Raw genomic sequence first — 57,671 nt, forward strand, 5'->3', positions numbered from 1 at the left:
GATAGCGTTGTTTATACAGATCACTGGCATAGTTATAATGCTTTAGATGTCACAGGATTTAGTCACTATAGAATCAATCATTCAAGCAATTTTGCTGATGGTTCAAATAATATCAATGGAATTGAAAACTTTTGGAATCAGGAAAAAAGAGTGCTTCGAAAATACAATGGTATTGACCGAAATGCCTTTTTATTGTTTATTAAAGAATGTGAGTTTCGATTTAATTATGGCAGCGCTAAGCAACAGTTGAAAACACTATTAAATTGGGCTGATATTTGACCTTATCTACTACAGCCCAAAAAAATTTTATAAATTAACAGTTGCTCACAGAAACTTCACTATCGACCCAGTATAAATATTAAGAGTCTTATACTGATCTAAATTCATATAAGGAAATTATAAGACGAATAACTATTATTCAAAAATATAGCCAAGATCAGCATGGTCAAGGAGATACAAAATGGACTCTCGCCTACTTTTAGCAATTATGCTAAGTAGTTTTAGTGTGACATCATTCGCTTCAAGCCACCGCGAAGCACCATCAATCAGTAAAACACCCAAGGTTGACGCTACAGATTTTTATATGTTTAAAAGTTATGAGCCGAGCCGAAGTAATTTCGTAACCATACTAGCAAACTATCAGCCTTTACAAGATGCTTATGGAGGTCCTAATTATTTCGCTTTAGATCCTAAAGCCTTATATGAAATACACATTGACAACAACGGAGATGGGCAAGAGGACGTTACTTTCCAATTTAAATTCAATCAAGAATTAAAAGACTTACAAGTTCCTGTAGGTGGCAAGAATGTTTCTGTACCATTATCTAACATTGGTAAAATAACAAATGATAGTAGTTCAGCTCAAAATACCGCTGAAACATATACTGTTACCATGATTAAAGGTGACCGACGTAAAGGTGATCGAAGTACTTTAGGCTCTTTTAAAAAGCCATTCGATAATGTTGGCGCAAAATCAATTCCAAACTATCCAGCCTACGCAGATACATTTGTGCAAAACATTAACTTTGGGAATTGCGGTTCTGGTAAAGTTTTTGTAGGTCAACGTCAAGATCCTTTTGCTGTTAACCTAGGTGAAGTATTCGATTTAGTGAATATTAAGATTCCTGCTACTCAACTCGCACCTTCAGGCGTAAATGCTGAAGATCAAGGCTTGAATACTATTGCAAATAAAAACGTCACTACAATTGCTTTAGAAGTTCCACAATCTTGTTTAGTTGCTTCAAATGATACAGTGATTGGAGGATGGACAACAGCAAGCTTACCTCAAGCTACCTTATTAAACCCTAATCCTGAAAGCAATCTTACCAGTGCAAGTAAAGTTGGTGGTGCTTGGACTCAAGTTTCACGTTTAGGTATGCCTTTAGTTAATGAAGTCGTCATTGGTCTTAAAGATAAAGATAAATTTAATGCAAGTAAACCTGTGAATGATGGGCAATTTGCTGACTATGTGACTAACCCAACCCTACCTACATTAATAGAAGTTCTTTTTAAGGAAGCAACTGGTGGTGCCGTAGTTGCGCCAACAAACTTCCCAAGAACTGACTTAGTTAACGCATTTCTTTTAGGTATTCCGGGCTTAAACCAACCTAAAAATGTAAAAGCATCTGAAATGTTGCGTCTAAATACTGCTATTACTCCAGCAGCAAAAGATAAACAAAATCGTCTTGGTGTAATCGGTGGAGATACTGCAGGATTCCCGAACGGTCGTAGACCTGGTGATGATGTCGTCGATATTGAGCTTAGAGTTGCTATGGGCTTACTCTGCACAATAGATGGTGTCAATACCGCTGTTGGTTGTAAAGCGAGCGATGCTAAAGCAGGAGGAATAGGCTTTACTGATGGGGCTCTACAATCACCACAACAATTTGGTACTGCTTTCCCATACTTAAATACTCCAGTAGCAGGCTCTCCATTTAATACAGCTAGCAAATAATTAGGAGTAGTCACCATGAGAAAATTCATTTTGCTGTTCATGGTTGGTATTGGATTAAGTGGCTGTGGTGGTAATGACAATAATTCAAAACCAAATAATAACAATCAATCTCAAAATGACCCCGTTCTTAAAGAAACGTTGTCATTAACCAATCAACCTCAAAGTAACTACGAACAGTCTGAACCTAAAAGTATTACTGACATTTCAGAATCTACTATAGATAACAAATCAGAACCCGTTGCAGTGAAATTTTAAGATTAAGACTCTTAACAAACTTCTGTTAAGAGTCTTTATAGGAGTTTTAAATGTTAATTCGTCAGCTAACATTATCAATAATGGCTTCACTGTATTTAAATACTGCTTTCGCTCATCCCAAACATCACCATGAAGAATCTTCATCGAGTTCAGAACATCCAAATTATTCAGTAATGTTAAAAAACAATCATAATGATGAGCTGAGAAATCAAATCGTTAATGTGTTACTTGAAAAAGCTTATTCAAAAGGCGACGGTGAGTTTTTAGAACAAGCTGAAGACTTAATGAAATCAAGCTTCAATTCATCAGACACAGAAAATAAATTGTTAGAAACTCGACTCGCTCAAGCAAATCATAATTTCAGCAGAGCAGAAACAATACTTAATGAGGTATTAAAAAAAGACCCTAAAAATTATGATGCAATTTTACAACTCGCAAATATATATAGATTACAAGGTCAATTTAATCAGTCACTTAAATTATGTGATCAATTAGATCAACAGAGTGTGAAACTTTATCAAGCTGGTTGTGTCCTGCAAGTGGATGCAATGACAAAAAATATTTCGGAAATAAAACCTAGAACAAATGAACTTATTCAAATGGCCACAAGGTTAAATAAAAACGATCAGCAATGGTTAGGTAATATTATGCTAGAAATAGCGACAAGATTTGATGATCCAACTCTTGCGAGCCAATCTATTCCATTACTTAATGTAGATAATTTACCCAATGCTCTTGCCAAATCCAATTGGTATATTTCTCAACAAGAATATTCAAACGCAATCAAAATTCTGACCCCATATCGTTATCATGATGGTGCGTTGTATAGAATTATTTTAAGCAAACAGAAACTAAACGATCCCCTTGCAGAAAAAGACCTAAATGAACTCACCCAAAGAGTACAAAATCTACTCGACCATAAGGATCACATACATCTCAGAGAGCAAGCTCAATTCCTGTGGGTTTCAAAAAAATATGATGAAGGTTTACGCATAGCTGCCAAAAATTGGAATATGCAAAGAGAAAATGATGATTTTGAGGTCTATGCTGCCCTTGCACTTGATAGTAAAAATCGTGAAAGCACAGAAAAATTATTAAATTGGAGTAATGAGACTGGCTATCAAAATCCGACCTACATTCAAAGATTAAAACAAATGTTAAAGCAACTCTAAATCTAAAGTTGATAAACAACTAAAAACATGAAATGAATAATAATTTCATGTTTGCGAAAATCACGAAAATTTATAAAATTAATGGAATAAAAATGAACAAAAGAATTTTGTATTGCTTGTTGATAGGAAGTAGTCATTTCTATTTAGCTCAACTTACTCATGCTGGAGGTGAACTTACAACAACCCTTCCTACAATTAAAATAACAGCATCATCAAATTTAGATAGCACTTTTGGGGTCGCATTTACTTCCTCCCAAGGAACAATATCGAAAGAACAAATTGAAACTCGACCTTTATCACGTCCAGCAGAAGTTTTAGAAACGATCCCCGGTGTCGTTGTGACCCAACACAGTGGTAGTGGTAAGGCAAATCAATACTTTCTGAGAGGTTTTAACTTAGATCATGGAACTGACTTTGCAACATCATTTGATGAACAACCCATTAACATGGTGAGTCATGCCCACGGTCAAGGTTACACAGACTTAAATTTTCTAATCCCCGAACTGATTGAATCAATTCAATATCACAAAGGAGCAGTATCGATTGATGATGGTGATTTTGCATCAGCAGGTACAGCAAAAATTTCGAGTATCCATTCTCTCGATAATCCTTACGCACAAATAACGTTAGGTAATCACAACTTACTTAGATTTTTAGCTGTTGGAAACTTAGTTCTTAATGACGGGGAATTAATCGGTGCAGTTGAAAACATCAACAGTGACGGACCTTGGGTTAATCCTGAAAATCTTTCAAAACAAAATCTATTCTTAAAATATTTCACTGGTGATCATAATAAAAATCAATCCATCGGCTTTCAACATTATCAAGCACGATGGGATGCTACTGATCAAATTCCAGAGCGGCTGATTGAAAGCGGTGAACTTAATCGCTTCGATAGCTTAAACAAGAGTGATGGTGGTAAGTCTGCTCGGACTGCTATTTGGTATAATGCTAAAAATTATGAGAAAACGAAATACACCACAATCTCCACTTATGCCGTATATAACAAACTGAATCTATTTTCTGACTTTAGTTATTTTTTAAATGATCCAGTCCATGGAGACCAGTTTGAACAAGCTGAAGAACGAACGACACTTGGATTTAAATTTCAAAAAGGTTCATTAAGTGAATGGTCAAGCAAAGAGCTTTTAAACTCATTTGGATCATCTCTTAGGTATGATTATATTAACAACTTAGGCCTTTACCAGACACAAGATCGACAGCGTTTCAACACGATAAGAAATGATGATGTTAATCAATGGTCTATTGGAATATGGGGACAAAATCAAACCACGTGGCAACCATGGTTAAAAACTATTTTAGGCGTTCGTGGTGATTTTTATTCTTTTGATGTAAATTCTGATAAACAAGAAAATAGTGGTCATAAAACTGATCATATTTTCAGCCCTAAAATGAGCATAATTTTAGGTCCGTGGGAGAATATTGAATATTACATTAATTATGCATATGGCTTTCATAGCAATGATGCTAGAGGAACTACAACGCACCTAAACATTGATTCTCGTGATAGTAACTATTTAAAACCAACTCTCCCCGTTTCTCCACTGGTAAGAACAATAAATTCAGAACTGGGATTAAGAGCAAAACTTATACCTGAGCTCACCTCAACAATAGCTCTATGGCAACTTGATTCAGATTCAGAACTGGTATTCATCGGCGATGCTGGTACGACAGAAGCAAGTAGACCAAGTAAAAGACAAGGTATCGAAATTTCACAATTCTATCAACCAACTGATGCTTGGATTATCGATCTAGATCTGGCTTGGTCAAAAGCAAGATTTAAAAATGAAAATTCGGAAGGAAATCATATTCCTGGGGCAATAGAAAAGACCATAGCTGCTGGATTTACTTATAAACTGAATGACCAAATTAATTTTGGAGGACGTTTACGTTACTTTGGTTCTCGCCCTTTGATTGAGGATAACTCAGTTCGTTCCGATTCATCAACTTTAGTTAACTTACAAGGCAGCTATCAATTTAATAAAAACTTTCTAGCACAAGTTGAACTCTTTAATGTATTCGATCAAAAAACGAATGATATCGAATACTACTATGCATCATGCACTCGTCAAGATCTCAGTGAACCTTCATGCTCACCTAACTCTTCAGAACGTGAAGGAATTTATGATAGACATATCCATCCTACTGAGGGAAGAAACCTCAGAATGACCTTCCGCTATTTATTCTAACCTGAGCGATAAATGCTGAGGAGAAAAATATGTTGTCTCAAAATAAACTCAATGTTTCACAGAGCGCATTTCTCTTTAGCATTATCATGCATGTTTTTATTGTAATCGTAATTTTAAATTTTACAGTTGAAAAAAACGATCATATAACTTCAAATATAAAGATTACGTTAATTTCGGCATCAAGTATAAATCATAAAGATGCAATGTTTTTGTCTTCAAAAGATTCCCAAACAAAAGCAACAATCGATCAACCTCAACCTCAACCTCAACCAATCAGTGAAACAATATTTGATAGTACAGCACCAGCAAATACACCAACAGAAAATCAAGTACCAGAGTTCTTTAGTATCGATGAGCATGTAAATTCATCAAAAATTGAGCATACTTATGACCCGCTCTTGAATGCACAAAATAGAGCAAAAAAAGCTATAAAAGAAGCAAAAGACGTATCAAATCTTTATCAGTCAAATATCAAACCGATGGAAACTGACTTCTTAGAAAAGAACCAATTATCTTCTTTAAAATTAGAAACTGACTCATTCAGTTTTTACAAAGTTAAAATTATTGACACACCAAAGGATTTTGAACGTTATTCTTCTCAAATTCATGTCTCTAAGACCACCTCATCAGGTGAAGAAGAAATTAAAATTAATCAACTTAATGAACAAATTACAGAACTACTTCATGAAAATCGCTTAGCTTTAACCGACAAAAAACCTGAAAATATTGAATTTATAATCGATCCAGTTAATCGAATTATTCTTATTAATCTTTCTTCAGAATCATTGAAAATGGATCATAACCTCAAAACATTATTAGAAAACATGTCGTTTGATGCAATTCTAATGGATAGTAATCTTAATGAAAAAGCTTATTCTTTCGTTGTTAATATTTAATTTTCAAAATAAAAAAAGAGAGTTAAAAAACTCTCTTTTTGGGAATTATTTGTGATTCAATCCAGATAGCACAATCATTAATATACTTTTATGATAGTTAGACAAACCTGATTCTGACAACTGAGAAAACAATTGTTTCAACCAAGAATCTGAAAAGTACTCTGCTCTGCTACGCTTATACGAACTAAGTTTTATACGCGTTTGTTTTAAACTAGATTTAGCCAATAAAATAGGATTAGCAAAATTTTCTGAAAATTTGTCCAAACCAATAGCATAGTCTCAAGTAGCGATCAATTCTAATAGATTTCTTCTAGCTTGAACTTACACCCCATGATCAACAATACTTTTAACAAGTTCCACAATATCTTTTCTTACAATAATACCTACCCGTCTATCTCCTAATTTTTCAAAGATATCAACATATACTGTTCTTCTTGTTTCATGCTGCTGTCCTTTAAAATTACGAGAACCAGCTATCTTTTTTAAAGACCAGTACGCTAGTCAACAATTATTGTACTCTCATTAATTTCTATCAAATAACAAACTATGACATTTTTTAAATTTCATTTTTCTTTATTAAAACTGCTGTTCTAGGTTTAAATGATCCTAGACAGTATCGTGGACAACCAATCCCTCTAAATTCTTGAAATATTTCTGTTCAAAGGCTTCTGGACTTAACCAGCCGTTTGCGGAATGCCTTCTGACCCGATTGTAATAAATCTCAATATAGTCAAACAAGACAGTATTAGCTTCTTTTCGAGTGGCAAACACACTGCCATGGACCACATGACCTTTCAATGTATGAAAGAAGCTTTCGGTCACTGCATTATCCCAACATGAGCAGTGTACTGCGCAAGACTGCGTGACATACTTTGAACGCAGTTATTCGTCAATAATAGCGCCCTAAAATCACGACTACAGTACTGTGAGCCTTGGTCCGAATGCACCATGACACCCATTGGATACCCCTGACGAGCCATTGCATAATGAAACGCATCACACACCAATTGACGGTCTATTCGATGGCTGGTTTGCCAACCGACAATACGACGGCTGAATAGATCCAGCATCACACATAAATACAGCCAACCTTGCTTAGTACGGATATAGGGGTGAGTAGACCAAGGGAATCTCACCCTTAGCCCCTCGCAGAACCAGACGTGAACCTCTCAGCTCATCCGGCTCCCATTATCCAACCGGTGGTAAACATCCCATTTTCCAATGCACAAAAGCATTTGGAAAATCACGCGCAAGCCGCCCTAAGGCATATCTAGCTCGTCTTTTATGACGGGCTAAATTTTTATACTTACGCCTCATCCAGCGTATAAGATAAGCATTCATGTGTCTCCAGATCACTGACATCGCTGAACCATGGAAACGACCATAGTATTGTTGCCAACCTAGAAGAATTGGATTAAATATTGCTGATAGATCAGTTAATTCACGCTCAGAACCTATCCAGTATTAATTTCATTCTTTTTTGGCAATTGGAAAAATAATTTGTTAAATTCTCCCCCATGAGAAAACCATATCCCAGCGACATTAGTCGAGAAGCCTTTAAAGAAATTGAACCGTTACTATTGAGCGGAAGAAAACAAACACGTCCAAGAGTCGTTGATGTCTATGAAGTGTTTTGCGCCTTGCTCTATATTCTAAAAAGTGGATGTCAATGGAGTATGCTTCCTCGAGACTTTCCACCTAAAAGCACTGTGCATTATTACTTCTCGATTTGGAATAGAAAACCATCAGAAACTGAACCTAGCATACTTGAGCAGGCTTTAAAAAAATGTGGTTGGCGAGGCCCGTATCAACAATGGACGGAAAGAACAAACGAGCTTTATCATCATTGATTCACAAAGTGTAAAAAACACAGATACCGCACGTAATAAAGGCTATGACGCTGGTAAAAGAGTTTCAGGGATTAAAAGACATATCATTGTTGATACTCAAGGTCTGCCTCATGGAATATTTATTACGACAGCAGATAAAACAGATCGTCAAGGTGCATTAGATGCCATAACTTTACATAGAGACACCTTACAAAATGTAGAGGTTGTACTTGTTGATGGTGGTTATACAGGCGAACCCTTTTCTTTGGCTGTTAATGATTTAATCAGAGCGCGAGTTGAAGTTGCTAAACGAAGTGAATTACATAAATTTGCAGTCATACCACAACGCTGGGTTGTGGAAAGATCATTTGCTTGGTTAGAAAAATGTAGAAGGCTTTGGAAAAACTGTGAAAAGCACCTAAATACGAGCCTTCAGTTCATTAATTTAGCCTTTTTAAGGCTACTTTTGCATAGAAAATATTCTGGATAGGTTCTCACACATCAAATGTAGATGCCATCTCCGGATAGTCTGCCGCATTGCCTTAAGTGCATCACGACTGACCGCCGGAGAAAAATTCACATAAACCCTTTGATATTTGTCTACAGCCTTACGGGGCCTAAACGTGTATCCGAGAAAAGTAAATTGTACATCTTGATATGCTTGGCGACGATTAACATCTTGGCAATAAACAATCTTCGTCTTCTCTGGATGCAATTCGAGTCCACATTCACGAAATCGTGCACCAATCTTTTGTAAAACAAGTTTGGCTTGAGATAAACTTCGGCAATGAATTACTCCATCATCCGCATAACGGCAGAATCTTACACTCGCAAGATTCTTCGTAATCCACATGTCAAAAGCATAATGCATAAATAAATTAGCCAATAGAGGGCTGATAACTCCACCTTGCGGTGTGCCGCGATTCCTTTCTAAAACTTGACCATCTACATTTTGCATAGGTGCTTTTAACCAGCGTTCTACATAGAGAAGAATCCATGGAATTTCACAGTGTTTCTTGAGTGCACGCATTAGTAAATCATGGTCGATGTTATCAAAGAGACCTTTGATATCAAATTCCACAACCCAGTCATAATCCCAACTTCGTCTCCTCACCATCGCAATTGCATCATGGGCAGAACGCCCCGGACGATAGCCATAAGAGTTTGGATGAAATAATGGATCAATTTTCGGCTCTAATAAGAGCTTAACTGCTGTTTGCGCGACTCGATCTGCAACTGTTGGAATGCCTAGTATACGCACGCCACCTGACTTCTTTGGAATCGGAACACTCTTGACTGGCGGTGGAAAATAACTGCCAGAACAAAGTCGATTCCATAGTTTGTATAGGTTGTTCTTTAAATGCTTTTCGAATTGCTCAATAGATTCATGGTCAACGCCTGAGGTGCCACCGTTCTCTTTGACTTTTTTGAATGCCTCCCAAATTAACGCTTTAGGAATGTTAAATGGTTTGGTCATAAAGTTTTGCTCCTCCTGTTTGCACAGTTGACAAATCCGTAGACCTGGATAATGCAACCCCTTCGCTCCATTACCATTACAGTAATTTCAACACTACTACGAGTTGCTCCACCCCTTGGTGACGCATTGCTATTATCAGCCTTGCCTTTTGAGCTTGTGCCTTTCGCTTGACATCGCCACCGAAGGTTCCCGCAGTTCAACGTAAGAGCCTGTATTAGGATCGCGCTGCCTCTACGCCGGACACCGAATGGCCCGTAAGCAGGTAACGGCCAAACTAATCGCGGGGCAACATCCATCCCCGGTTTTGATGTCATTTGAACACTTTCGACACTTGAACGGCAGTTCACTGTTGTTCGCCTTCCTAATTCTTACCTGACGTCTTTACAACGCCTTTTCCATAACGCTCACGACCAGGACTTTTGATCCAAGCCGCTTATGGTGGTTTGCTACCTGCTCTTGCAAGCCGATAGCGAGGGGCCATACCCTCATCTCTTACGCCGCTTGCTGCGGCACACTAATATCCGTTGTCCAAACTTTATTAGGCTGAGTAACTGTAAATTGACGATCCAACAAGTTAGGCGCTGTAGGCAAACGATGGTTTGAATCAGTCGTATGCTTGTATTTACGTGCAATCCTGCTACGTAAACCAAGCTTTTTAAGCATTCTTCCAACGGTTCGTTCGCTCATGCTGTAACCTAAATCATGCATGTCATGTACTAATGAAGGTGCACCCAATCGTGCATGATGCTGCCAATATACGGCTTTTAAATCATTATATTTCTGCGCTAGATTGGCCTGGCGTTTTCGCCAGGCATAATAGCCTGAAGTGCTGACACCCAGGCATTTACAGGCAGAAGATACAGTGACTTCATTCACATCCAGATCTTGAATTACCGTGTACTTTTCTTGGCATGATCTGTCAGAAAGTACACATGCGCTTTTTTTAAGATGTCATTGGCTTCCTTGAGCTGTTTGACTTCTTTTTCTAATTCCAAGATCCGCTGTTGTTCTGGTGAAAGTTGACGTTTGCTTGAACCCACTGGGTTGGCTTCACGAATCCATTTGTCTAAAGTTGAATAACCCACACCTAATTTCTGGGCGATTGCAGCTATAGGCTCGTGGGAGTTTGAAAGTGCATGATCAATTGCTTGCTGTTTAAATTCCGGACTAAAACGTTTAGCCATTTCTTAGATCTCCAAAGATTGAAGTTACGTTATCTTTAGATGGGTGAGGAGCACTGCTCCGCAAGGTCCATTATTTTGGCTAGGATCAGAAACAAAGCCACGGTTTTTGTTAGAATCCGTTTCAGAAATTCAAAAATCGAATCATCTTATTCTTAGTATTTTAACCACACACCAATAAAAGGTACACTAAAAGGTATACTTACTCATTGGATTGTTCAGGTTTAGACAAGATTCAACAGGATTCGTCAGGAAAAGTTTTGTATGCAATTAATTGTAAATATTATTAATTTTAAAGGTGTTAAGTGACATGAATACAGAAAATATAGGACCTGACCTATCCACACTAACACCTATGATGCAGCAATATCTCAAAGTCAAAACAGACTATCAACATGCATTGCTGTTCTATCGTATGGGTGACTTTTATGAACTATTCTTTGAAGATGCTCATCAAGCGGCCAAACTTTTAGGGATTACCCTCACCCATCGCGGTAAAGCGAGTGGGCAACCGATTCCAATGGCTGGTGTACCTTATCATTCAGCCGAAGGCTACCTTGCCCGCTTAGTTAAATCTGGTCGCACAGTTGCAATTTGTGAGCAAGTTGGGGAAGTCACAGGAAAAGGCCCCGTTGAGCGTAAAGTAGTTCGTATTCTTACACCAGGAACTTTGACTGATGATGCATTACTTAGCAGTTATCAGTCTTCAAATCTGGTTGCTTTATGTATTCAACAAAATCAAATTGGGTTTGCATTACTCGATTTAAGTGCTGGTATTTTTAAGGTTCAGCAACAAGACTATAAACCTGAACAATTGGCGATTGAACTGGCTCGTTTAATGCCAAGTGAGATTTTGATTGATGAAGATCTGATTGATAAAAATATTATTGAACAGATTAAAAGGAATCTAGACTGCCCGATTACCAAACGTCCAAATGTTGATTTTAATTTAAATAATGCACAAAAAACCTTGTGTGACCAGTTCTCAGTTTCAACTTTATCAGGCTTTGGTCTAGATCCACTCCCTTTGGCAAAAGCAGCAGCAGCAGCTTTAATTCATTATGCCAAAGAAACACAAAAGACGGCTTTACCGCATATTCGTTCAATTCAGATTGAGCAAAGTACCGATTTTATTGCACTCGACCCCATTACTCGCCGTAATTTAGAAATTATTGAACCGTTATTTGATCATGGTACATCCTTATTCCAACTAATTAATGATTGTCAAACGGCAATGGGTGGACGTTTACTGAGTCGAACACTCATGCAGCCAATTCGTGATACTGCCATATTAGATGCTCGTTTGGATGCTTCAGAGCAGTTATTAAAAGGCTATCATGAATCTCCTGTACGTTTAGTGCTCAAAGAAATTGGTGATATCGAACGTGTATTGAGTCGTGTTGCTTTGGGCAGTGCCCGTCCGCGTGATTTAGTTCAACTTCGTCAAGCATGTGCACAAATTCCATTTTTACGTCATGCTCTAGCCCCTGTGCTAAAAACACAACAATCTAAATTATTAAATCAACTGGATAATCAATTAGGTGATTTCAAGAGCCTTCATCAACACCTAATGGATGCAATTGTTGAAAGTCCACCTGTGCTGTTACGTGATGGTAATGTCATCGCAGAAGGTTATGATGATGAACTCGATGAATTACGTAAAATTCGCGATCATGCAGGGCAATTTTTAATTGATTTAGAAATTAAAGAACGCCAACGTACTGGCATCAATACACTTAAAATTGGTTATAACCGTGTCAGTGGTTACTATATTGAGTTGACTCGTAGCCAAGCAGAGCAAGCACCAGCCGATTATATACGTCGTCAAACGCTCAAAAATGCTGAACGCTATATCACGCCTGAACTAAAAAGCTTTGAAGATAAAGTGCTTTCGAGTGAATCACGCGCGCTTGCCCGTGAAAAGCTTTTGTTTGAATCATTGCTAGATGAGCTTCGTCAAAACATTGCGCATTTACAGATGATGAGCGCTGCGATTGCCCATATTGATGTACTGGCAAATTTTGCACATCAAGCCAGATTAAATAATTGGACAAGACCTGAATTTACGGCTGAAACCAGCATCAAAATTCAAGCTGGTCGTCATCCCGTTGTTGAAGCTTTAAATAAAGCACCATTTACACCGAATGATACGACTCTAGACCCACAACACCGTATGGCCATTATTACGGGTCCCAATATGGGGGGTAAATCGACATTTATGCGTCAGACTGCATTGATCAGTTTACTTGCTTACTGTGGTAGTTTCGTTCCTGCAAAATCGGCAAAACTGGGTTCAATTGATCGTATTTTTACCCGTATCGGTTCTGCGGATGATTTGTCGACAGGTAAATCTACTTTTATGGTGGAAATGACTGAAACTTCACAGATTTTACATCATGCTACAAGCCAATCTTTGGTTTTGATGGATGAAGTTGGTCGTGGTACGAGTACTTATGATGGCCTCTCTTTAGCTTGGGCATGTGTACTTGATTTGACGAAGCGTGTGAAATGTCTATGTTTATTTGCAACACACTACTTTGAGTTAACCGAACTCGGTGGTGAAGTTGGTATTGATAATTATCATGTGACAGCACAAGAACTGAATGGCAATTTAATTTTATTGCACAAGGTACAACATGGCCCTGCGAGTCAAAGCCACGGTTTACAAGTTGCAAAACTGGCGGGAATTCCAGCTAGCGTAATTAAAGAGGCGCAAAAGCGCTTAAAGATTCTTGAAAAGCAACAACATCATCATTTGCAAAATACAGTTCAAAATGATTTATTCAGTTCGCTTGAGCATGAAATTGAAACTCAAGTTGTTGAGAAAATTGTTGAAGTGGAAGCTCAATCCCCTGCTCTTGAATTATTAGATAAAATTGATGTGGATGATCTAACACCACGTCAGGCACTGGAGCAACTTTATCAACTCAAAGCCTTATTCAAATCTAGCCAAGCACTCGAAAATTAAGATTAAATCATCAGCTTTGGCCCTAGATCAGAGCTGATTTTTCTAGTTATAAGATCGCAATTATATTTGTGCGCTCATTTTGCATCATATAATGTAAGGAAGGAGAAATTCCACAATTCATTAGGTTATTGAGACTTATTATCAATAAAAGTCATATAAATAAGTCCATTTCATTGATACGAATAATAAATATCAATAAAAGGAATTGTTTCTATCGGTATTTTTTGCCTAAAATACGCTATGCAAAATGAAAACCATATTTTTTAGGTAGCTGCCGCCATGACCTTTGTTGTCACAGAAAACTGTATTAAATGTAAATATCAAGACTGTGTTGAAGTTTGCCCTGTAGATTGCTTCTATGAAGGTCCAAACTTCCTTGTCATCAATCCAGATGAATGTATTGACTGTGCATTGTGTGAACCTGAATGTCCAGCAAATGCGATTTTCTCTGAAGATGAGCTACCTGAAGGTCAAGAAGCGTTTATTGAGCTGAATGCTGAACTCTCTGAAAAATGGGCAGGTAATAACATCACTCAAATTGGTGAACAACCTGCCGATCGTGAAGAATGGAATGGCAAGCCAAATAAATTGCAATATTTAGAAAAATAATCATAGAAAAGACCAGTATTAACTGGTCTTTTTTTATACTCGAATCACACATTTCTTTGCAATTGCACCATTATTTGTGCGTTATTTTGCATTAAAATAATCCATCTATCACTTATAGATTGTGAACTGCTTTTTTATGATGCGAAATAAATTACAGGGTCTCTTATCATTTTGTATCATCCCTGTGATGATGGTCGGTTGTGTCAGTTCAGCCACTAAAGTGAATCAAAATCAAGGTAAAAGAATTTACATTCCTCAAGAACAAGTTACTTTTACTCGCCCAATTCCAAATAAAGTTGAACCGAACTCTTATCGCCAATGGCTCAATCAAGGTGAAAATTACGCGCGCGTCCGCGAATACGAGCAGTTCTTAAATCGTAATAATGTTGCACATATTATTCCAAGTTTTGAATTATTACGTACCGCTAGAGATTGGCAAAAATGTGGTCGCTCAGAATATATGGTGCCAAATCGTGAGCTATGGAATAATTCACTTTCAACCTTACGGGTCTTTAAATATTTAATCGCTGCTAAGATTTTAACTGATTTCGAAGTAACTTCTGTTTACCGCGATCTACCTTTAAATCAATGTGCAGGTGGTGCGGGTTCTTCTAAGCACTTGTTCAATTCAGCAATCGACTTCCGTATCGGACCTGAAGTTCCGCAACCGCAAGACTATGCATATATTGAACAGACTAAATTTAAACTATGCCAATTTTGGATGCAGCATGGGCAGAGTTTAAATCTTGGAATCGGCTTGTACAGTTCTGGTCAAATTCATATAGATACGCAAGGTTATCGAACTTGGGGGCCAGACCTCACCCGCAATAGTTCAATGTGTAACTTCTAATAAACAATAATTTAAATCAAGAAGAGATCTAAACGGTCTCTTTTTTATTTCAATGGTACTGATTAATTCAGTAATCAAATTGCACTCTAAGCATAAATGTTTAAAATGCAGCTAACAGATTCATAGGTAAACTTGATTATGCAACAGATGTGGACCGACATTGATGACTATATCAATTCACATTTAATTCCCACAGACCCAAGACTTCAACATGCATTAGACAACACCGATACTCAAGGGTTTTCTAATCATTTGGCTGTTGCGCCTAATCAAGGCATGTTTTTGCAAATGTTGATTCAGATGAACCAATGCAAACGGGTACTGGAACTAGGAACTTTTGGTGCCTACAGTACTATTTGGCTTGCAAAAGCATTACCTGAAGATGGCTATCTACTCACGGTAGAAGGTCGAGATACTCACGTCATTATTGCTCAGGAAAATATTGATTTTGCCAATATGCCAACCAATATCGAGCTCAAGAAAGGTCGTGGTGCAGATATTATGAAGCAACTCATTGATGAAGGCAGTGAACCCTTTGATTTGATTTTTATTGATGCCGATAAGCAAAGTTATCGTGAATACTTTGAATTAAGCTTGCAACTTTCTCATTCAGGAACGATTATTGTGCTTGATAACGTCATTCGTGCAGGTGCGATCTTAGATGAAAATAATAAGAAGCCTAGTATTGAAGGCATTCGTGAAACATTCACAGCATTAAAAGATCATCCTCAACTTTTGTCTTGCACCGCATTACAAACAGTTGGCTCAAAGGGACATGATGGCTTTGCAATTGCAATTGTGAAATAAAGATCAAAAAACAATCTAAAATAATTAGTTGTTTAATATCAATGTATTATATTTATACACAGTGCTTTTCCATATAGTTATCCACAGTAATTGCGGATAACTATATGGAATAAAATGAATCACTTAGCAACGAGTAAGGGTACATTGGCATTTCGGAAGATCGTTGTGGTGATACTCCCCAAGAAAAATTGATGAATTTTACTATGGCTAAAAGCACCTAAAACAATCAGTTGAATGTCATGTTCTCTTTGATATTCAAGAATATTTTGTGCAACATCCCCGTATCGATAAATTGGTATAACATCTAAACCCGCATCTTTTAAATATTTTTCTGGCTCTGCCAGCATTTCTGGATGATCACCCACATACAGCAAATGACATTGTAACTTTCTCAATAAATCACTTTGTGCTATACGTTGCAGCATTTTTTGACAGGTCGGTGAATACTCATAAGCGAAAATAAAGCGTTTCGGTGGTTCAAAATGCTCACCTACTGTAATCACTGTACAGTTTGCACCACGAATAAAGTTTTCAACATTGCTGCCTATGGGCTTATTCTTTTCTGCTGCTCGCTCACCCACACGGCCAATAATCACAACATCATTTTCTTTCAAGATGTTAAAACTTTGTTCAAGAAAATCGCCCTTTTCTTGAATCTTGGTACTGGTTAAATCGTATTGTTTCTCTATGAATTCTGAAATATGTTTAAGTAAATTGTTACTATAATCAAGCGCGAGTTCACTTTGCTTTTGCTCTAGTTCGGCTAGCTCTTTGAGTAACATCGCATTACTTTCAAAACCAATTACGCCACTAATTTCACCTAAATGATAGCTTGCAGGATAATAATCCAAGATTTGCAACAGTACTAATTCTCTTTGAGTTTGTTTTGCAACCCAAACCGCCGCCTCTGCAACAGCATCAATACAGGGTGAAGAATCGATACATGCAATTACACGGTTCATTTTCGCCTCTCTTTAGGTATATACCTTAGGTCTTCTACTTATTTTTAACTTATCACAGATCAAAGTATGGTGGGTTAAATTTATGTATAAAATCTCACGAGCTTTTAATTGATTTTATTCAGTACGATAACGAATGAATCGAGCGGGATTACCTGCAACAATTGCAAAATCTTCAATATCTTTTGTGACCATACTATTCATTCCAACCACAGCATGATGCCCTATTTTCACACCATCTTTTATACCAACATGAGCACCTAACCAAACATCTCGCCCAATCTCAATTCCTTTGGACGTAACAGGCTGCTGGTATAGTGGTCGGTCTAGACCCATGCCATGATCAAATGCATATAAATGACTATAAGCTGCGATTCTGACTTGATCATGTAATTTAATCCCTGTCCGTCCACCATCTAAAATACAATGATGATTAATTGCGACTTCGTTACCAATTTCTAAAGGTCCATGTAAAGTACAATCAGCTGCAATGAAGGTATTATCTCCTATGCTGATCTTGCGACCACGCTCAGCAAAAATATGTGCTAAAGGTGAAATGAAACAATTTTTACCAATCTCGATCGTTTCCATTTCCATCAAATAAGCTTGATATTCAGCTTGCCATGCTTCGGCCCATTCTCGATGCTTCGCTTTAAGCGACCAGTACAACCAAGGCATATAATTCAAACGATGCTTATGTTGTTCTCGATACTTTAATAAAGGATCAGTTGTCATCTTCTTGTTCCTCTATCACCTTGAGCGATTCACGTCCACGTGTCACATCTTGGAGCTTATGCCTTAAAGGCTCAATTTGATGTACTTGTACTCGTGCTTCAATAAGAACACCTGTTTCAGTGTAACTTTCTTGATATTCAATTTGTTGTTGCATCAACTCATATTGAATAATTGCCCATTCATTAAATAGACAGGCAAATTGAATCTTTTTTTTCTCAATCAATTCGATTTTTTCAGCGAGCAATAAACACTGACCTGCACATCCACCATACGCTCTGACCAAACCACCTGTACCGAGCTTAACCCCACCATACCAACGATTGACTAATACGATGATATTGGTTAGATCATTGCCTTCAATTGTCGCTAGAATGGGGCGACCTGCGGTGCCAGAAGGTTCACCATCATCATTAAACCGAACATGGTGTCCAATTTTCCATGCCCAGCATTGATGTGTAGTTGAAATATCTTTGTTTTGTTCTAAAAAAGTTTTAACTTGCTGCTCATTTTCAACAATTGCAGCAATCGCTTGGAAGCGACTTTTTTTAATGTCTTCTTCAAAAGTTACTGTATTTGCGATAGTGAAAGGCATAAAACATAAATGCAAACCAAAAAGAGATTATAACTTTTCACACTGAAAAAAAAGAACCATAAATGGTTCTCTTTTGATTTAATTTGATTCAAACAACGAAGTCATCGCCTAGATATACTTTACGTACTTGCTCATTATCTAAAATTTCTTGCGGAGTTCCTTCTGCTATCACAGAACCTTCACTGACAATATATGCTTTTTCACAAATCGCTAAGGTTTCTCGTACATTATGATCAGTAATTAAAACACCAATTCCTCGATTCTTTAATGTCTGGATAATATCTTTAATATCACCCACAGAAATTGGATCGACACCTGCAAATGGTTCATCTAATAGCATAAATTTAGGGTCAGCGGCCAGCGCACGAGCAATTTCAGCACGACGACGTTCACCACCAGATACACTCATTCCTAACGAGTCTTTAATATGATTAATTTTAAAATCATTCAATAATTCAGTTAAACGTTGCTGTCTTTGCTGTTTATTTAGATCTTTACGCGTTTCCAAAATTGCCATGATATTTTCAGAAATTGTGAGCTTTCTAAAAATTGATGCTTCTTGTGGTAAGTATCCAATACCTTTACGTGCCCGCTCATGCATCGCTAGATCAGATAAATCTAAATTATCTAAATGGATTTCACCCTTATCCATACGAACAAGTCCAACAACCATATAGAAGCTTGTAGTTTTACCTGCACCATTTGGTCCAAGTAAACCGACAATTTGACCGCTTTGCATCGTAAATGAAACATCTTTTACCACCCAACGTTTACTATAGTTTTTAGCTAGGTGTTTAATACATAAAGTTTGTGATTGCTGCACTGATTGATCCATTAATCACGCGCCCCTGGAGAACTCTTAGAACTTGATGGCGGAATAATAATTTGAACTCGATTTGATGAAGAACCTTGTGCCTCTACATCACCTTTGTTCATACTATATTTCAAACTATTACCACGAATACTAGAACCATCTTGATACAGATATGCCTTACCAGTCAAAGTAATAATTCCTGTATCGGCATTATAAACAATGGTCTGCGCTTCACCACGCGCTAAACCTTTTTTAGCATCTATTTGCTGCTGAAATTTTGCCAACTGACCTTTAGCTGTAATCGTTTGTATTTCTTTTTTGCTATTCAATGTCGCAATAATAGAATCAGCCTGAAGCTTCATCGTGCCTTGCTCGATCACTACATTACCCGTATAGGTTGTTACACCCGTTTTATCATTATAGGTTGCACGATCAGCAACCAATGATAACTGTTGGCTACGGTCTGATGGCAAAGCAAAACTTGAAGCCGAAGAAAATACTACAGCGGCAATACAAGTGACTTGTTTTAGGAAAGTGAAACGAAATTTAGAATTAAGAGCTTGGCGCATACTTTCCTCGAATTTTATAGAATTCATATTGACCATTATTCAAATTTGCCTTTAAACCTTGACTAACAAACTCAGAACTTGGCGTTTGTACAGTGACTGAGTGTTGTGTCTCTAATTCTCTGGTTTTTGGATATCCTGTGAGTTCATTAGTATGAAACTCCATTTTCCCCTGATCAGAGAATTTAGTTGCAACGACATTGCCTTCTAATATGATCTTTGTATTATCGTCATAGCCTTGTGCTTGTTTTGCATAAAACGTTGCATCAGCCTTACCCTGCTTGTACATCACGGCATTTAATTGATCAAGTTGGGATGTTTTCTGCTGCATATTTTGCTGCAACTGTTTCACCTCAGCCCGAATGTATAAATTACCCTGCTCATCAGTCTGTGTTAAGTGAACACCCTGCGCTGAATAAGTCATATTTTTCGCTGAATCAACATCCAACTTTTTTGCTTTGCCGCTGTAATAATAATAGCCACCACTTAAAGCAGCAATCAAAACAGCGACAACATATAAAACCTTGGTATCCATAAACAGAGTTACCTGACCTTTGGGTAATTCACGCTACTATTAATGTGGTACAGCTAAATATTTTGCAAGTAGCTCTTGGTAAACGCCTTTTGAAAATAAGAGCATATCGCATACTTCTCGAACTGCGCCACGTCCACCCATCGCTTGAGTGACTAAATTTGCACGACGACGAACTTCTTCATGGCCATTGGGAACAGTAATACTCATGCCAGCAATCGCAAATGCAGATAAATCAGGCCAGTCATCGCCCATATATAAACAATCTTCAGGTAAAATATTTAACTGAGCACATGCTTCACGTAATGCCACACCTTTATCTTCTCGCCCTTGAAAAATAAGATCAACGCCTAAATCTGTCATTCTTTTTTCAACAATATTGCTCTTACGTCCAGTGATAATAATCACTTTCATTCCTGCTTGTTGAACCAATTTCATACCTAAACCATCACGAATATCAAATGATTTAAGTTCATCACCTGAATTTGTTAAGGTTACAAAGCCATCGCTTAAGATTCCATCCACATCAAGCACTAATGCTTGTAAATGACGTGCTTGTTCTTGTAAAGCATAAGATGCCATGGCTTAATTTACTCCTGCCTGAATAAGGTCATGCATACTAATCACACCAATCACTTTATTGGTATGATCAACAACTACAAATTGATTAATCTTTCTCTCATGCATTTTTTCCAATGCTTCCACCGCACGGGCTTCTTGAGAAATAGTGAGTGGATTTTTGGTCATAACTTCAGCAACTGGGAGATTTACATCAAAACCTTGTTGATGATCAATCATTCGACGTAAATCACCATCAGTAAAAATACCTAATAAAATATCGTTCTCATCAACAACCGTGGTAAGACCCAAACGTTTATCTGAGATTTCATATAACACCTTATTCATCGGTGTATTGGGTTTAACTTTGGGTAGTTCAACACCTGTATGCATCAAATGTTTTACATGAAGAAGTAAGCGTTTACCTAATGCTCCCGCAGGATGGGAACGAGCAAAATCATCGGCAGTAAAACCACGTGCTTCCAACAATGCGACGGCTAATGCATCACCTAAAACAAGTGTTGCAGTCGTACTAGACGTTGGTGCTAAACCGAGAGGACAAGCCTCATCCGCCTCACCTAATGTCAATGCAACATCCGCATTCTGTGGCATTGGTCCTTTATCATCACGACTGATGGTAATTAATGGTACGCCTAGATACTTGATTAAGGGCATGAGCATCATGATTTCATCACTTTTGCCTGAATTTGAAATCGCGATTAATACATCACCACGCACCAACATACCCAAATCACCATGCCCCGCTTCACCTGGGTGCATAAAAAATGATGGTGTCCCAGTTGATGCAAAGGTAGCTGCCATCTTCCGACCGATATGACCAGATTTGCCCATACCCGTCACAACAACTCGCCCTTTACACTGCAACAAAATTTGGCAGGCAAGATTAAAACTTTCATTAATTTGTGTCGCAAGAACCTCTAAGGCTTGTTGCTCGATTCGTAGGGTCTCTAATGCGCTTTTTTGAAAATTTATGGCTTGTGACATATGAGTTTGACCCAGAATAATACGCTATCCACCTGAAGGTAGATGATTTTAATCAAAAGAATGATGCTGATTCTAGCATAATTGAAAAATATGCACGTTTCTAAATGTAGTAGTTTTCATCGAAAATGAAGAGAGATTGAACTTATGTTAATTGCTAGAATCTACTAAGTAATAAAGCATATACCCTGAATAGACTAAACGACCTGCTTTCACTTCATCTTCAAAACATTGCTTTAAAGCAGCTTCGCTAGAAAATCCATATTCAAATAATCTTGAATCAGCAAAATCAAGCAATCTCCATAAATCAAAACCATTGATCTGCCCCTGCTCTCCAAAATCAAAATCTACGGCACCTCTAGGTAATTTAACCTTACAGCCAAAACCATGTTTAAAATATGGAATACCTCCTATCAATTTACCAAGTTGAGGGATATCCATACATGCCCATTCAATATTTGTAATAGGTTGCTTTATACCAGATTCTTGCATAAGAGCTAGAACCTCACATACTGCACTTTGATAAGCAAGAATGAGACATCTGAGATTGCTATGCATCATAAACTCAAGAGTAAAAAATTATAATATGCCATATTGCTAAAAAATAGGCATTTATAAAGGCAATCACTCCTCCATTTTTTTCACCTGATAACTTTATGAAATACAATGCATACGTTATGATGAATCACGATTTTTGTAGAGTGTTTGAAAACCCTTATGCAACCTTTTGTTCTATATAATTCTGAGCAACGTAAAAAAGTTGAATTTGTCCCACGTCAAGAAGGTCAAATCGATATGTATGTCTGTGGTATGACCGTTTACGATTACTGTCATATCGGACACGCTCGAGTTATGGTTGCATTTGATTACATCATACGCTTCTTACGCAGCCAAGGCTGGAAAGTTCGCTATATTCGTAACATCACGGATATTGATGACAAAATTATTGCGCGTGCCAATGAAAATGGTGAAAGCATCCAACAACTCACAGCACGTTTTATTGATGCAATGAATCAAGATGCGGCTAACTTAGGCTGTGCTGAACCTGATGAAGCGCCTAAAGCAACTGAATATATTGATCAGATGCAAAACATGATCAATACACTGGTTGATAAAGGCGCTGCCTACCCCGCTGCCAATGGCGATGTTTATTTTGAAGTGACCAAATTTGATAAATATGGTCGCTTATCAGGTCGTAAATTGGATGATATGCAGGCTGGCGCTTCAGAGCGTGTTGATGTCGAAGTAGACAAGAAACACCCCTTTGACTTTGTTCTTTGGAAACATGCCAAAGAAAATGAACCTGCATGGGCTTCACCATGGGGCAATGGTCGCCCAGGTTGGCATATTGAATGCTCTGCAATGTCAACTTGCTGCCTTGGCAATCATTTCGACATTCATGGTGGTGGTTCAGATCTAATGTTCCCCCACCATGAAAATGAAATTGCACAAAGTGAAGCATCAACAGGTGAACAATATGTAAATTATTGGATGCATGTTGGTTTCATCAATGTTGATGGCGAGAAAATGTCTAAATCTTTAGGCAACTTCTTTACCATTCGCGATGTCATGGAAAAATTCCATCCCGAAGTGATTCGTTACTTTATTGTCTCATCACATTATCGTAGCCCTGTCAATTTCTCTGATGTTGCATTAAAAGAAGCAAAGACCACACTAACTCGTTTTTATCATTCATTTAAAGCTTATCAGCAAGTTTATGGTCAAAAAACAGTTGAAACTTTAGCGCAAGATCTTGTTGAACGTTTCAATAGTGCAATGCGTGATGATTTTAATACTGCAGAAGCAATCGCAGTACTATTTGAAATCAATAAAGAATTAAATCGTGCGGTTAAAGAAGAACAGGCTGAACAAGCAACTATTCTTTATTCAACGCTACGTTATCTGACTAAAATTCTTGGTCTAGTGCAACATGATGTTGAAGATTTTTTAAAGTCTGATATTGGTCAAGAAGCACTTAATCTCTCTGATACAGAAATTGAAGATTTTATTCAACAACGTGTTAATGCGAAAAAGGCTAAAGATTTTGCAAAAGCCGATAGCATTCGTCAGTCTTTACTCGATCAAGGTGTCGTTTTAGAAGATACTCGCCAAGGCACAATTTGGCGACGTGCTGATTAATTCAACACTCAGTAACATCGAGAGTTGACAGTTGAATGAAACTCTCTATAATGCTTCCTATTGCGGGAATAGCTCAGTTGGTAGAGCATAACCTTGCCAAGGTTGGGGTCGCGAGTTCGAGTCTCGTTTCCCGCTCCAAAATTTAAAAAGCCTTTATCTAATGATAAAGGCTTTTTTATGTTTAAAATTTACTATTTTCTAAAATTTTAATACTTTGCAATAAGTAGGTTAAATAATAAATTTAAATTCTGCCATTTATAGATTTACCAAAGGTTAAATAACTCTTACATACTGTCACTACCCTTTCTCCTTAAAATCCCATAGTTTAAATAACAATATTTTCAAAAAAGAGTTTAATACCAAATGAAAAAGTCAATTATTGCAATTTCTTTAGCTTCTCTTGTATTAGTCGCTTGTAGTAAAACTGAAAATAAAAAAGTTGAAGAGCAAACACCAGCTACAACTGAAGCTGTATCAGAAGCAACTGTAGCTGATACTGCACATACTGCTGAAAATGCATTAGATTGGAATGGCACATATAAAGGCATACTGCCTTGTGCAGATTGTGAAGGTATTAAAACCGAATTAGAACTTAATTCAGATAAAACTTATGAGATTAAAGAAACGTATCTTGGTAAGGGTGATGGCAAACCATTTGAAAGCAAGGGTAGTTTCCAATTCGATAGCAAAAATTCATCTATTATTGAATTAGATAAAGCTGGTGATAGCCGTAAATATTTTGTTGCTGAGGGTTATTTAAAAGCATTAGATATGGATGGTAAAGAAATTACTGGTGATTTGGCTGATAAATATCAACTCAAAAAAGAAGCTGAATAATTTTTTTAAATTTTAAATGCTCGCTGTTGCGGGCATTTTTATGATTAAAATAAAAAACCCTGCTTACGCAGGGTTTTTTTGAATCATTCGAGGCTTAGTGAGCAGCGAATTGGTTCATTGTGTTTTTAGCATCATCGTGCGCTTTAAGAGCGTTGTCACCAGAGAAGATCTCTTTGTGATCATCACCGATGTCAGAACCAGCCATTGCTTGGTGTTTAACACAAGCAATACCGCCACGGATTTCTTTACGTTGTACGCCAGCAACATAAGCCAACATACCTTCAGAACCGAAGTAACCTTGTGCAAGCTCATGAGTAGAAAGAGCAGCAGTGTGGTAAGTAGGAAGTGTGATCAAGTGATGGAACACACCCGCTTCACGAGAAGCATCAGCTTGGAATGTACGTACTTTCTCATCAGCATCAGCAGCTAATTCAGTTGCATCGTACTCAGCGCTCATTAATTTAGCACGGTCGTAAGCAGAAACGTCTTTACCTTCAGCAACCCAACGGTCGTAAGCTTGTTGACGGAAGTTTAACGTCCAGTTGAATGATGGGCTGTTGTTATAAACAAGCTTAGCATTTGGAACTGTTTCACGTACACGGTTAACCATGTGAGCGATTTCTTCAACGTTTGGAGTCGCAGTTTCGATCCAAAGAAGGTCAGCACCATTTTGAAGGCTAGATACACAGTCAAGTACAACACGGTCAATTTGAGTGTCAGCACGGAACTGATATAAACCAGAAGCTAAACGCTTAGGACGGTGTAATTTACCATTACGTTTGATCAAGATTTCATCTTCTTGAGCATCAGCAATGTCAATTTCAGTTGTTTCTAAGTAGCTGATGTATTGAGAAGCGATGTCGCCTGGCTCTTTAACCACTGGGATTTTTTGAGTCAAGTCAGCGCCTTCAGAGTCAGTACGCGCAACGATGATACCGTCATCAAGACCCATTTCTAAGAATGCATAACGTAATGCATGGATTTTAGCAATGAAGTCTTCGTGCGGAACAGTTACTTTACCAGCTTGGTGACCACATTGTTTCGCATCAGATACTTGGTTTTCGATTTGAAGCGCACAAGCACCAGCTTCGATCATTTTCTTAGCAAGTAAGTAAGTCGCTTCTTCGTTACCGAAACCAGCGTCGATGTCAGCAATAATTGGCACAACGTGAGTTTGGAAACCATCGATTTGAGCAGTGATTTCAGCAGCTTTAGCAGTGTCACCAGCTTCTTGAGCTTTTTTAAGAGCGCGGAATAAATCGTTTAATTCTTTCGCGTCAGCTTGACGTAAGAAAGTATAGATTTCTTCGATTAATGCAGGAACAGAAGTTTTTTCGTGCATAGATTGGTCAGGAAGTGGACCAAATTCTGAACGAAGTGCAGCAACCATCCAACCAGAAAGGTAGATATAGCGACGTTCAGTAGTACCGAAGTATTTTTTGTTCGCAATCATTTTTTGTTGAGCGATGAAACCGTGCCAGCAACCTAATGATTGAGTATATTTGCTAGAGTCAGCATCATAAGCAGCCATATCACGACGCATAATCGCAGCTGTATATTTAGCAATATCTAAACCAGTTTTGAAACGGTTTTGCATTTGCATACGAGCAGCATCTTCTGGGCTAATATCGCGCCAAGTGTCGCCGAATTTTGCTTTTAATTCGCGGATTGCATCAATCGCTGTTAAATATGTAGACATGATATATTCCTTTAGAGGGATTGGCATCGAATGATCGCAAAAAACCATGCTTTTATAGTCTAGATTTTAAGCACTTCATCAACATGTTGCACAGCTTAGTCTGTGCAAACAGATTAATCCAATATTCTTGGTTAATTTTCAGTATTTATTTATGAAATATACAGATAAAACGATATAGAATATTTAAAATAATAAACCAAGACTTTGATATATAAATATTTTTAAAAATAAAATTCATCATAAATTATTCATTAAACAATCTAACTCGTATTATTTCTATACATTTAAAACAACTATCCAATACCAAAGCATATGAATGAATAACTCGAATAAATGCAGAAATGGCTATAGTGTTTTATATATTGAATATCATTTCCTCATGATAATGAATCTGTTACGAGCTTATTCAAGTTTAATAAGAGCAAACCATTCAACTATTTGCTATACCTTTTATCTCGTTTTAAGTTACACAAACGGCTTTAGTTATGTCATAATTCATCACAATTCAAAAATTTTATTTTCGGTATTTTTTTTATGAATCTGGAGCGGGTTGATCTCAATTTATTAATTTATCTTGATGTACTTCTTCGTGAAAAAAATGTCACACGTGCTGCAGAACAACTGGGTGTCACTCAACCTGCAATGAGTAATATTTTACGTCGCTTACGTAATTTATTTAACGACCCTCTGCTCATTCGTTCTTCTGAAGGAATGACACCAACTGAGCGTGCACTCGAATTACAACCACGTATTCGTGATGCATTATCAGATTTGTCGATGATTCTCGAACCACGTACCGAATTTAGACCTTATACCAGTACCCGCGTTTTTCGTATAATGACTTCCGATTATGCTGAAGCAACGCTTGTACCGCGTCTTGTAAAAGCACTTCGCTCTGAAGCGCCAAATGTTGTACTGGACTTCTTAACCCCAAGTGATGTCTCTTATCGAGATATGGAGCAAGGCAAAGTTGATCTAGCCATTAACCGCTTCAATGAAATCCCACAAAGCTTCCATCAAGTTTTGGTATGGCGCGATAGTTTTAGCTGTATTTTAAATGATAAGCACCCTGCTGTAACCCATCTCAACCTTAAAAGCTATTTAGATGCTCAACATATTTGGGTTTCTAAAACAGGTATGGGCGTTGGCTTTGGTGTAAATCCAGATAAACAAGCAGGACTTGGTTGGATTGACCAAGCTTTGGAACGAATTGGTCAACGTCGTAAGATTTCAGTTTTTACTCGCCACTATCAAATGCCTGCACTGTTAGCGCAGAATGTTGATCTGATTGCAACATTACCAACACGTATGGCACGTTTGCAAGCACAAAATCCTCGTCTTCTTATTAAAGACCCTCCTTTTTACATTCCAGAATTTGAACTTAAAATGGCTTGGTGTCCATTGCTACACCATCATCCAGCACATCGTTGGTTAAGACAACTTATCCTCTTTGTTGCACGCCAAATGATTGAAGAAGAAAATCGTGAGTTTCTTTTAAATAATTCACAATTTTCACAATACTAAAATATTGCTTTGTAACAATATGATTTCCTCTACGGATATGCTTGTTTCATAAGCAAAATTGTTATACTGAGGTAATACCCAATTACCTCTCTTCTTTTTTTATGTTACAACATATTCATAATAAACGATGAACCACAGGTGATGTGTGAGTCTCTTCCAAAATATTATTATCATTATTCTGCTCATAACTGCGGCAGGTTTTCTCTCGCTCACTGAAATTGCGCTTGCTGGCGCACGAAAAGTTAAATTAAAAATTTTGGCTGAATCTGGTGAAATTCGAGCACAAAAAGTTTTAGATTTACAGGAACAATCTGCGGACTTTTTTGCAGCCTCACAAATCGGTTTAAATGCTGTTGCTATCTTAGGCGGTATTTTAGGTGAAGCAGCTTTTCGCCCATTTTTTGTAGAAATGCTTAAACAGTTTTATGTGGGGCCTTGGCTAGAAACGATTGGTTTTGCTTTATCCTTCACCTTAGTAACTTCCCTTTTTATTTTGTTTGCGGATCTAATGCCAAAACGTTTGGCAATGATTGCTCCAGAAAAAATTTCTATTCGTGTTATTGAGCCGATTCAAGTTTTTATCAAAATTTGTAAGCCTTTAGCTTGGGGAATCAATGCAATTGCAAACTTGTTGTTCCGATTATTTAAAGTAAATACCATTCGTGATGACAATATTACGTTTGATGATATTTCTGCTGTCATGGATGCAGGAGCTCAAGCTGGCGTTTTGCAAAAACAGGAGCACCACTTCATTGAAAATGTTTTTGAACTTGAAGAAAGAACCGTTCCTTCAAGCATGACCACGCGTGAAAATGTTGTTTATTTCACACTTAAAGAAAATGAAAGTAGTATTCGCCAAAAACTCGCTGAATATCCTTATTCAAAATTTTTAGTCTGTAATGAGCATATTGATCAAGTCATTGGTTATGTCGATACCAAAGATATTTTAGTCCGTATCTTAAATAATCAATCTCTACTTCAACTCAATGAATCTACAATCCGCACCGTCTTAATCATTCCTGACACCTTAACTTTATCCGAAGTACTTGATCGTTTTCGCTCTACCAAAGAAAAGTTTGCAGTCGTTATTAACGAATATGCTCTAGTTGTTGGAGTGATTACTTTAAGCGACATTATGATTACAGTGATGGGTGATTGGGTAACACCAATGGAAGAAGATCAACAAATTATTAAGCGTGATAACCACTCATGGCTAATTGATGGTAGCACCCCAATTGAAGATGTGAAACATGTTTTAGAAATTGAGGAATTTCCTGAAAATGAAAATTATGAAACGATTGCTGGTTTTATCATGTATCGTTTACGCAAAATTCCACGTCCAGCTGATGCGGTAGAATATGCGGGTTTTAAGTTTGAAGTAGTTGATATTGACCATTATAAAATCGATCAATTACTGGTCACTCAAATTATTCCCAGCTTAGAAAATGAGCCGCCGTCAACAACAACTGAATAACTCATAAAAATTAAGCCCTTTTAAGGGCTTAATTTATCTGGTCAAAAACCAAACTAAAATCACCAAGATGATGAAAATCAAAATAAAGATTTGGATTCCGCCACGACTGCGTTGAGCTAACTGCTCCTGAATTAGCGCTTGCTCTTGTGGATGCTCTTTTAAATATCGTTCGACCAAGTCTTTAGATTCTTTCAACCCAAGACCTGTTTTCTCACGAGTAATTTTGATTGCATCTATCAACTGACCTGCTCTTAAAGCATCTAGAGCCTCACGTGGCATCTCTATATTGAAACTCATAAATTTAACATCCTTGTTATTTATAATAATTTATTTTGATTTCGTAGAAAATTTAATTTCCACCATATAGTGAAATTAATTGATCTAATGTAGCTTGATAATGAATTGCAATGTCTTCTGACAGGATTTTATATGCATTATCGAACTGAACCATTGGCCATCCTTCTTTCCAAAATGGAAAGATGTTATGTAGATCGTGAGTCACTATTGAATCTTCACGCACAATTGCTTGAGCAACTTGAGACAGAACTTGAGCTGTTTCAGCCCCATCAATCGCAAGATAATCAATACCTCGCACTTTTAAAATACGAATACGATCTTTTTTATAACGAATTTTTTTAGCTTGTCCAGAATTTAAACCTAATGCAAGTGTTACGGATTCTACAAATTTATCTTCAAAACTTGTATTCAGTGCAACCAAAGCTTGCTTGTGCGCTTCTTGACGCCCGGCCTTACCCCCATTACGGATGATTTCGTTCGCTTCTGCATCAAGCTTATCTTTTTTCATAGACTGTAAAATGTCTAAAATTTCGATATCGCTTAAATATTCAGGAGTTTGCTCAGTCATGGGAGTCCTTAGACAATAATTCAAAGAACTATTGTCTCATAAAAGACATTTCAAAACAGAATAAAAAAATATCAGCCCGATATATTTATCACTATTTTTAAATTAAATCGAAGAATCAAGAACCTTCAAACATATAAATCTCGAATTTATAAAATAAAAAAGCCTGCATAAGCAGGCTTTTAGAAGTCAGTCCAAGCTATTAAAGACGAACTAACTCCACGATTTTTTCAGCTGCTTCTTCAACTGTTTCAGCAGTGATATCCGTATCAGTACCATCAACAGTTGTTGTAATAACCACTACACCTGTTTCACGCAATAAAACAATTTGCTCAGTCGTCAATCCAGCTTTCGCAATCGCAACGACACCTTGTTGAATCAACAAACTTTCTAAAGCTTGTGCATTCTCGATTAACTGCGCAGAAATACCAATCACAGCAGGTTTCTGACCTAAGCGAGCAGCACGATCTTCCGCTGTCACAGGATTACTATGCGCAGTCCATTCTACTGCGGCTTCAATCATCCCCGCACCAACAGTCACGTTGCTCAAGCGGTCAATAAAGATCAACGAACCTGTATAACGGCTATCTTGATATTGGTCAAATACCACTGGAGCATCAAACTCAATCACAAGATCTGCAATCGCATTTAACTCAATTTCTTCAACTTGAGTATGTTCAAGTGTATTTACGTTGACACGGTAATTGATCGCACTGACTTTTGCAGGAACAGTTTGAGTACCGATTTTAAGGTTATACAATTTACCTTTCACTAAAGGATGTTCATTCATCCATACAACAGATGCACGAACACTACGCGAAATAAGAGGTTGTTCACCTGCACGAACCAAAACATTACCACGTGAAATATCAATTTCATCATTTAACGTTAAAGTAACCGCTTGACCTGCAATTGCTTGTTCAAGATTCCCATCAAAGGTCACAATTTCTTTAACCGTTGATTTTTTACCTGAAGGTAAGGCAACGATTTCATCACCAACGTTGATTTCACCAAGCGCAATCGTACCCGCAAAACCACGGAAATCAAGGTTTGGACGATTTACATACTGAACAGGGAAACGGAATTCATTTTTATTTGATTCGCGTTTAATTTCCACCGATTCAAGAATGCTCATCAAGGTTTGACCCTTGTACCACGGCGTACTTGCAGATGGATTAACGACGTTATCGCCATTCAATGCCGAAATCGGAACGAATAAAATATTTTCTGGACGACGTTCACCAAGCTGACTTAAGAATGCATCATATTCAACTTGAATTTCATTAAAACGTGCTTCAGAAAACTCAACCAAGTCCATTTTATTAATCGCAACAACGATATTCTTGATACCGAGTAAGCTTGCAATAAAAGTATGACGACGAGTTTGCGTTTGTACGCCATAACGCGCATCAATCAAAATGATGGCAAGATCAGCCGTTGATGCACCTGTTGCCATGTTACGGGTATATTGTTCGTGTCCTGGTGTATCTGCAATGATGAACTTACGTTTTTCAGTTGAGAAATAACGATAAGCTACATCAATCGTAATCCCCTGTTCACGTTCAGCTTGTAAACCATCAACAAGTAAAGCAAGATCAGGCGCATCACCAGTCGTTCCTACTTTTTTACTGTCACGTGTTACCGCTTGTAATTGATCTTCATAGATCAACTTTGAATCATAAAGTAAACGACCAATTAGCGTTGACTTACCATCATCGACGTTACCGCAAGTCAAGAAGCGCAAAAGGTCTTTATTTTCGTGCTGTTTTAAATATGCCAAAATATCTTGGCTAATAAGATCTGATTGATGAGACATTGCTCAAAACTCCACAAAATTTGAAATCGAATTTTGTAATTTCCCTAAATCCCTCTTTTAAAAGAGGGACTTGCTTAAGAAAATTAGAAATAACCTTCCTGCTTTTTCTTTTCCATTGAGCCAGCTTCATCATGGTCAATCATACGACCTTGACGCTCTGAACTGGTAGCCAAAAGCATTTCTTGGATAATTTCAGGCAATGTATCCGCCTCAGACTCAACTGCACCAGTTAATGGGTAACAACCAAGTGTACGGAAACGTACCGATTTCATTTGAGGAACTTCACCCTCCTTTAAACGCATACGCTCATCATCGACCATGATTAACGTACCGCTACGCTCTACAACTGGACGTACAGCTGAAAAGTAAAGAGGAACAAGTTGAATATTTTCTAAATAGATATACTGCCAAATATCTAACTCAGTCCAGTTAGATAGAGGGAAAACACGAATGCTTTCACCTTTGTTCACTTTACCATTGTAAAGATTCCAAAGTTCTGGACGTTGGTTTTTTGGATCCCAACGATGCTTCGTATCACGGAATGAATAAACACGTTCTTTCGCACGGGATTTTTCCTCATCACGGCGCGCACCACCAAACGCAGCATCAAACTGATATTTATCTAATGCTTGTTTTAAACCCTGAGTTTTCATGATATCGGTATATTTTGAACTACCATGATCAAATGGGTTAATCCCTGCATCACGACCTTCTTTGTTCTGTTGTACGATCAAATCAAAGCCATGAGTTTTTGCCATGTTGTCACGGAACGTGATCATGTCTTTAAACTTCCAACCTGTATCTACATGCAGGAGTGGAAAAGGAAGTTTAGCAGGATAAAATGCTTTCAAGGCAAGATGTAACATGACTGCTGAATCTTTACCAATTGAATAAAGCATCACTGGATTTTCAAATTCAGCTGCAACTTCACGAATAATATGAATACTTTCTGCCTCAAGTTGCTTGAGGTGCGTTAATCTATTTTCAGTCATGTACATATCCCCACTTATCAATGTGACCCATAAAATCTATAAGTGGTATTAAACCACCACTTGGAAGACCGTGTGGAGGAACGAGTATCATAACAACTCCAATTTTTCGTGATATCGATATTCTTACTAGTGGACAAATGAGCAATCTAGTAAAGTTTATCCATTATAATAATTTAGAACGGCTTCTTTAGCTTGTTTTTTCATATCAATATGCAAAATTGTGATATGAATAGCAACAAAACAGAAGATCACGACTTTAAAACACCTAAAATACGGTCAAAAAAAGAAGCCATTGTCGGCTTCTTTTTTACTCAAACTTGTTAGAAACGGAACATATTCTTTTCTAATGGAATTTCTACACCGACTGAAAGACCACCATCACGACCATTGAGATCCGAGTCACTCACCCAACCATTAATTTTCAATGGAATCGTTGGCTTTAAATAATGTGTCCATGTTAAATCTAAACCTTTTAAGGTATCTTGTTTTGGAAATGCCTCATTAATTAACAAGTTAGATTCATTCACTTTGGCATAAAGTACACGTCCACTTAGACGATTCATCACATCAAAACGAATATCGCCACCAATAGAATATGTCTGCCCATCACCACCAATTGCATGTCCTAATGGGAAACCGTGCTGGTAATAGCCGTCTTTATAAATAGTATGGGCATAAGAAATACGTCTTACCTCGCCATTGGTACGCGTGTCAGCCCATTCTGCATATAATTGATATGGCATATCTTTATAAATTGAAGAAAAATCTGCACCACCGAGGTACATATATTTTGCAGGTAATCCGCCAGCTTCATCCTCTCCAACAAACTGACCATACAAACTGACTGGAACGTTCAATAAAGGTTGTAAAAATAGCCGACCATCAAATCCTGCAATTTGATTAGATGGATCGGCTTTGCCCGTCCCACCATTATCTTTTGTTCCTGTAAAGGCATCCCACAGTGAGCTTAAACTCTCAGATCGACCATCACCGCCCCATTGAATAGCACGGGAAGCTCCGATTTCTAATGCTGGAAATGGATGAGCTGTTAAACGCAAACCAATGAGTTTCGCATCAGGGACTGCTTTGTAGTCATCTAATTGACCCGCAAAAGCTTGATACTGCCAAGGTCCAATCCATGATAACCATTTTGATTCAAATGCATTTTGATTTGCTCTTTGAACAGTCACCCCATAAACAGGACGACTAGCATCACCACGGATCAAACTTCCATCATGTCCAGGCCCCCAATAAGTAGGGATTTGACCAGCAACGACCCATTGATTCCACAATTTACCTGCAATATAAGAGCCTTCAACATTGGCATCATGACCATTATCAATTAAAGGATCTTTCTCAGCATTGATCCGTAGCTTGGCATCCCAATTCTCAGCGCCTGCATTAAATTCGACCGACACCTGATATTGTGATTTTTGATTATCAGCAAATGTTTGAGGAATTGTTTTAATATCTGTGTCTGCATGCAAACCAAGTTTTACTGTTTCATTATCAGTCTGGAGTGCATTTAGTACAGAATTGATCACTTTTTGCTGTGTATTATTACTGACCTTTGCTTGAGATAAAGCATGTTGAATTTCGTCACTACTCAACGGCCAAGTTGAAGTACTGATTTGTATAACGCCTTGCTGATTTAACCAATTTAAGTCAGTGCGTAAGTTTGCATCATTCAATACAAGTCCTTGTGCAAAAGTAGTAGCTGAAATAGCCGAAAATAATGCGATATAAAGTGTTTTTTTTACAAACATACCCTAACTGTTCTCAAATTTATTCATTAGCACATCATCGTTTTTTTATGCACGTTTTTCAATCATCAATCCAAACAATTACACTTATTAACCAAGAAAATAAAAGCCACTTTTTGAAAGTGGCTTTTTATGAATGCGTATCAGAAATTAATCTTTACGACGCATGTGTGGGAACAATAATACATCACGAATACTTGGTGCGTTGGCAAATAGCATGACTAAACGATCAATACCAATCCCTTGACCTGCTGTAGGCGGTAAACCATATTCTAATGCTTCAATAAAGTCTGCATCATAATGCATCGCTTCATCATCACCTGCGTCTTTTTCCTCAACCTGTGCTTGGAAACGTTCCGCTTGATCAATCGGGTCATTTAACTCAGAGAAACCATTGGCTAATTCACGACCGCCAATAAAGAACTCAAAACGATCTGTAATATGAGGATTATCATCATTACGGCGCGCAAGTGGTGAAGTTTCAGCAGGGTATTCTGTAATGAATGTCGGCTGACGTAGTTTCGTTTCTACCGTTTCTTCGAAGACAATCGTCTGCAACTTACCTAAACCGAAACCTGGCTTCACTTTTTCTTTCAACACTTCTTGAGTAAATTTAGCTAAGAACTCACGATCATTCACATTTTCAGGTGTGAAGTCAGGATTATGTTCAAGAATAGCATCAAACATTGAAATTTTCTTGAATGGCCCTTTGAAGCTATACACTTCATCACCATAAGGCAAATCGGTAGAACCTAAAATGTCGATCGCCAATTTCTCGAGCATGTTTTCAGTCAATGCCATCAAGTCTTTATAATCAGCATAAGCTTGATAAAACTCGATCATAGTAAATTCAGGGTTATGACGTGTTGACACCCCTTCATTACGGAAATTACGGTTAATTTCAAACACACGCTCAAAACCACCTACTACAAGGCGCTTTAAATAGAGCTCTGGCGCGATACGCAAATAGAGTTCCATATCTAAAGCATTATGATGCGTTACAAATGGTCTAGCCGATGCACCACCCGGAATGATATGCATCATTGGCGTTTCAACTTCCATGAAACGTTCATTGGTCAAGAATGCACGAATACCTGCAACCACTTTGGCACGAATTTCAAAGGTTTTACGTGTTTCTTCGTTGACGATCAAATCTAAATAACGCTTGCGATATTTCGCTTCAGTATCCGTTAAACCGTGGAATTTATCTGGAAGCGGACGAAGTGATTTGGTTAATAATTCAAAACCTTCAAGGTGTACATATAGGTCACCTTTGCCAGAACGTCCGATATAACCTTCAGCAGCAATAATATCGCCAAGGTCTAAGCTTTTAATCGTTTCTAAAACGTCTGCTGCTAAACCTTTACGATCCACATACAGTTGGATACGACCTGTCATATCTTGGATCACAATAAATGACCCACGGTTCAACATGACACGACCCGCGACTTTTACATAAACTTTTTCAGCACCTTCGATTTGTGCTTTATCTTGATCTTTAAATTGTTCTTGTAAGTCACCCGTATAGTGCTCACGTTTAAACGTATTCGGCCAAGGACTCTTACCTGTTTGTTTGGCAGTCTCTTGGATTTGCTTTAATTTGGCATGACGCTGTGCGATTAAATCGTTTTCGGAAAGTGTTTGTTCAGAAGTCGATTGAGCGTTTTGCTGCGTCATCTCTGCCTCGATCTAAGTAAAATTGAAGTGGCATAGGATAGCAGATCACAGCCCATTTTCGCATCATTTCAGTACCACAAAGGCGAAAAAAGCAAAGATTTATCCATTTCCAAGCAAAAATAGTACGCCGATCTTGCAATAAATGTACGGCAAAAGTGATTTTATTGCTCGGCGAGTTGTTTAACCAAAGCTAACCCTTTTTCAAATCCTTGATTCATCATTTCAATATATTCGGGTTGAATATCCACTTCTACATAGAGTTGAGTAACGTCATCCAAATCAAATAACATGTACTTTTCTAATGCACCTGCCCAAGATTTTACATCTTCACTTTCAGTATCTTCCTCTCCATCTTGAATCATCCCGATATGTTTAAAAATAATCACATTAGGTTCATCTAAACGTTCGATTGTTGAAATCATGCCATTTCCCTTATCATCATAGAAATAGGTTTTACCGCCTACTTTCCATTCTGATTGCATGGTCGAGTTGCAAGAAAAAAATTGCGTCCACGCTTGATAAGTTTCTTTTTGCCATAAAATCTCCCAAACTTTTTGTTTAGAAGCATGAATTTCAATTTCATAAGATAAGGTCTGCATTTTTGTTTTCTCCATAATTTTGGTGTTATTTTTGATCTTTTAATTTTAAATGGTTATTTTTCACCCACTCTGTATTTATACTTTTACTGTTTTTAAAATGCTATAAGCATATACATATCTACAAAAATTAGAGTAATTGCTCAAATAACAAGACTTTCAGAACAAATTGCCATTCCACTTTTTACATAAATGATTAAACTCTTGCATTTACTTTACTTAAATGGCGTTCTGCGTAAAAATCTAACTCCTGATCAACAAAAGTTTGTTGTATTGCAGCGATCGTAGCGACATTATGGAATAGTTTTACTGAAAGGCAATTTGAGCATACCTATCAGTTTGGAGAGTCACATGAAAAAATATCAATGTATCGTTTGTGGGTGGATTTACGACGAAGCAGATGGTTGGCCACAAGACGGCATTGCAGCAGGTACCAAATGGGAAGATATCCCTGATGATTGGACTTGCCCAGATTGCGGCGTTTCAAAAGCTGATTTTGAAATGATTGAAATCTAAATAGATCTAAAAGACCGTGATCATGATCATGGTCTTTTTTTTCCTATCGTTTGTTTTTATTGAAAGAAATACTGGAGAATATAATGCATCCTATCGTCATCATCGGATCGGGCATGGCAGGCTATACTGTTGCACGTGAGTTTCGCAAACTAAGCCCAGAACAAGAACTCGTTATGATCTGCGCAGATGATGCGGTAAATTATGCAAAACCAACATTATCTAATGCCTTTGCAGGGAATAAAGCACCTGAACAAATTGCTCTAGGTGATGCAGCTAAAATGGCAACGCAACTGAATATGCGTATTGAAGCTGAAACCTTGGTGAAAGAAATTAATGCTGAACAACATGAAATCGCTTTAGAAAAAAATGGTGAAATTTTCACTCAACCCTATTCAAAACTGGTCCTTGCAGTGGGTGCAAATCCAATTCGTTTAGCAATTGCTGGTGATGGTAGTGATGATATTCATGTCGTGAACTCCTTGATCGACTACCGTACATTCCGTGAAAATTTAGCAAAGCGTAAAGATAAACGCGTTGTGATTCTAGGTGCTGGGTTAATTGGTTGTGAATTTGCCAATGATTTATTACATAGCAATTACGATGTCACTGTGATTGATCTTGCACCACAACCACTTGGTCGCTTGCTACCAAATCACGTTGCTGAAGCATTTAAAACAAACTTAGAACAAGCGGGTATTAAATTCGCATTGTCGACCACTGTTGAAAAAGTAACAAAAATCAATGATGGTGAAGATTACGAAGTGACTTTGGCAACAGGTCAGACTTTAATCGCAGATATCGTTCTTTCAGCGATTGGTTTACAGCCAAATATATCTTTAGCAAAAGCTGCAGACATCCAAACAAGTCGCGGTATTATTACCAATACCTTACTTGAGACTAATCAAGCAGATATTTACGCTGTTGGAGACTGTGCAGAAGTGAATGGAACATTACTGCCATATGTCATGCCAATCATGCAACAAGCACGTGCATTAGCAAAAACACTGAGCGGTCAAAGTACTGCTGTACACTACCCTGCAATGCCAGTTGCGGTAAAAACACCCGCTGCACCATTAACTGTATTACCAGCACCAATTGGTGTGGATGTGAGTTGGGAAACTGAAGAGTTTGAAGATGGTATGCTTGCTAGAGCAGCAGATGATGAAGGCACATTAAGAGGTTTTGTGCTTTTAGGTGCGACCGCAAGCAAACAACGTTTAACTTTAACCAAACTTGTTCCAGACTTGATTCCAGCACAAGTTTAAGGTTTAAATTAGAGTCTGTAGAGAAAGGAATTTCTAGCAGACTCTAATTCTATAAAAAGAATTCAATTCGGAATGAATGCCATGAACAGTGCTTTACAATTTAATGTGTCACCTTATGCTCCATTTATGCAAGAAACCAAAGTCACTTTAGGTAATGGTATTGAACTGCATGTTGAAATGGGCGGCAATCCAGAACACCCAACAATTCTATTGATTATGGGTTTAGGTGCTCAAATGCTGTTTTGGCCTGACTTCTTTTGTAAATCATTGATTGATCAAGGCTTTCGCGTTATCCGTTTCGATAATCGTGATATTGGTTTATCTTCAAAAATTCGTGAAAAACGAAAACGCCTCAATACTATGAAACTCATGAGTCGCTTCATCGTCGGGCTTGGTAACGAAGGTGCACCCTATACTTTATATGATATGGCTGACGATGTTTCGATGTTAATCGACCAATTGGGGCTTGAAAAAACATATCTCATAGGCGCTTCAATGGGTGGCATGATCTCTCAAATCGTGGCAGCGAAATATCCAGAAAAAGTTGAGAAAGTAGGATTATTATTTACTAGTAATAATCAACCCTTCCTACCACCACCGTTTCCAAAACAACTTTTCAGTTTATTAGGTAAACCTGAAGCACATGACGAAGATGCGATTGTGAATCATAGTTTGAAAGTATTTCATATTATTGGATCACCAGGTTATGTGAATCAAGTTGAAGCAATTCAAACCATTCGTAAACTATATCGCCGTAGTTTTTACCCAGCGGGTGTACTTCAACAGTTTTTAGCAATATTATGTACAGGTTCTTTGTTACCATTGAACAAAAATATTACTCAACCGACTTTGGTTGTACATGGTTCAAAAGATCGTTTATTACCACCAAGTCACGGGAAAGCTGTTGCAAAGGCGATTTCTGGTGCTAAATTTGAATTAATTCAAGGAATGGGGCATGATATTCCTGCTCACTTCATTCCACAACTTAGCGGTTTGTTTGCTCATCACTTTAGATCATCACACTAGGACTCTATGGCTGCATTACCCTCATTAAGACAGCTATCGTATTTAGTTACGTTGTCAGAAACTTTACATTTTACTGAAGCTGCGCGCCGTTCATTTGTCACTCAGTCTACTTTGTCGGGTGGTATCATGGAACTAGAGCGCCTCTTAGGTGGCGTCCTAGTTGAGCGTGATCGTCAAAACGTTCGTTTAACCCCTTTAGGTGAACAAGTCGTTGCACGTGCACGAGTATTACTTGCTGATGCACAAGATTTAATGCGCCTAAGTAGAGAAATGAGTGAACCATTAACAGGTGATTTACATCTCGGTATTATTCCTACGATTGCACCATTTATTTTGACTCAACTACTTGATGAAGTGCATCGACAACTGCCGAAGATTCAGCTTCATTTACACGAAGCTCAAAGTGAGAAAATCGTAGAAAAGTTAGAACATGGCAATTTAGATATGATTGTTCTGGCGCTCCCTTTCGATACGCGTGGCTTAAAAGTTGCAGAAATTGCAAAAGAAAATTTATTCGTTGTTTATAATAAAGATGACAATAACACCGCAAATGCAAACTCGTTGGATGACTTAGATTTATCTCGTCTGATGCTACTCGAAGAAGGTCATTGTTTACGAGATCACACCTTAAGTGCCTGCCCTGTGGGTGAGCGCAAAAATGATCATCGTTTGAAGGCAAGCTCACTTCCAACTTTAGTGGAAATGGTGTCGTCAGATCTTGGCTTTACACTGCTACCTGAAATTGCCTTGAAAAACAGCATGATTCATTTCAATGAAGAGATTGCAGTAAAATCAATTGAAGATGCCCCGAGTCGCACATTGGCTTTAGTCACTCGTAAAAGCACTCCTCTACAAAGTGAATTTGATGTGATCTTTCAAATTCTGCAAAAAATCACTGCACATTTGGAATAATTAAAAGCCTGTAATGAAACCCATTATTACAGGCTTTTAAACGAATAAAAATCACATCACTATTTAATGTCTAGTAAATTAACTTGTTCAACTTGCACATCACTCATACGCTGCCCTAGATCAAGCAATTGATCAAAATATGCCTCTACAACTTTTGCCTGATCAGCAGTATTTTCCACTTTATACATATTTTGGCGAAATTCATTACTCGAACGTAAACCTTTGGTGTACCAAGCAATATGCTTGCGTGCAATACGACAACCTGAGTATTCACCATAGAATTGATAAAGTTCAGCCAAATGTCCTAACAGCACAGTTTTCACTTCAGCAATATCAGGCGCTGCCAAGTGTTCACCTGTTTTTAAGTAATGTGCTATTTCTCTAAAGATCCAAGGTCGTCCCTGTGCTGCACGCCCAATCATAATCGCGTCTGCACCTGTATAATCTAAAACATATTTGGCTTTCTCAGGGCTATCAATATCACCATTGGCAATCAATGGAATATCAATCAATTCTTTGACCTGTTTGATCAGCTCATACCGTGCTGTATTCAAATACATATCTTCACGCGTACGACCATGTAAGGCTAAAGCTGCAATTCCTGATTCTTCAGCACGTTTTGCCACACGCAAAATATTTTCATGTCCATTTAAAAAACCCAATCGAGTTTTTAAAGTCACAGGCACATCAACCGCAGCCACCACGGTATCTAAAATACGAGCAACCAAGTCCTCATCTTGTAACAAAGCGGAGCCTGCAAGTTTATTACAGACTTTTTTGGCTGGGCAACCCATATTAATATCAACAATTTGCGCGCCGTTAGCGACTTGATAACGAGCAGCTTCCGCGAGTTGCTCTGGGTCAGAACCCGCGATTTGTGCTGAAATTGGCGCAAGTTCGCCATCAAAATTTGCCCGATATAAACTTTTCTTACTCATACGCAGGGTTTTATCAGCCGTCATCATTTCACTGACGGCATGACCTGCACCAAAGTATTTACACAGTGTCCTAAAGGGTCTATCCGTTACACCTGCCATAGGCGCAACAATCAAATTATTTGACAGTTGATATGAACCAATATACATATATATTCTTACAAATTCTGAGCAACATAGTATACTTCATTCGCCCATTTGACTCATCTTTATTATGTGGTGTTGTTCTGATTATGAATAAATCATTCCCTACTCGTCCTTTATTAAAAATTGTTAGCATCATTACTGCATGTCTCAGTTTATCAGCTTGTGGAGATAAAGCATGGTGGTCTAATGGTAAAGAACCAGAAATGGAAGCAGAACAGATTAAAAAGGTCATTCCTCCCCGTGTAAACGATCGTCAATCGTGGGCAAAAGATATCTTTGATATCATGCAACAACTCGATATTCCTAAAACAAAGCAGAATGTGTGCAGTATTGTTGCAGTTGTTGATCAGGAATCAAATTTTGTTGCTGACCCTGCCGTACCTGGACTTGGGGAAAAAGCAGTACAAGAGATTAATACCCGACTCAAAGAAAAATTTGAAGCAAAGTTGGGCGAAACGATAGGTGGAACAGTCGCAGGCTATTTTGAGGATGTACTCAAGAATCAACCGTCTCCTGAAAATAATTATATGAGTCAAATGCGTAAAGTCAGAACGGAACGTGAGCTGGATTTGCTCTACCGTGAGATTTTCGACTACATGTCAAAACATTATCATGTCAGTGCATTAACGGGTGCAGCGAAACTCGTTGGACAAGATATCGGGGAAAAAATGAATCCAATTACAACATTGGGTTCAATGCAAGTTCATATTAATTACGCCAAAGAACATAAACGCCAAAGTGGTAGCATTGCTGAGCTACGCAATGATCTGTATACCCAATATGGTGGATTATATTATGGTATTCATCGCTTAATGGAATATCCTGCTGATTATGACAAAGCAATCTATCGCTTTGCAGACTACAATTCTGGTGTTTACTCAAGTCGAAATGCAGCGTTTCAAAGCATGTTAAATGCGCTCACCAAGACTGAAATCAGTCTCGATGGTGATCTATTACTTTACAATAAAGATGGCGATGTGAAATCAACCCAAAGCCAAAGTGAAAAAGAGCTCATCGCTGTTTTTGCTCAAAATAATATTTTAGTGACACCACGCCAAATTCGTGATGATTTGAAAAAAGAGAAAGAGAAAAAATTTGAAGATACTCAAACTTATTTAGCTGTACAAAAGCTATATCAAAATAAAACCAAAAAAGAACCAATTTATGCAACCATGCCACAAGTCGTTATTTCAGGACCAAAACTGAGTCGTGATTACAATACAAACTGGTTTGCAAGCCGTGTAAATGGACGATATGAGACATGCATGCAAAGAGCCAAACGCATAAAACTATAAATCTTGCTTTATTTGACTTTGATGGCACGCTCTATCCTAAAGATAGTTTTACGGGGTTTATTTTCTTTACCCTATCAAAGCGTCACATTGTAAAAAAAGGCTTAACCATATTACCTTGGATTCAAGCCTATTATTTACGCTTATATCCTGCACATGCGATGAGACCTCGATTATTTCAAACGATGTTTGAAGGTATCTCCGCCACATTTGTAGAAAATTTGGTTTATGAATATGCGCAAAAATTAATAAAACAATTAGATCCAGCTTTACTGAAGCAGCTTTATCTCCATCAACAGCGTGGTGATCATATTGTTCTTGTTTCTGCATCAGTCGATTTATATTTAGCACCAATATGTGAATTGCTTAATATTGAGTTGATTTGCACCCAAACAGAAATTAAGAATGGTACTTTAACGGGTCGTTATCGCTCTCAAGATTGTAGCCGTGAACAGAAAAAATTACGGATTTTGCAACAATACAATTTAGAGGACTATCAATATATCTATGCTTATGGAAATAGCGAAGAAGATCTGGATATGTTGTCATTGGCTGACCACCCGTACATGATGGGAGAAAATAAATCACTTCCAGAATTAAAATTTGATGCCCTAAGAGTTAGTCCCAATATAGAACGAACGTAAAAAAGCTCGCCTAAGCGAGCTGTTTTTATATTTGTATTTAGTAAATTGCCATGTGGTCTCGATGAATCATTTCTAAAGAACGTGCCTCACCTAACACTTGGTAGACTTTCTCAGAAGGTAAACCTTTCACCATTTCTGCTGAACGAGAACTAAAATTCACACGACCAACAGCAATACGAGCACCATTCTTATCAACACATTCAACGACATCACCGCGATCAAAATGACCTTCAATGGCTTTCACACCAACAGGCAATAAACTACGATGCTTCAGTTTAATTGCTTCAACAGCACCATCATCTATCACTAAACGACCTGCTGTTTGCAAATGAGCTGCAAGCCATTGTTGATGAGCGGTCACACGGTCATTATCAGTTGTAAATAATGTTCCAAGCATCTCACCCGCCATTAAACGAGCCAACACATGGTCACTTTCACCACTAGCAATTAAAGTAGGACAACCAGACTTCGCCGCAAGACGTGCTGCACGAACTTTAGTCACCATGCCACCGCGACCTAAAACACCACCACCACCCGCCATTTCAAATAAAGTATCGTCTAATGCACGAACTGAAGAAAATAACTTGGCATTTGGATTACTACGCGGATCAGAATCGAACATACCTTGTTGATCCGTTAAAATGATCAACAATTCTGCTTGTACTTGACCCGCTACCATTGCAGCTAAAGTGTCATTATCACCAAAACGAATCTCATCGGTAGATACTGTATCATTTTCATTAATAACAGGAATCACACGCCAATCGATCAAGTTCTGCAAAGCATCACAAGAGTTGAGGTAACGACGGCGATCGGCAAGATCGTCATGCGTGAGTAAGACTTGTGCTGTTTGAATCCCATGTTGATCCAATACGCTTGACCACGTATGGATTAAACCCATTTGGCCAATAGCAGCACAAGCTTGCAAACTGGGTAAATCAGTGGGTCGACTCGCAAGTTTCATGCGTACCATCCCTTCTGCAACTGCACCTGAAGACACCAGAATAATCTCATGTCCAGCATTGTGTAGATCTGCAATTTGTTTCGCCCAATGCGAAATTGCATTTAAATCTAAACCTTGCCCATTTGCAGTCAGTAAAGATGATCCGATTTTAACAACGATTCGTTTACACGCATTGAGCTGACGTTGCCCATCGACCACTTCTATCATTTTTTCCTCGGTTCACTAATCACGAACGTAAATGCTTTCTACGCCGCCTTCATCCTCATCGTCATCAAAATCATCTTCATCGTCTTCTAAGCCAGCTTCACGCTGAGCCTTACGCATAGCACGATAAGCTTCTTTTGCTGCGATGGTTTGTTCACGTGTCTCAGCCTCAAGCTGCTCACGGAATGCTTTCATTTCTGCTGCATATTCAGGATCTTCAACTTCACGCTCACGCTGTTGCTCGATCTGATCCATCAAGTAATAAACAACTTCTTTCGTCCCTTCTGACATCAAACCAGAAGTTTTAAATACAGGACCTTTCCATTGCAATTCATCAAGAATATGCTGACACCACTCTTCTCTTGATTCTTCAGGAAGTTGGTCAAGTTTGTTCAAGACAAGAACCACAGGGAGCTTTGCCAAAGTTGGCGAGAATTTCACCAACTCACCCAAAATTGCTTTGGCGTTATGTGCTGGATCTGAACCATCAATCGGTTGAACATCAACAATATGCAACAGGATACGAGTACGTGCCAAATGCTTAAGGAAACGAATCCCAAGACCCGCACCTTCTGCTGCACCTTCAATTAGACCTGGAATATCAGCCATGACGAATGAACGATGACGGTCTGCATCAACCACACCAAGATTAGGAATCATAGTGGTAAATGGATAATCCGCAACTTTTGGTTTTGCCGCACTGACTGCACGAATAAACGTTGATTTACCTGCATTTGGCATACCCAACAAACCAACATCTGCAAGTACTTTCAACTCTAAACGTACTTCGCGGTATTCACCTTTGATACCATGCGTGCATTTACGTGGAGAACGATTCGTTGAAGATTTAAAGTGTGTGTTACCTAAACCACCATCACCACCATTGGCAACTTTGACACGTTGACCATCGGCAACTAAGTCACCAATAATGTCACCTGATTCAGTATCGACAATGGTTGTACCCACAGGTACTTTTAAAATAACGTCTTCACCACCACGGCCTGAACAGTTCGCCCCACGACCATTTTTACCACGTTCAGCACGGAATCGACGCGTATAACGATAATCTACGAGCGTACCTGTGTCATCATCGGCTTGAATATAAACACTTCCGCCACGTCCCCCATCTCCACCATCTGGGCCACCAAAAGGGACAAATTTTTCACGGCGAAAACTGGCTACGCCATTGCCACCGTCGCCAGCCTCTACGGTTATGACTGCTTCATCAACAAAGCGCATGTGCCAATCCTCTAAATTCTTAAAAGCGGACTATTTTGCCACATTTTAATAAATTTCTCGAATAGATTTACTCAGCTCTGCATGAATTTTATTAAACAACAAATGAATTCTGTGCAAATGTTGAAGAAATTCAGTATTTAGTAAATATTACACCTCGTAATATGAAATTTAGAATTTAACCAATCACTCAAGATATAGTTCAAATATCTCAAAAATTAAGGATGCACATTCTTTAATGGCAAATCCATTTGCATATCTAAATTTGCTTTGGTCTGTTGAACCGAATTAAACATAAGCGCATTAAAAGATGAAATATTGCTCATATTAATTGCATCATTCATATAAAAATTCGTTTTAAACTCATGTTTAATCGGCAAATTTACGGATTCATCAAATGCAAAGTGAACAGGTCCATTAAATACTATTTTTACAGGAATGGTATAACTACGTTTAAGTTGAAAGGGAATATCCAATTTCACAGGCACATCTAGATTTAGGGGAAATTTTGGCAATAATTTGCTCTGATAAATTAAATCCGTCGTGGTCTGAACAGGCATCACTTCATCAACTTTTAACATCGTTTCATAATTGATGTTCACGGTAATCGGTGTTTCTACTTCAAAACTTAAGTCAGCCAAATATTTACCTTTTAAAGGCAGTTGTAAATTTCGATCAATAGCAACAGCAGTTTTTAACATCCCTTCGGATCGGACACGTAAATGTTCACCGACTTGAATTTTAGTGGCAAGCGATGCTGGCAAACGAATATCAGTTTGCTGAGCAGAAACAATCAGAGATGCTTGGATATTAAGATAAAACCAAAACAAGATTGCAACCAAAGTCGTGAGTATGACAAAGCTAATCAATACACTCTTAATAGATTTCATCATCAGCATCATTCACCTTTAATAGGTTGCTGTGTATTAGGTACTCCTGCGTACTGGTCTTCAATCCGATTTAAACGCATTGATGATAAAGGAATTTTCAGCTCTCCCTTCGCGATTTTTACTGGCAACGTATTTTTTACATCTACAGAAGCATTAAGTTCCGATGTAATCGGGACATTTAATTTTCCTTGAATTGGAATATTGGCATTTAGCTGAGCTTTCAAAGGAATATTTAAGTTTTCTTTCAAAACAGTGCGAACAGGTGCATCGAATTTTAAATGTACTTTCTGTTGTAATGGTACTTGAATATCAATTGGAACATCTAAATTTAATGGAATTGAACCTTTTAACGGTAAAGTGACATCCTGACCCAAAATCTTGACTTGAACCTTGGTGTCGATCGGTAAACTTTGATTTACTTTAATGGTTTCTTTTACAGGAATAGTCGTACTAATTGGAACTAAGTTATCGAAATAAACTCGGGGAGTGAGTGTTTGAGTTAAAGGAACATTGAGTTGCTCATCAATTGGAATTTTTGCATCAACGCGCCCATTTACATCGACATTTAAAGCATCTTTAACCTTTACGCTTACTTGTAGGGGTTCCTGTAAATCAATTGCGACATCTTGATTTTTCAATGGAATATAAATATTAAAATGTTTAAATACCCACATGGCAATATATACACCACATAAGTTTGCGACAACAATAAGAGCAAAAACTGCAAATAAACGCTTCAACTGCAACAATGACATATCCCTATCGAACTATTTTCCTATGCAGTTATTTTCATTCATTTATGTATGTTGTTCAGCCCTTATTTTGTACGATTAAGATTAATAAGGAATATTCGTGTTTTAAATATTCCCAAAGTTGGTATCTAGTTTTTTTGATCTGTCCAAGAGCAATATACAGATGTCATATTCCCCTCTTTGGTAATGTCTAAACTTACATCTGCTTTAGTTTGCTTACGCTTAAATTGAATTTTACTAAAGCTCTGTTTCGCTTTTGCGGTTGAAAGATCGAAATATAAAGCTTGATTCATTTGTTTAGCTAGATTCCCATACGAGAACTCTATCTTAGTAACGGGTACACCCCGATATTCCACATTCTTCAATGTAAATACATTACTGACTACAGCGGGCTCTTCTTCCAGTTCATGACTGACCACATAGGCTTGCAGTTTTTTAGAAATATCAGGAAATTTATATAAGTCATAATCAGGACGCACTGCACAATCTTTTTCATAACGATCTTGTAAAACTGGCGTTAAATCAAAAGTTTGAGGATTTGCCTGTACATGCATGGCAAAGCTTATTGCTAAAATAGTAAATATATATTTTTTCATTATGAAGCACATTTATTTGTTAGAAACATAATTAAACATACGGTAAATTAAAATACAATATTTTAGATATACCTAAGCATAAAAAAAGGAGCTTTAAATCAGCTCCTTTTTTCAACTTTCACAAATTATGCATTTGTTTCAGCTGGAATTTTTGTATAGCTTACGCCACACATTTGTTCAGCGATACGCAATACTTGGCAGCTATAACCCACTTCGTTATCGTACCAAACATACGCTGTTAAACGTGTACCAGAAGTGATTGTTGCTTGCGCATCAAACACACCTGCAGTGCGTGAACCAATAAAGTCACTTGATACAACTTCAGTCGAGTTTGTATAACCAATTTGACCTTGTAGGCTAGAATTAATCGAGATTTGACGAATGTATTCATTCACTTCTTCACGATCAACTTCTTTCTCTAAATTTAAGTTCAAGATCGCAAGTGAAACGTTTGGTGTAGGAACACGTACAGAGTTACCTGTTAACTTACCTTTAAGACCTGGTAATGCTTTCGCAACCGCTTTTGCAGCACCAGTTTCAGTGATAACCATGTTCAATGTCGCAGCACGACCACGGCGATCAGCTTTGTGATAGTTATCAATTAAGTTTTGGTCGTTTGTGAATGAGTGAACTGTTTCAACATGACCATTTAATACTTTGTATTTGTCGTCTAAAACTTTTAATACAGGTGTAATTGCGTTTGTAGTACAGCTTGCAGCAGAGATGATTTTGTCTTCATCTAGGATATCTGTATTGTTTACGCCGTATACAACGTTCTTCATCTCGCCTTTACTTGGTGCAGTCAAGACTACACGTGCAATACCTGCACATTTCAAGTGTTGGCTTAAACCTTCAGCATCACGCCATTTACCTGTATTGTCGATAAGAAGCGCATTTTCAATACCGTAAGCTGTGTAATCCACTTCGCTTGGGCTTGAAGCATAGATCACTTTAATGAATTGACCATTTGCAATGATTGCTTCATTTTCTTCATCAACAGAAATCGTACCGTCAAAAGTACCGTGGATAGAGTCACGGCGTAATAATGAAGCACGTTTCGCCAAGTCACCGTCAGATGATTTACGAACTACAATCGCTTTAAGGCTTAAACCACGACCTAAACCAGATTGGCTGATGATTAAGCGCGCTAAGATACGACCGATACGACCAAAACCGTAAAGAACGACATCTTTAGGCTGTTCTGCTTTAGCTTTACCTTCAATTGATTCAACTGCTTTTGCAACAAAAGCGTCTACATCACCACCTTGGTTTTTATATTCAACAGCAAGTTTACCGATATCAACTTCAGCAGAACCAATGTTTTCAATTTTCATTAATGCTTCCAAAATTGGGAAGGTATGAACAACTGAAAGTTCTACATCAAGCATACGTGTACGGCGATGTGATTTTAAAATTTGAATCACTGAACGGTTTATTAAAGAACGACCGTAAACAGAAACAACAATATTTTTCTCACGGTATAATTGACCAATCAAAGCAATCATGCGTTCCGCGATTTCTTCACGGTTTTTCCAACGACCTTGATGTTCTGCGTGTAGGGCAACGATAGTGTCTTTGCTCACAGTTACGTCCTCAAATTTAATATCTATACTGGGCGTGAATTTTTAAAACGCCATAATTGTAATGGAATTATCATCAAGATTGAATCAAAAGCTGTTAATTGGGCTAAGATTTTGTCCTAATTGACTATAAATTCATAAAATACCTATAATTATTTTTGTGATTTTAGGGAAACCCTTTTGCAATCATCTAAATACATGCTGTTTGTTTAACTTTAATAACAGTTTTACTGATAACTTAACGCTATCGTTGTTTGATTCAAACAGTATGCTAAAAATAAGCAAAAACGGAAGTAATACATGACAAATCATTTAACGAGAAAAATCGTATAAACTAATGTAAAAACATGAAATAAAAAGAATAAAGTATTTATAATAATCTCTAATTATCTACAACACATAAACAGCTAAAATGAATTTTAAATTATGGTTATTACTCATCAGTATCCCCCTTGCTTGCGAAGTATCGATGGGTTTTATTGGAGTGATCGGACTAGTTCTGACAAATATCGTCTATTTCCCTATTTCTTGGCTTGGAGAGCCATTCTTCAATTGTAATGGTGAAGTTGGTTGCCTACCTAAAGAATATGGTCGTATCTTAATGTTTTTACTCATAAACTTAAGCTATTATTTATATTCAAAATTAAAGCAAGAAAAACCAGTTTAACTGGTTTATTCAGCGCCCAATCTCTTCATCATCGCCTAAACGTTTGGAATATTGTTTGATATTCAACTCCAACTGTTGTTTTCGTTGTCTTTGTTTTAAGAGGTGTAATGCACCTTCTATCACCAACACCAATACGGCCAACCAAATAGGAATATAGGTCAACCATTCACCCTCACCAATTTTTTCACCAAGCACCAATGCGGCCAATGCCAATAAAACGGGTTCTAAATAGCCCAATAAGCCAAAAATAATCAGCGGCAAATAGCGACTCGCTAAAATATAACTTCCTAGGCCAATCGCACTCAACAAACCTAAACCTAGAACGACAACCCCCAAACTAGGATGCTCTACAAACTTTAAATACGGTGTATCCCCAGTTTGAGTGAAGAAAATCGCAATTGGTAGGATCAGGAATAAATCCCACCAAAAACCACCTAAGTGGTCCGTTTGAATTTTTTTACGAAGAATGAAATAAGCTGCATAGCCTAAAGCGACAAAAGCCGTCTCCCATGCGATTGTCCCTAAACGCCAAATCTCATGTCCAACACCAAATACTGCCAGAAATACGGCGAGATACTGAAACTTGGAAAGCTTTTCTCCATATAAAAAGCTTCCAGCAAGCACAAGAACTAAAGGCAACAGGAAATACCCCAAAGAGACTTGTAACCCACGACCATGCATAGGTCCCCATAAAAACAACCATAATTGTGCTGAGGTCAGTACGGAAGTGATCATTAGAAACACTAATAAACTAGGCTTTGCTATGATTCGATTAAATATGGTTTTGATATGAGTCAAGTCACCACTAAACCACATAAATAAAGTCAAAAATGGAATTGTGGCAATAATTCGCCACCCAAAAGTTTGTTCACTATCTAATGCACCCAGTAATTGAGTGTAAAAATACAGAATCCCAAAGGTAACAGAAGCCAAAACTGAATAAGCGATGCCTTTTAACATTTTGACCTCAGAAGCATTTGGGACGTATCTTAAAAACGTGAATTATCCACTATATAAAAATAAAAAAACCATGCATGCATGGTTTCCAACAAGTATAACTGATTTAACGATGTTCAGGGTAAATCACATCACGGATATCATAGCCTAATGATTTAGCATAATTTAAATATTCATGAACTGTTTCTTTCTTAGGATTAGGCGTTCTAGAAAGCACCCATAAATATTTACGGCTCGGTTCTCCAACCAATACTGTTTGATAATCTTCATCAAGCTTTAAAACCCAGTAATCTCCGCGTGCAACAGGAATCCAACGCACGCCTTCAGGTAAAAAGCTCACTCTTAATTTGGTGTTAAAAGGCGCATTCGCAACAAACGCCTCACCTAAACTGCGTTGTAAATTACCTTCACTGTCATAACATTTGTTATCAACAACAATATTGCCATTTTCGTTTAACGTATAAGTTGCTGTCACGTTATAAGCGCATTTACGCTCAAAGAACATTGGCTTACGAGCAACTTCATACCAAACACCTAAATATTTATCGAGCTCTACTTTTTCAACTGTAGGTAAAGACTTTGATTGTGCATAAGCAATCGTTCCTACAGCCAGTCCAGTTAAGACTACTCCACCAATTGCAATTTTTGTTAAACGCCAACTCGCTTTAGGGAAATTCTTAATCAGCGGCATGGGAAATCCTCAAAACAGAAATTTGTTATCAATAGTCATATATTTAGCTTTTCAACATAGCCTATTTTATAAACAAAGATTGTTGCGATATGTATCCCTCCTGAGGATTTTTCTGCTAGATTAGGATTGCAACATATGGACTTTGAGACGAACAATCTCATCTCGCAATCTTGCTGCCTGCTCAAACTGAAGCTCTTTTGAAGCTTTTAACATCTCTTTTTCAAGCTTGGTAATATGCTTTGCAAACAGTTTTGGATCCGATAAAAGATGCTGTTCGTCGGCACTGATACTCTGCGCTTGCTCTAACACTTTTTCATCAATTTCATCATCACTGAGCACTTCACCTGTATCGATTTCTTTAATTGCTTGACGCACAGCACTACGTGGGGTAATACCATGTAATTCATTAAATTCAATTTGTTTATTACGACGACGATCTGTTTCATCCATCGCTTTACGCATTGAATCTGTAATACGGTCAGCATACAAAATCGCTTTACCTTTGACATTACGTGCTGCACGACCAATGGTTTGAATCAATGAACGTTCTGAACGCAAGAAACCTTCTTTATCCGCATCTAAGATTGCAACCAAAGATACTTCTGGCATATCTAGACCTTCCCGCAGTAGGTTAATCCCCACCAGAACATCATGCACACCAGTACGTAATTCGTGAATAATTTTGACGCGCTCAACAGTATCAATATCAGAGTGCAGATAAGCCACTTTAACGCCATATTCTTTCAGGTATGAGGTTAAATCTTCTGCCATACGTTTAGTCAAAGTTGTCACAAGGACACGTTCATTTAATTGTTTACGAATATTAATTTCAGAAAGTACATCATCGACTTGTGTAAGCACTGGACGTACTTCAATTTCAGGATCAATCAAGCCTGTTGGACGAACCACCTGCTCAACGATTTGCTCTGACTTTTCCAGTTCATAATGTGCAGGCGTTGCACTCACAAAAACCGTGGTCGGAACAATTCGCTCCCACTCTTCAAATTTCATTGGACGGTTATCCAAAGCACTGGGTAAGCGGAAACCATAATTCACTAAGTTTTCTTTACGTGAACGGTCACCTTTATACATCGCACCAATTTGAGGAACCGTCACATGCGATTCATCAATGATCAACAAGGCATCTTCAGGGATATAATCAAATAAAGTAGGCGGCGCTTCGCCTGCTGTGCGGCCTGAAAGATGGCGAGAGTAGTTTTCAATCCCATTGGTATAACCCAACTGTTGCATCATCTCTAAATCATAACGGGTACGCTGTTCGATACGTTGTGCTTCCAGTAATTTGTCATGATCCTTGAAAAATTTAAGCTGATCTTTTAATTCATCTTTAATGGTATCAATCGCACGAGTTAAATGATCTTTTGGCGTAACATAATGACTTTTCGGATAAATCGTCACACGTGGTACTTTACGCACCAGTTTTCCTGTCAATGGGTCAAACCAGCGAATCGAATCAACCTCATCATCAAATAACTCCACTCGAATCGCATCTTTATCAGACTCGGCAGGGAAAATATCAATGATTTCTCCACGAATACGATAAGTACCACGCAAGAACTCCAATTCATTACGGGTATATTGCATTTCCACCAAACGGCGAATGATCTCATCACGGCTAACGCGATCGCCTTGCACAATATGCAACAGCATTTGCATATAGGCATTCGGATCACCCAAACCATAAATCGCAGAAACTGAAGCGACAATAATGGCATCACGACGCTCTAATAAAGCACGCGTTGCAGAAAGACGCATTTGGTCAATGTGGTCGTTGATTGCTGAGTCTTTTTCGATAAAGGTATCGGATGACGGCACATAGGCTTCTGGTTGATAGTAATCGTAATAACTGACGAAATATTCAACCGCATTATTCGGAAAAAAAGCTTTGAACTCACCATAAAGCTGTGCAGCAAGCGTTTTGTTATGCGCCATGACAATCGTTGGACGCTGTGTTTGTGCAATCACATTCGCCATCGTATAGGTTTTACCAGAACCCGTCACTCCAAGTAGTAACTGATTACGAAGACCATGCTCAATGCCATTAACTAACTTCTTAATCGCTTGTGGTTGATCACCAGCAGGTTGATAATTGGTGACTAACTCAAAAGGTTGGTTTTCGCTCACAAGAATACCCTTTTCAATCGATGCCTTATTGATGGAGGCAATTGACTCAATTTACAATCACTTTTATGTATTTCACTATAAAATATTATGCCAATCGTAAATACATATAAATTATTTACCAATGAATAAAAAAATATGAGCAAGCTAGAGTTTTTACTCAATTATTTTGATATTTTCGATTAAGTGTGTTGAATTCATATATAAAAGCACATTAATCTACACCTTTCAAAAATATCAAGAATTTAGAAAAATTGCTGTGAATTCACTCAATGCGCAATATTTTATATTAATTGTCCCCAGTTGCCTGTTTTTTATTGGTTTGGCATTTACTTGCTGCCGTCTTTTTTTTAAGGCTGATATTTTTTTATTATGGATTGGATTGGCATATACCATTCCCTCTATTGCATTGTTTGCGCAATGCCTAATGTCCAATCCGCAACTCACACTTGCTGCACCTTTTACTGCTATTCTTTACTTGCTAGGTAGTTGGCTTGGCGCATATGCAATTAGTTTAAAACTAAATACAGTATTCCAACATAAGCTAGCTTTTTGGATTATTTTTTTTGCGGTTTTAGCATTAACCTACTATTCATATATTGAACCGCAAATTTGGTTTCGCCTGATTATTCTTAATTTAGCACTAGGTAGTGTTGGATTACTCGTTATTCCTGCACTTTTCCATCAACTACCCAAAAGCCAATCATTTGATCGTTGGGTGCTGATTTTTTATTTTATTAATGTGCTTTACTCATTCATCAGAGCCATAATCAATTTTCTATTTCTAGAACATATCGATCATAACCATGTCACGTTGACTTCGTCTTCATGGTGGTTACTAGGTATGTCAATCAATATTATCTTGAATATTTTATTTGCAATTGTACTAAGTGGCTGTGCGATTAAAGATGTCATTCATCACCTCAATAATGACCGTTTGCACGACCCACTCACCCACTTATTGAATCGTCGTGGTTTCTTTGAAAGAAGTGCATCCTTGTCATTTACCTCACAATCATATTTTCTCGTAAGTCTAGATCTGGATCATTTTAAAAGTATTAATGATACTTGGGGACATTATATTGGCGATCAGATTTTACATGGTGTCAGCCAAATGATGCTGAAAGATAAACAAGCCGAAGATCTTATCGCGCGTTTTGGTGGTGAAGAGTTTATTTGTTTATTCATCGCAGAGGATGCTGCTGCTGCCCTGATGCGCATCGAACATTATAAGAGATTGCTAGAACAAACAACTTTTACGAATTATCAAATTAAAATGACAGCAAGTTATGGTCTAACTCATATTCATAATATGCATGATATTGAATACGCATTACAACGTGCAGATGATTTACTCTATCAAGCAAAAACCAATGGTCGAAATCAGATCTCTTTTGATTTAATGCTCTGATTTACAAACTCATAGCTAAAACTTGTTTCAATGCACTCTCTATCCTTTTAAGTTACATCTGCAATAAAATCGCGTGCACCATCAAGAAGAATAAAAGCAGCATCAAGAAATAACGATAAGAAAAGTCTAAAGCACTATTGACCCCTTATTCAATCGGCTGCAACATGAGATCAATATACATTTGAATGATAAAAAATATGTCTTATCAATATCACGATGAAACTATTGTCACTGAACTTCCTGAAGATACCGTATTTGTTTTTGGTAGTAATTTAGCTGGAATACATGATAGTGGCGCCGCACGTGTCGCGGCACAACATTTCGCAGCAGTTAACGGTGTCGGACGTGGTTGGGCTGGGCAAAGTTTTGCTATTCCAACATTAAATGAACATATCCAGCAAATGCCACTTTCCCAAATTGAGCACTATGTCGATGATTTTAAGGTCTACGCTAAAAATCATCCAAAGATGAAATATTTTTTAACGGCACTCGGTTGTGGCATTGCGGGTTATAAAGTTTCTGAAATTGCCCCTTTATTCAAAGGAATTCATTCGAATGTGATTTTTCCAGAATCTTTTCGACCTTACATCGAAGATGATGCTGTTTCGCAATTTCCAGATCTGACTGCCAAAATGGTGCATAGTTTTATTTGCGATGAAGTCATTTTTTATTTTAATCATGGGTATGAATCTTTTGAAGAAGCTTTAGAACAAACAAAACTAAGCCCTTCAGAAAAAGCTATCGCGTTAATAGTACTTAATGAAGAACTTTATCCGCGTGATCGTTATGGAAGAGGTCGTGAACATGAAATTAACGATATATTGGCCAAATTGAATGGCAAAATATTTGATTTTCATGACAATTCTGAAGGTCCAATGATCTTTATTAGTGCAATTATTGCATTAATGGAACTTTATGATTTCGATGAGCAAGACTTTATTGCTTTATGGCAGGGCAAAAGCATTATTAAGCATCCTCTTCACCGCACCTTTAAAAAACATTAACTCACTCGATGATGAATCAGGTTTTATCTTTCAAGCATAAAACTTGATTCTTCCCATAATTACAATTTGGTTACAACATCCCAAATCTACAAAAAATAAATTATAAAATATTGATATTTAATAAAAAAAATAAAAAATCATCATAAAAGTCGCAAACACCAAAATCCATACAAGTGTATAAAATTAAAGCAATCTCAATAACTTACATAAAATAACAATAATGGTATGTTTTTTGCTCTGTATCTATTGATGTTTATTATTGACGGGGAATTAAATGAGAAAAGTATTTTTTAATAAGGCATTCATCATATCTTATATGGCGAGCCTTCTTTTATTAGTCACTGGCTGCCATCCATCCCCTGATAGTAACGCAGCTCAATCAACCACAGAAAAAACGGCGCTAAAAATTGGTTTTGTTAAACTAACAGATATGGCACCTTTAGCCGTTGCTGTTGAGAAAGGTTTTTTTAAAGACGAAGGGCTATCAGTCCAACT

51 protein-coding genes, 1 tRNA gene and 4 pseudogenes (2 of these 56 only partly in view) are annotated in these 57,671 nt (G+C 37.7%); 25 read left to right on the top strand and 31 right to left on the bottom strand.

The features are described 5' to 3' along the window. The 6 genes and pseudogenes from O1450_RS10165 to O1450_RS10190 all read left to right on the top strand — a co-directional run. Positions 1-279 (top strand): annotated as a pseudogene (locus O1450_RS10165) (IS1595 family transposase); it begins 376 nt to the left of the window's first position. Positions 280-460: 181 nt separating this feature from the next. Next, the gene (locus O1450_RS10170; RefSeq protein WP_269228319.1) at positions 461-1,954 is read left to right on the top strand and encodes a DUF4331 domain-containing protein; all 1,494 of its coding nucleotides are present in this window, start codon (positions 461-463) and stop codon (positions 1,952-1,954) included. Positions 1,955-1,969: 15 nt separating this feature from the next. Beyond that, the gene (locus O1450_RS10175; RefSeq protein ID WP_269228320.1) at positions 1,970-2,209 is read left to right on the top strand and encodes a hypothetical protein; all 240 of its coding nucleotides are present in this window, start codon (positions 1,970-1,972) and stop codon (positions 2,207-2,209) included. A 50-nt stretch (positions 2,210-2,259) separates the two neighbouring features. Further along, positions 2,260-3,381 (top strand): tetratricopeptide repeat protein, encoded by a 1,122-nt coding sequence (locus tag O1450_RS10180; protein ID WP_269228321.1) that lies wholly within the window; start codon positions 2,260-2,262, stop codon positions 3,379-3,381. 92 nt (positions 3,382-3,473) lie between these two features. Next, positions 3,474-5,591 (top strand): TonB-dependent receptor, encoded by a 2,118-nt coding sequence (locus O1450_RS10185; RefSeq protein ID WP_269230460.1) that lies wholly within the window; start codon positions 3,474-3,476, stop codon positions 5,589-5,591. A gap of 29 nt (positions 5,592-5,620) precedes the next feature. Then, the gene (locus O1450_RS10190; RefSeq protein WP_269228322.1) at positions 5,621-6,487 is read left to right on the top strand and encodes a hypothetical protein; all 867 of its coding nucleotides are present in this window, start codon (positions 5,621-5,623) and stop codon (positions 6,485-6,487) included. Positions 6,488-7,093: 606 nt separating this feature from the next. Here the strand turns inward: O1450_RS10190 and O1450_RS10195 are convergent. Further along, a pseudogene (locus tag O1450_RS10195) lies at positions 7,094-7,611 on the bottom strand (IS3 family transposase); the annotation flags it as partial. Between the two features lie 64 nt (positions 7,612-7,675). Then, positions 7,676-7,933 (bottom strand): annotated as a pseudogene (locus O1450_RS10200) (group II intron maturase-specific domain-containing protein); the annotation flags it as partial. A 71-nt stretch (positions 7,934-8,004) separates the two neighbouring features. Between O1450_RS10200 and O1450_RS10205 the strand changes: the two are divergent. After that, positions 8,005-8,806, top strand: a protein-coding gene (locus O1450_RS10205) for an IS5 family transposase (protein WP_269228195.1) whose coding sequence is annotated in 2 segments (ribosomal slippage) — positions 8,005-8,268 and positions 8,270-8,806 — 801 coding nt in all. Because the reading frame shifts where the segments join, the coding sequence is not laid out codon by codon here. Here O1450_RS10205 and ltrA read toward each other — a convergent pair. Together ltrA and O1450_RS10215 are read right to left on the bottom strand one after the other, a co-directional pair. After that, entirely contained in the window at positions 8,777-9,793 is a 1,017-nt protein-coding gene (gene ltrA / locus O1450_RS10210; protein ID WP_269228323.1) for a group II intron reverse transcriptase/maturase, read from the bottom strand. The two genes, O1450_RS10205 and ltrA, sit on opposite strands and share 30 nt — an antisense overlap. Before the next feature lie 513 nt (positions 9,794-10,306). Beyond that, positions 10,307-10,977: pseudogene (locus O1450_RS10215) on the bottom strand (IS3 family transposase); the annotation flags it as partial. A gap of 307 nt (positions 10,978-11,284) precedes the next feature. On the opposite strand from O1450_RS10215, the gene mutS reads away from it, so the two are divergent. The 4 genes from mutS to O1450_RS10235 all read left to right on the top strand — a co-directional run bounded on the left by mutS (position 11,285) and on the right by O1450_RS10235 (position 16,208). Next, positions 11,285-13,942 carry a DNA mismatch repair protein MutS gene (gene mutS, locus O1450_RS10220; RefSeq protein WP_269228324.1) on the top strand — a complete coding sequence of 886 codons (2,658 nt, stop codon included), beginning with the start codon at positions 11,285-11,287 and terminating at the stop codon, positions 13,940-13,942. Between the two features lie 279 nt (positions 13,943-14,221). After that, positions 14,222-14,551 carry a ferredoxin FdxA gene (fdxA, locus tag O1450_RS10225; RefSeq protein WP_004663008.1) on the top strand — a complete coding sequence of 110 codons (330 nt, stop codon included), beginning with the start codon at positions 14,222-14,224 and terminating at the stop codon, positions 14,549-14,551. A gap of 136 nt (positions 14,552-14,687) precedes the next feature. Next, positions 14,688-15,401, top strand: a complete 714-nt coding sequence (locus O1450_RS10230; RefSeq protein WP_004663009.1) for a D-Ala-D-Ala carboxypeptidase family metallohydrolase — start codon at positions 14,688-14,690, stop codon at positions 15,399-15,401. Between the two features lie 138 nt (positions 15,402-15,539). Beyond that, the gene (locus O1450_RS10235) at positions 15,540-16,208 is read left to right on the top strand and encodes an O-methyltransferase (RefSeq protein WP_269228325.1); all 669 of its coding nucleotides are present in this window, start codon (positions 15,540-15,542) and stop codon (positions 16,206-16,208) included. Positions 16,209-16,327: 119 nt separating this feature from the next. On the opposite strand, the gene O1450_RS10240 is transcribed toward O1450_RS10235, so the two are convergent. The 9 genes from O1450_RS10240 to O1450_RS10280 all read right to left on the bottom strand — a co-directional run bounded on the left by O1450_RS10240 (position 16,328) and on the right by O1450_RS10280 (position 22,458). Further along, positions 16,328-17,170, bottom strand: coding sequence for a universal stress protein (locus tag O1450_RS10240; RefSeq protein ID WP_269228326.1), 843 nt, complete (start codon positions 17,168-17,170; stop codon positions 16,328-16,330). A 114-nt stretch (positions 17,171-17,284) separates the two neighbouring features. After that, on the bottom strand, positions 17,285-17,902 hold the full coding sequence (locus O1450_RS10245) for an acyltransferase (RefSeq protein ID WP_269228327.1): 618 nt from the start codon (positions 17,900-17,902) through the stop codon (positions 17,285-17,287). Then, positions 17,892-18,494, bottom strand: coding sequence for an IMPACT family protein (locus O1450_RS10250; RefSeq protein ID WP_269228328.1), 603 nt, complete (start codon positions 18,492-18,494; stop codon positions 17,892-17,894). The genes O1450_RS10245 and O1450_RS10250 overlap by 11 nt, the downstream gene beginning before the upstream one ends. Positions 18,495-18,582: 88 nt before the next feature. After that, positions 18,583-19,329 carry an LPS export ABC transporter ATP-binding protein gene (gene lptB / locus O1450_RS10255; RefSeq protein WP_269228329.1) on the bottom strand — a complete coding sequence of 249 codons (747 nt, stop codon included), beginning with the start codon at positions 19,327-19,329 and terminating at the stop codon, positions 18,583-18,585. Then, a complete protein-coding gene (gene lptA / locus O1450_RS10260; RefSeq protein WP_004663026.1) occupies positions 19,329-19,877 on the bottom strand; it encodes a lipopolysaccharide transport periplasmic protein LptA in 549 nt (182 codons plus the stop codon). The genes lptB and lptA overlap by 1 nt, the downstream gene beginning before the upstream one ends. Further along, positions 19,861-20,409 carry an LPS export ABC transporter periplasmic protein LptC gene (gene lptC / locus O1450_RS10265; protein WP_269228330.1) on the bottom strand — a complete coding sequence of 183 codons (549 nt, stop codon included), beginning with the start codon at positions 20,407-20,409 and terminating at the stop codon, positions 19,861-19,863. The genes lptA and lptC overlap by 17 nt, the downstream gene beginning before the upstream one ends. A gap of 39 nt (positions 20,410-20,448) precedes the next feature. Beyond that, on the bottom strand, positions 20,449-20,988 hold the full coding sequence (locus tag O1450_RS10270) for a KdsC family phosphatase (RefSeq protein WP_046739681.1): 540 nt from the start codon (positions 20,986-20,988) through the stop codon (positions 20,449-20,451). Positions 20,989-20,991: 3 nt separating this feature from the next. Continuing rightward, complete coding sequence (locus O1450_RS10275) at positions 20,992-21,969, bottom strand: KpsF/GutQ family sugar-phosphate isomerase (RefSeq protein WP_269228331.1); 978 nt, start codon at positions 21,967-21,969, stop codon at positions 20,992-20,994. A 147-nt stretch (positions 21,970-22,116) separates the two neighbouring features. Further along, positions 22,117-22,458 (bottom strand): DUF6896 domain-containing protein, encoded by a 342-nt coding sequence (locus O1450_RS10280; protein ID WP_269228332.1) that lies wholly within the window; start codon positions 22,456-22,458, stop codon positions 22,117-22,119. A 225-nt stretch (positions 22,459-22,683) separates the two neighbouring features. Here O1450_RS10280 and cysS point away from each other — a divergent pair, with 225 nt between their 5' ends. The 3 genes from cysS (at position 22,684) to O1450_RS10295 (ending at position 24,942) form a co-directional block, all read left to right on the top strand. After that, entirely contained in the window at positions 22,684-24,105 is a 1,422-nt protein-coding gene (gene cysS, locus O1450_RS10285) for a cysteine--tRNA ligase (protein ID WP_269228333.1), read from the top strand. 62 nt (positions 24,106-24,167) lie between these two features. Next, a tRNA-Gly gene (locus tag O1450_RS10290) sits at positions 24,168-24,243 on the top strand. A 225-nt stretch (positions 24,244-24,468) separates the two neighbouring features. Then, on the top strand, positions 24,469-24,942 hold the full coding sequence (locus O1450_RS10295; protein ID WP_005157556.1) for a copper resistance protein NlpE: 474 nt from the start codon (positions 24,469-24,471) through the stop codon (positions 24,940-24,942). A gap of 94 nt (positions 24,943-25,036) precedes the next feature. On the opposite strand, the gene O1450_RS10300 is transcribed toward O1450_RS10295, so the two are convergent. After that, positions 25,037-26,641: an isocitrate lyase gene (locus O1450_RS10300; RefSeq protein WP_269228334.1), complete on the bottom strand. Its 1,605-nt coding sequence runs from the start codon at positions 26,639-26,641 to the stop codon at positions 25,037-25,039. A 534-nt stretch (positions 26,642-27,175) separates the two neighbouring features. On the opposite strand from O1450_RS10300, the gene O1450_RS10305 reads away from it, so the two are divergent. Continuing rightward, positions 27,176-28,165: a LysR family transcriptional regulator gene (locus O1450_RS10305; RefSeq protein WP_004663040.1), complete on the top strand. Its 990-nt coding sequence runs from the start codon at positions 27,176-27,178 to the stop codon at positions 28,163-28,165. Between the two features lie 145 nt (positions 28,166-28,310). Then, on the top strand, positions 28,311-29,639 hold the full coding sequence (locus tag O1450_RS10310) for a hemolysin family protein (protein WP_269228335.1): 1,329 nt from the start codon (positions 28,311-28,313) through the stop codon (positions 29,637-29,639). Between the two features lie 33 nt (positions 29,640-29,672). Here the strand turns inward: O1450_RS10310 and O1450_RS10315 are convergent, their stop codons facing one another. The 7 genes from O1450_RS10315 to O1450_RS10345 form a co-directional block, all read right to left on the bottom strand. Then, a complete protein-coding gene (locus O1450_RS10315) occupies positions 29,673-29,936 on the bottom strand; it encodes a ribosomal protein L7/L12 (protein ID WP_269228336.1) in 264 nt (87 codons plus the stop codon). Positions 29,937-29,988: 52 nt separating this feature from the next. Next, the gene (locus O1450_RS10320; RefSeq protein ID WP_269228337.1) at positions 29,989-30,504 is read right to left on the bottom strand and encodes a hypothetical protein; all 516 of its coding nucleotides are present in this window, start codon (positions 30,502-30,504) and stop codon (positions 29,989-29,991) included. 199 nt (positions 30,505-30,703) lie between these two features. Beyond that, a complete protein-coding gene (gene cysN / locus O1450_RS10325) occupies positions 30,704-32,317 on the bottom strand; it encodes a sulfate adenylyltransferase subunit CysN (protein WP_269228338.1) in 1,614 nt (537 codons plus the stop codon). Positions 32,318-32,400: 83 nt separating this feature from the next. Further along, a complete protein-coding gene (gene cysD / locus O1450_RS10330) occupies positions 32,401-33,309 on the bottom strand; it encodes a sulfate adenylyltransferase subunit CysD (RefSeq protein WP_269228339.1) in 909 nt (302 codons plus the stop codon). A 320-nt stretch (positions 33,310-33,629) separates the two neighbouring features. Further along, entirely contained in the window at positions 33,630-35,075 is a 1,446-nt protein-coding gene (locus O1450_RS10335) for a capsule assembly Wzi family protein (protein ID WP_269228340.1), read from the bottom strand. A gap of 147 nt (positions 35,076-35,222) precedes the next feature. Next, positions 35,223-36,749 carry a lysine--tRNA ligase gene (gene lysS / locus O1450_RS10340; RefSeq protein ID WP_269228341.1) on the bottom strand — a complete coding sequence of 509 codons (1,527 nt, stop codon included), beginning with the start codon at positions 36,747-36,749 and terminating at the stop codon, positions 35,223-35,225. 161 nt (positions 36,750-36,910) lie between these two features. After that, positions 36,911-37,348 carry an SRPBCC family protein gene (locus O1450_RS10345; protein WP_269228342.1) on the bottom strand — a complete coding sequence of 146 codons (438 nt, stop codon included), beginning with the start codon at positions 37,346-37,348 and terminating at the stop codon, positions 36,911-36,913. A gap of 348 nt (positions 37,349-37,696) precedes the next feature. Here O1450_RS10345 and rubA point away from each other — a divergent pair, with 348 nt between their 5' ends. The 4 genes from rubA (at position 37,697) to oxyR (ending at position 41,064) form a co-directional block, all read left to right on the top strand. Continuing rightward, complete coding sequence (gene rubA / locus O1450_RS10350) at positions 37,697-37,861, top strand: rubredoxin RubA (RefSeq protein WP_004663059.1); 165 nt, start codon at positions 37,697-37,699, stop codon at positions 37,859-37,861. An 83-nt stretch (positions 37,862-37,944) separates the two neighbouring features. Beyond that, positions 37,945-39,126: a rubredoxin reductase RubB gene (gene rubB, locus O1450_RS10355; protein ID WP_269228343.1), complete on the top strand. Its 1,182-nt coding sequence runs from the start codon at positions 37,945-37,947 to the stop codon at positions 39,124-39,126. Positions 39,127-39,207: 81 nt separating this feature from the next. Next, the gene (gene estB, locus O1450_RS10360; protein WP_046739706.1) at positions 39,208-40,152 is read left to right on the top strand and encodes an esterase EstB; all 945 of its coding nucleotides are present in this window, start codon (positions 39,208-39,210) and stop codon (positions 40,150-40,152) included. A gap of 6 nt (positions 40,153-40,158) precedes the next feature. Beyond that, positions 40,159-41,064: a LysR family transcriptional regulator OxyR gene (gene oxyR, locus O1450_RS10365; protein WP_004663062.1), complete on the top strand. Its 906-nt coding sequence runs from the start codon at positions 40,159-40,161 to the stop codon at positions 41,062-41,064. 59 nt (positions 41,065-41,123) lie between these two features. Here the strand turns inward: oxyR and dusB are convergent, their stop codons facing one another. Beyond that, positions 41,124-42,149, bottom strand: coding sequence for a tRNA dihydrouridine synthase DusB (gene dusB, locus O1450_RS10370; RefSeq protein WP_269228344.1), 1,026 nt, complete (start codon positions 42,147-42,149; stop codon positions 41,124-41,126). 83 nt (positions 42,150-42,232) lie between these two features. Between dusB and O1450_RS10375 the strand changes: the two genes are divergently transcribed. Together O1450_RS10375 and O1450_RS10380 are read left to right on the top strand one after the other, a co-directional pair. Continuing rightward, positions 42,233-43,441 carry a DUF1615 domain-containing protein gene (locus O1450_RS10375; protein WP_269228345.1) on the top strand — a complete coding sequence of 403 codons (1,209 nt, stop codon included), beginning with the start codon at positions 42,233-42,235 and terminating at the stop codon, positions 43,439-43,441. Next, positions 43,408-44,082 (top strand): HAD-IB family hydrolase, encoded by a 675-nt coding sequence (locus tag O1450_RS10380; RefSeq protein WP_269228346.1) that lies wholly within the window; start codon positions 43,408-43,410, stop codon positions 44,080-44,082. Before O1450_RS10375 ends, O1450_RS10380 begins: the two co-directional genes overlap by 34 nt. Positions 44,083-44,119: 37 nt before the next feature. Here O1450_RS10380 and proB read toward each other — a convergent pair whose 3' ends face one another. The 9 genes from proB to uvrB form a co-directional block, all read right to left on the bottom strand. Beyond that, positions 44,120-45,253 carry a glutamate 5-kinase gene (proB, locus tag O1450_RS10385; protein WP_004663068.1) on the bottom strand — a complete coding sequence of 378 codons (1,134 nt, stop codon included), beginning with the start codon at positions 45,251-45,253 and terminating at the stop codon, positions 44,120-44,122. Between the two features lie 15 nt (positions 45,254-45,268). Further along, complete coding sequence (gene cgtA / locus O1450_RS10390; RefSeq protein WP_269228347.1) at positions 45,269-46,489, bottom strand: Obg family GTPase CgtA; 1,221 nt, start codon at positions 46,487-46,489, stop codon at positions 45,269-45,271. 215 nt (positions 46,490-46,704) lie between these two features. Further along, a complete protein-coding gene (locus O1450_RS10395; RefSeq protein ID WP_269228348.1) occupies positions 46,705-47,385 on the bottom strand; it encodes a hypothetical protein in 681 nt (226 codons plus the stop codon). Next, positions 47,385-48,125, bottom strand: a complete 741-nt coding sequence (locus O1450_RS10400) for an MFS transporter (RefSeq protein ID WP_269230462.1) — start codon at positions 48,123-48,125, stop codon at positions 47,385-47,387. Before O1450_RS10400 ends, O1450_RS10395 begins: the two co-directional genes overlap by 1 nt. A 131-nt stretch (positions 48,126-48,256) precedes the next feature. Further along, the gene (locus tag O1450_RS10405) at positions 48,257-48,724 is read right to left on the bottom strand and encodes a hypothetical protein (RefSeq protein ID WP_269228349.1); all 468 of its coding nucleotides are present in this window, start codon (positions 48,722-48,724) and stop codon (positions 48,257-48,259) included. A 125-nt stretch (positions 48,725-48,849) separates the two neighbouring features. Beyond that, a complete protein-coding gene (locus O1450_RS10410; protein WP_269228350.1) occupies positions 48,850-50,307 on the bottom strand; it encodes a glyceraldehyde-3-phosphate dehydrogenase in 1,458 nt (485 codons plus the stop codon). A 673-nt stretch (positions 50,308-50,980) separates the two neighbouring features. After that, positions 50,981-51,931 carry an EamA family transporter RarD gene (gene rarD / locus O1450_RS10415; protein WP_269228351.1) on the bottom strand — a complete coding sequence of 317 codons (951 nt, stop codon included), beginning with the start codon at positions 51,929-51,931 and terminating at the stop codon, positions 50,981-50,983. A gap of 103 nt (positions 51,932-52,034) precedes the next feature. Next, on the bottom strand, positions 52,035-52,619 hold the full coding sequence (locus O1450_RS10420) for a lipocalin family protein (protein WP_269228352.1): 585 nt from the start codon (positions 52,617-52,619) through the stop codon (positions 52,035-52,037). Positions 52,620-52,739: 120 nt separating this feature from the next. Continuing rightward, positions 52,740-54,764, bottom strand: a complete 2,025-nt coding sequence (gene uvrB, locus O1450_RS10425; RefSeq protein ID WP_269228353.1) for an excinuclease ABC subunit UvrB — start codon at positions 54,762-54,764, stop codon at positions 52,740-52,742. Positions 54,765-55,020: 256 nt separating this feature from the next. Between uvrB and O1450_RS10430 the strand changes: the two genes are divergently transcribed. The 3 genes from O1450_RS10430 to O1450_RS10440 all read left to right on the top strand — a co-directional run. Beyond that, positions 55,021-56,172 carry a GGDEF domain-containing protein gene (locus tag O1450_RS10430; RefSeq protein WP_269228354.1) on the top strand — a complete coding sequence of 384 codons (1,152 nt, stop codon included), beginning with the start codon at positions 55,021-55,023 and terminating at the stop codon, positions 56,170-56,172. A gap of 197 nt (positions 56,173-56,369) precedes the next feature. Next, positions 56,370-57,176, top strand: a complete 807-nt coding sequence (locus tag O1450_RS10435) for an A1S_2505 family phage non-structural protein (protein WP_269228355.1) — start codon at positions 56,370-56,372, stop codon at positions 57,174-57,176. Positions 57,177-57,450: 274 nt separating this feature from the next. Continuing rightward, positions 57,451-57,671, top strand: partial view of a CmpA/NrtA family ABC transporter substrate-binding protein gene (locus O1450_RS10440; RefSeq protein ID WP_269228356.1) — the 5' portion only. It continues 1,153 nt past the right edge of the window; only the first 221 of its 1,374 coding nucleotides appear in the window; the start codon lies at positions 57,451-57,453; the stop codon falls past the right edge of the window.

It is taken from the genome of Acinetobacter sp. TR11 (assembly GCF_027105035.1).
Taxonomy (GTDB): Bacteria; Pseudomonadota; Gammaproteobacteria; order Pseudomonadales; family Moraxellaceae; genus Acinetobacter.

Excerpts from the sequence above, each read along its gene's own strand:
- O1450_RS10280 (WP_269228332.1), bottom strand. The coding sequence starts at position 22,458 with ATGCAAGAATCTGGTATAAAGCAACCTATTACAAATATTGAATGGGCA.
- dusB (WP_269228344.1), bottom strand. The coding sequence starts at position 42,149 with ATGTATATTGGTTCATATCAACTGTCAAATAATTTGATTGTTGCGCCT.
- mutS (WP_269228324.1), top strand. The coding sequence starts at position 11,285 with ATGAATACAGAAAATATAGGACCTGACCTATCCACACTAACACCTATG.
- estB (WP_046739706.1), top strand. The coding sequence starts at position 39,208 with ATGAACAGTGCTTTACAATTTAATGTGTCACCTTATGCTCCATTTATG.
- O1450_RS10185 (WP_269230460.1), top strand. The coding sequence starts at position 3,474 with ATGAACAAAAGAATTTTGTATTGCTTGTTGATAGGAAGTAGTCATTTC.
- O1450_RS10245 (WP_269228327.1), bottom strand. The coding sequence starts at position 17,902 with ATGACAACTGATCCTTTATTAAAGTATCGAGAACAACATAAGCATCGT.
- O1450_RS10335 (WP_269228340.1), bottom strand. The coding sequence starts at position 35,075 with ATGTTTGTAAAAAAAACACTTTATATCGCATTATTTTCGGCTATTTCA.
- O1450_RS10175 (WP_269228320.1), top strand. The coding sequence starts at position 1,970 with ATGAGAAAATTCATTTTGCTGTTCATGGTTGGTATTGGATTAAGTGGC.
- lptC (WP_269228330.1), bottom strand. The coding sequence starts at position 20,409 with ATGGATACCAAGGTTTTATATGTTGTCGCTGTTTTGATTGCTGCTTTA.
- rarD (WP_269228351.1), bottom strand. The coding sequence starts at position 51,931 with ATGTTAAAAGGCATCGCTTATTCAGTTTTGGCTTCTGTTACCTTTGGG.
- O1450_RS10240 (WP_269228326.1), bottom strand. The coding sequence starts at position 17,170 with ATGAACCGTGTAATTGCATGTATCGATTCTTCACCCTGTATTGATGCT.
- O1450_RS10250 (WP_269228328.1), bottom strand. The coding sequence starts at position 18,494 with ATGCCTTTCACTATCGCAAATACAGTAACTTTTGAAGAAGACATTAAA.
- O1450_RS10170 (WP_269228319.1), top strand. The coding sequence starts at position 461 with ATGGACTCTCGCCTACTTTTAGCAATTATGCTAAGTAGTTTTAGTGTG.
- O1450_RS10235 (WP_269228325.1), top strand. The coding sequence starts at position 15,540 with ATGCAACAGATGTGGACCGACATTGATGACTATATCAATTCACATTTA.
- O1450_RS10375 (WP_269228345.1), top strand. The coding sequence starts at position 42,233 with ATGAATAAATCATTCCCTACTCGTCCTTTATTAAAAATTGTTAGCATC.
- rubA (WP_004663059.1), top strand. The coding sequence starts at position 37,697 with ATGAAAAAATATCAATGTATCGTTTGTGGGTGGATTTACGACGAAGCA.
- O1450_RS10300 (WP_269228334.1), bottom strand. The coding sequence starts at position 26,641 with ATGTCTACATATTTAACAGCGATTGATGCAATCCGCGAATTAAAAGCA.
- O1450_RS10180 (WP_269228321.1), top strand. The coding sequence starts at position 2,260 with ATGTTAATTCGTCAGCTAACATTATCAATAATGGCTTCACTGTATTTA.
- cysD (WP_269228339.1), bottom strand. The coding sequence starts at position 33,309 with ATGACTGAAAATAGATTAACGCACCTCAAGCAACTTGAGGCAGAAAGT.
- proB (WP_004663068.1), bottom strand. The coding sequence starts at position 45,253 with ATGATAGAAGTGGTCGATGGGCAACGTCAGCTCAATGCGTGTAAACGA.
- O1450_RS10380 (WP_269228346.1), top strand. The coding sequence starts at position 43,408 with ATGCATGCAAAGAGCCAAACGCATAAAACTATAAATCTTGCTTTATTT.
- O1450_RS10230 (WP_004663009.1), top strand. The coding sequence starts at position 14,688 with ATGATGCGAAATAAATTACAGGGTCTCTTATCATTTTGTATCATCCCT.
- O1450_RS10190 (WP_269228322.1), top strand. The coding sequence starts at position 5,621 with ATGTTGTCTCAAAATAAACTCAATGTTTCACAGAGCGCATTTCTCTTT.
- rubB (WP_269228343.1), top strand. The coding sequence starts at position 37,945 with ATGCATCCTATCGTCATCATCGGATCGGGCATGGCAGGCTATACTGTT.
- O1450_RS10305 (WP_004663040.1), top strand. The coding sequence starts at position 27,176 with ATGAATCTGGAGCGGGTTGATCTCAATTTATTAATTTATCTTGATGTA.
- cysS (WP_269228333.1), top strand. The coding sequence starts at position 22,684 with ATGCAACCTTTTGTTCTATATAATTCTGAGCAACGTAAAAAAGTTGAA.
- O1450_RS10395 (WP_269228348.1), bottom strand. The coding sequence starts at position 47,385 with ATGCTGATGATGAAATCTATTAAGAGTGTATTGATTAGCTTTGTCATA.
- O1450_RS10420 (WP_269228352.1), bottom strand. The coding sequence starts at position 52,619 with ATGCCGCTGATTAAGAATTTCCCTAAAGCGAGTTGGCGTTTAACAAAA.
- O1450_RS10345 (WP_269228342.1), bottom strand. The coding sequence starts at position 37,348 with ATGCAGACCTTATCTTATGAAATTGAAATTCATGCTTCTAAACAAAAA.
- O1450_RS10275 (WP_269228331.1), bottom strand. The coding sequence starts at position 21,969 with ATGTCACAAGCCATAAATTTTCAAAAAAGCGCATTAGAGACCCTACGA.
- lptA (WP_004663026.1), bottom strand. The coding sequence starts at position 19,877 with ATGCGCCAAGCTCTTAATTCTAAATTTCGTTTCACTTTCCTAAAACAA.
- fdxA (WP_004663008.1), top strand. The coding sequence starts at position 14,222 with ATGACCTTTGTTGTCACAGAAAACTGTATTAAATGTAAATATCAAGAC.
- ltrA (WP_269228323.1), bottom strand. The coding sequence starts at position 9,793 with ATGACCAAACCATTTAACATTCCTAAAGCGTTAATTTGGGAGGCATTC.
- cysN (WP_269228338.1), bottom strand. The coding sequence starts at position 32,317 with ATGTCTCATCAATCAGATCTTATTAGCCAAGATATTTTGGCATATTTA.
- O1450_RS10315 (WP_269228336.1), bottom strand. The coding sequence starts at position 29,936 with ATGAGTTTCAATATAGAGATGCCACGTGAGGCTCTAGATGCTTTAAGA.
- cgtA (WP_269228347.1), bottom strand. The coding sequence starts at position 46,489 with ATGCGCTTTGTTGATGAAGCAGTCATAACCGTAGAGGCTGGCGACGGT.
- O1450_RS10270 (WP_046739681.1), bottom strand. The coding sequence starts at position 20,988 with ATGGCATCTTATGCTTTACAAGAACAAGCACGTCATTTACAAGCATTA.
- O1450_RS10435 (WP_269228355.1), top strand. The coding sequence starts at position 56,370 with ATGTCTTATCAATATCACGATGAAACTATTGTCACTGAACTTCCTGAA.
- O1450_RS10405 (WP_269228349.1), bottom strand. The coding sequence starts at position 48,724 with ATGAAAAAATATATATTTACTATTTTAGCAATAAGCTTTGCCATGCAT.
- lptB (WP_269228329.1), bottom strand. The coding sequence starts at position 19,329 with ATGGATCAATCAGTGCAGCAATCACAAACTTTATGTATTAAACACCTA.
- O1450_RS10320 (WP_269228337.1), bottom strand. The coding sequence starts at position 30,504 with ATGACTGAGCAAACTCCTGAATATTTAAGCGATATCGAAATTTTAGAC.
- oxyR (WP_004663062.1), top strand. The coding sequence starts at position 40,159 with ATGGCTGCATTACCCTCATTAAGACAGCTATCGTATTTAGTTACGTTG.
- lysS (WP_269228341.1), bottom strand. The coding sequence starts at position 36,749 with ATGACGCAGCAAAACGCTCAATCGACTTCTGAACAAACACTTTCCGAA.
- O1450_RS10295 (WP_005157556.1), top strand. The coding sequence starts at position 24,469 with ATGAAAAAGTCAATTATTGCAATTTCTTTAGCTTCTCTTGTATTAGTC.